This window comes from Granulosicoccus sp. 3-233, from assembly GCF_052681095.1.
Map to the genome: position 1 here is coordinate 55915 of NZ_JBQYLE010000004.1, position 57671 is coordinate 113585.

Annotated in this window: 38 protein-coding genes (1 of these 38 running past the window's edge); 12 read left to right on the plus strand and 26 right to left on the minus strand. The window is 57.4% G+C overall.

Going from position 1 to position 57671, the window contains the following annotated elements; genetic code table 11:
* Nucleotides 1-170 precede the first annotated feature (170 nt).
* Nucleotides 171-557 (plus strand): YybH family protein, encoded by a 387-nt coding sequence (locus ACUNV4_RS12220; protein ID WP_430878835.1) that lies wholly within the window; start codon nucleotides 171-173, stop codon nucleotides 555-557.
* 127 nt (nucleotides 558-684) lie between these two features.
* Here ACUNV4_RS12220 and ACUNV4_RS12225 read toward each other — a convergent pair whose 3' ends face one another.
* Complete coding sequence (locus ACUNV4_RS12225) at nucleotides 685-996, minus strand: cupin domain-containing protein (protein ID WP_430878836.1); 312 nt, start codon at nucleotides 994-996, stop codon at nucleotides 685-687.
* 221 nt (nucleotides 997-1217) lie between these two features.
* On the opposite strand from ACUNV4_RS12225, the gene ACUNV4_RS12230 reads away from it, so the two are divergent.
* The gene (locus tag ACUNV4_RS12230; RefSeq protein ID WP_430878837.1) at nucleotides 1218-1418 is read left to right on the plus strand and encodes a hypothetical protein; all 201 of its coding nucleotides are present in this window, start codon (nucleotides 1218-1220) and stop codon (nucleotides 1416-1418) included.
* A gap of 305 nt (nucleotides 1419-1723) precedes the next feature.
* Here ACUNV4_RS12230 and ACUNV4_RS12235 read toward each other — a convergent pair whose 3' ends face one another.
* Nucleotides 1724-2128: a YbaN family protein gene (locus ACUNV4_RS12235; protein ID WP_430878838.1), complete on the minus strand. Its 405-nt coding sequence runs from the start codon at nucleotides 2126-2128 to the stop codon at nucleotides 1724-1726.
* Between the two features lie 485 nt (nucleotides 2129-2613).
* Here ACUNV4_RS12235 and ACUNV4_RS12240 point away from each other — a divergent pair, with 485 nt between their 5' ends.
* A complete protein-coding gene (locus tag ACUNV4_RS12240; protein ID WP_430878839.1) occupies nucleotides 2614-5430 on the plus strand; it encodes a PAS domain S-box protein in 2817 nt (938 codons plus the stop codon).
* Between the two features lie 66 nt (nucleotides 5431-5496).
* Here the strand turns inward: ACUNV4_RS12240 and ACUNV4_RS12245 are convergent, their stop codons facing one another.
* The 4 genes from ACUNV4_RS12245 to ACUNV4_RS12260 form a co-directional block, all read right to left on the minus strand.
* Entirely contained in the window at nucleotides 5497-7152 is a 1656-nt protein-coding gene (locus tag ACUNV4_RS12245) for a bifunctional diguanylate cyclase/phosphodiesterase (protein ID WP_430878840.1), read from the minus strand.
* A 332-nt stretch (nucleotides 7153-7484) separates the two neighbouring features.
* Nucleotides 7485-8513 (minus strand): metallophosphoesterase, encoded by a 1029-nt coding sequence (locus ACUNV4_RS12250; RefSeq protein WP_430878841.1) that lies wholly within the window; start codon nucleotides 8511-8513, stop codon nucleotides 7485-7487.
* Between the two features lie 103 nt (nucleotides 8514-8616).
* A complete protein-coding gene (locus ACUNV4_RS12255) occupies nucleotides 8617-11286 on the minus strand; it encodes a PAS domain S-box protein (RefSeq protein ID WP_430878842.1) in 2670 nt (889 codons plus the stop codon).
* Between the two features lie 143 nt (nucleotides 11287-11429).
* A complete protein-coding gene (locus ACUNV4_RS12260) occupies nucleotides 11430-14102 on the minus strand; it encodes a PAS domain S-box protein (RefSeq protein ID WP_430878843.1) in 2673 nt (890 codons plus the stop codon).
* A 425-nt stretch (nucleotides 14103-14527) separates the two neighbouring features.
* On the opposite strand from ACUNV4_RS12260, the gene ACUNV4_RS12265 reads away from it, so the two are divergent.
* Nucleotides 14528-15763, plus strand: a complete 1236-nt coding sequence (locus ACUNV4_RS12265) for a dipeptidase (RefSeq protein WP_430878844.1) — start codon at nucleotides 14528-14530, stop codon at nucleotides 15761-15763.
* Between the two features lie 88 nt (nucleotides 15764-15851).
* Here the strand turns inward: ACUNV4_RS12265 and ACUNV4_RS12270 are convergent, their stop codons facing one another.
* Entirely contained in the window at nucleotides 15852-18260 is a 2409-nt protein-coding gene (locus ACUNV4_RS12270) for a caspase family protein (protein ID WP_430878845.1), read from the minus strand.
* Nucleotides 18261-18450: 190 nt separating this feature from the next.
* Between ACUNV4_RS12270 and ACUNV4_RS12275 the strand changes: the two genes are divergently transcribed.
* Both ACUNV4_RS12275 and ACUNV4_RS12280 read left to right on the plus strand, forming a co-directional pair.
* Nucleotides 18451-21105 carry an autotransporter outer membrane beta-barrel domain-containing protein gene (locus ACUNV4_RS12275; RefSeq protein WP_430878846.1) on the plus strand — a complete coding sequence of 885 codons (2655 nt, stop codon included), beginning with the start codon at nucleotides 18451-18453 and terminating at the stop codon, nucleotides 21103-21105.
* Between the two features lie 40 nt (nucleotides 21106-21145).
* Complete coding sequence (locus ACUNV4_RS12280) at nucleotides 21146-21814, plus strand: hypothetical protein (RefSeq protein ID WP_430878847.1); 669 nt, start codon at nucleotides 21146-21148, stop codon at nucleotides 21812-21814.
* A gap of 66 nt (nucleotides 21815-21880) precedes the next feature.
* Here the strand turns inward: ACUNV4_RS12280 and ACUNV4_RS12285 are convergent, their stop codons facing one another.
* The 3 genes from ACUNV4_RS12285 to ACUNV4_RS12295 form a co-directional block, all read right to left on the minus strand.
* Nucleotides 21881-23041, minus strand: coding sequence for a hypothetical protein (locus ACUNV4_RS12285; RefSeq protein ID WP_430878848.1), 1161 nt, complete (start codon nucleotides 23039-23041; stop codon nucleotides 21881-21883).
* Nucleotides 23042-23360: 319 nt separating this feature from the next.
* Entirely contained in the window at nucleotides 23361-25403 is a 2043-nt protein-coding gene (locus ACUNV4_RS12290) for a hypothetical protein (RefSeq protein ID WP_430878849.1), read from the minus strand.
* Between the two features lie 17 nt (nucleotides 25404-25420).
* On the minus strand, nucleotides 25421-28321 hold the full coding sequence (locus tag ACUNV4_RS12295; protein WP_430878850.1) for a caspase family protein: 2901 nt from the start codon (nucleotides 28319-28321) through the stop codon (nucleotides 25421-25423).
* A gap of 489 nt (nucleotides 28322-28810) precedes the next feature.
* On the opposite strand from ACUNV4_RS12295, the gene ACUNV4_RS12300 reads away from it, so the two are divergent.
* Nucleotides 28811-29650, plus strand: coding sequence for an oxidoreductase (locus ACUNV4_RS12300; protein ID WP_430878851.1), 840 nt, complete (start codon nucleotides 28811-28813; stop codon nucleotides 29648-29650).
* Nucleotides 29651-29687: 37 nt separating this feature from the next.
* Here the strand turns inward: ACUNV4_RS12300 and ACUNV4_RS12305 are convergent, their stop codons facing one another.
* The 6 genes from ACUNV4_RS12305 to ACUNV4_RS12330 are packed head-to-tail and all read right to left on the minus strand — an operon-like array spanning nucleotide 29688 to nucleotide 39231.
* Nucleotides 29688-31502 carry a GMC family oxidoreductase gene (locus tag ACUNV4_RS12305; RefSeq protein ID WP_430878852.1) on the minus strand — a complete coding sequence of 605 codons (1815 nt, stop codon included), beginning with the start codon at nucleotides 31500-31502 and terminating at the stop codon, nucleotides 29688-29690.
* Nucleotides 31503-31514: 12 nt separating this feature from the next.
* On the minus strand, nucleotides 31515-34334 hold the full coding sequence (locus ACUNV4_RS12310) for a c-type cytochrome (RefSeq protein WP_430878853.1): 2820 nt from the start codon (nucleotides 34332-34334) through the stop codon (nucleotides 31515-31517).
* A 10-nt stretch (nucleotides 34335-34344) separates the two neighbouring features.
* Nucleotides 34345-35820, minus strand: coding sequence for a c-type cytochrome (locus tag ACUNV4_RS12315; RefSeq protein ID WP_430878854.1), 1476 nt, complete (start codon nucleotides 35818-35820; stop codon nucleotides 34345-34347).
* Complete coding sequence (locus ACUNV4_RS12320) at nucleotides 35817-36251, minus strand: hypothetical protein (RefSeq protein ID WP_430878855.1); 435 nt, start codon at nucleotides 36249-36251, stop codon at nucleotides 35817-35819. The genes ACUNV4_RS12315 and ACUNV4_RS12320 overlap by 4 nt, the downstream gene beginning before the upstream one ends.
* Entirely contained in the window at nucleotides 36251-37774 is a 1524-nt protein-coding gene (locus ACUNV4_RS12325) for a c-type cytochrome (protein WP_430878856.1), read from the minus strand. Before ACUNV4_RS12325 ends, ACUNV4_RS12320 begins: the two co-directional genes overlap by 1 nt.
* 47 nt (nucleotides 37775-37821) lie before the next feature.
* A complete protein-coding gene (locus ACUNV4_RS12330; protein WP_430878857.1) occupies nucleotides 37822-39231 on the minus strand; it encodes an NADH:flavin oxidoreductase in 1410 nt (469 codons plus the stop codon).
* A 434-nt stretch (nucleotides 39232-39665) separates the two neighbouring features.
* Here ACUNV4_RS12330 and ACUNV4_RS12335 point away from each other — a divergent pair, with 434 nt between their 5' ends.
* Entirely contained in the window at nucleotides 39666-42677 is a 3012-nt protein-coding gene (locus ACUNV4_RS12335) for a peroxidase family protein (RefSeq protein ID WP_430878859.1), read from the plus strand.
* On the plus strand, nucleotides 42674-43759 hold the full coding sequence (locus tag ACUNV4_RS12340) for a hypothetical protein (protein WP_430878860.1): 1086 nt from the start codon (nucleotides 42674-42676) through the stop codon (nucleotides 43757-43759). The genes ACUNV4_RS12335 and ACUNV4_RS12340 overlap by 4 nt, the downstream gene beginning before the upstream one ends.
* A 118-nt stretch (nucleotides 43760-43877) precedes the next feature.
* Here ACUNV4_RS12340 and ACUNV4_RS12345 read toward each other — a convergent pair whose 3' ends face one another.
* The 4 genes from ACUNV4_RS12345 to ACUNV4_RS12360 all read right to left on the minus strand — a co-directional run bounded on the left by ACUNV4_RS12345 (nucleotide 43878) and on the right by ACUNV4_RS12360 (nucleotide 46941).
* On the minus strand, nucleotides 43878-45131 hold the full coding sequence (locus ACUNV4_RS12345) for a cation:proton antiporter (protein WP_430878861.1): 1254 nt from the start codon (nucleotides 45129-45131) through the stop codon (nucleotides 43878-43880).
* A 134-nt stretch (nucleotides 45132-45265) separates the two neighbouring features.
* Nucleotides 45266-45739: a VOC family protein gene (locus ACUNV4_RS12350; protein ID WP_430878862.1), complete on the minus strand. Its 474-nt coding sequence runs from the start codon at nucleotides 45737-45739 to the stop codon at nucleotides 45266-45268.
* Between the two features lie 61 nt (nucleotides 45740-45800).
* Nucleotides 45801-46148, minus strand: a complete 348-nt coding sequence (locus ACUNV4_RS12355; protein ID WP_430878863.1) for a DUF1428 domain-containing protein — start codon at nucleotides 46146-46148, stop codon at nucleotides 45801-45803.
* A 190-nt stretch (nucleotides 46149-46338) separates the two neighbouring features.
* Entirely contained in the window at nucleotides 46339-46941 is a 603-nt protein-coding gene (locus ACUNV4_RS12360; protein WP_430878864.1) for a DUF2306 domain-containing protein, read from the minus strand.
* A 103-nt stretch (nucleotides 46942-47044) separates the two neighbouring features.
* On the opposite strand from ACUNV4_RS12360, the gene ACUNV4_RS12365 reads away from it, so the two are divergent.
* The gene (locus ACUNV4_RS12365; protein ID WP_430878865.1) at nucleotides 47045-47668 is read left to right on the plus strand and encodes a TetR/AcrR family transcriptional regulator; all 624 of its coding nucleotides are present in this window, start codon (nucleotides 47045-47047) and stop codon (nucleotides 47666-47668) included.
* Between the two features lie 76 nt (nucleotides 47669-47744).
* On the opposite strand, the gene ACUNV4_RS12370 is transcribed toward ACUNV4_RS12365, so the two are convergent.
* A complete protein-coding gene (locus ACUNV4_RS12370) occupies nucleotides 47745-48197 on the minus strand; it encodes a GNAT family N-acetyltransferase (protein WP_430878866.1) in 453 nt (150 codons plus the stop codon).
* Nucleotides 48198-48511: 314 nt separating this feature from the next.
* Here ACUNV4_RS12370 and ACUNV4_RS12375 point away from each other — a divergent pair, with 314 nt between their 5' ends.
* A complete protein-coding gene (locus ACUNV4_RS12375; protein ID WP_430878867.1) occupies nucleotides 48512-49051 on the plus strand; it encodes a PRC-barrel domain-containing protein in 540 nt (179 codons plus the stop codon).
* A gap of 162 nt (nucleotides 49052-49213) precedes the next feature.
* Here the strand turns inward: ACUNV4_RS12375 and ACUNV4_RS12380 are convergent, their stop codons facing one another.
* From ACUNV4_RS12380 to ACUNV4_RS12400, 5 genes are all read right to left on the minus strand, one after another.
* Entirely contained in the window at nucleotides 49214-52000 is a 2787-nt protein-coding gene (locus tag ACUNV4_RS12380; RefSeq protein WP_430878868.1) for a thrombospondin type 3 repeat-containing protein, read from the minus strand.
* 252 nt (nucleotides 52001-52252) lie between these two features.
* Entirely contained in the window at nucleotides 52253-53272 is a 1020-nt protein-coding gene (locus ACUNV4_RS12385; RefSeq protein ID WP_430878869.1) for an ABC transporter permease, read from the minus strand.
* Nucleotides 53269-54270: an ABC transporter permease gene (locus ACUNV4_RS12390; RefSeq protein ID WP_430878870.1), complete on the minus strand. Its 1002-nt coding sequence runs from the start codon at nucleotides 54268-54270 to the stop codon at nucleotides 53269-53271. The genes ACUNV4_RS12385 and ACUNV4_RS12390 overlap by 4 nt, the downstream gene beginning before the upstream one ends.
* On the minus strand, nucleotides 54267-55808 hold the full coding sequence (locus tag ACUNV4_RS12395) for a sugar ABC transporter ATP-binding protein (RefSeq protein WP_430878871.1): 1542 nt from the start codon (nucleotides 55806-55808) through the stop codon (nucleotides 54267-54269). The genes ACUNV4_RS12390 and ACUNV4_RS12395 overlap by 4 nt, the downstream gene beginning before the upstream one ends.
* Before the next feature lie 5 nt (nucleotides 55809-55813).
* The gene (locus ACUNV4_RS12400) at nucleotides 55814-56797 is read right to left on the minus strand and encodes an ABC transporter substrate-binding protein (protein WP_430878872.1); all 984 of its coding nucleotides are present in this window, start codon (nucleotides 56795-56797) and stop codon (nucleotides 55814-55816) included.
* Between the two features lie 255 nt (nucleotides 56798-57052).
* Between ACUNV4_RS12400 and ACUNV4_RS12405 the strand changes: the two genes are divergently transcribed.
* Nucleotides 57053-57671, plus strand: the 5' end (the start) of a protein-coding gene (locus ACUNV4_RS12405) for a GMC family oxidoreductase (RefSeq protein ID WP_430878873.1). The gene runs 1001 nt beyond the window's last position; 619 of the gene's 1620 nt are visible here — the first part of the coding sequence; its start codon is at nucleotides 57053-57055; the stop codon falls past the right edge of the window.

Below are 57671 nucleotides of genomic sequence, written 5' to 3' on the forward strand. Positions count from 1 at the left end.
GTTCCGAGCCGTTCGAGCCGTTCGAGCCGTTCGAGCCGTTCGAGCCGTTCGAGCCGTTCGAGCCGTTCGAGCCGTTCGAGCCGTTCGAGCCAATACGTGACCAACACGAGTATTACAACTCATGCACGGCTCGCCCACACAATTTCTTGCGAACTTCAGGACATTCATTCATGACCACCCATATAGCCCATCAGCCTCGTGACATCGCCCATTGTGTCAGCGCCTACCTGCAAGCCGGAGATATCGACGGCATCACGTCGATGTTCCACCCGGATTGTCAGATATTCTTTCCTCCGGATCAGCCACCAAGTATTGGAATAGCCGGAGCGCGCGCCGCGTTCGAAGGCTTCCTGGATCTGCGCCCGGAGATCAGGAGTGAGGTTTTCAGTGAAGTCATCATCGGTGATATTGCCCTGCTTCGTGCCAACTGGAGCGTAGTGGCCCCCGATGGCAGCATCCTGGCGGAGGGACAATCGACAGAGGTGGCCAAGAGGCTGGACAACGGCGGCTGGGGCTATCTGATCGACTGCCCCTATGGTCCACCGAATCTGGGTTGAGCTCACCTCGCCCTTGTCGACGAAAGCAAGCCGCTGGTTCCACCTTTGCAGTTAATGACGGATTGCTGAAACATCTCATGACCGGAGCAGCGAACGCCTCCCCCTGGAACCGCGAAGCAGATTCCGCTCACTCCGCCTTGGCAATATCGCACACCAACGCTCTAGCCGGCGCATCGCTGCGATTGTAGACCCAGTGCACGGTATCTTCATTTTCAGGAAAGGTGCCGTAGCCTTGAGACGTGAAGGTTCTCTCACCGGCAGGCTGACCCTCGATCCATTCTCCCTGCACGACTGTCACGATACCTGGTCGATCCTTGTGGCTGTGCTCGGCAATCTGTCCATTGGGCGCGATTTCCACAGAACGCATGCGCATCGTATAACCAGCGAGCCCGATGGTCGCCTGCAATGTGGAGGGCGACAGTTCGGCCAAAAGCTCCACGGACAAACCCCTGTGCTCCGTGGGGCCGCTCGGTGCAGCCTGAACCCTCGGAGTCAACACTGCTCCTGATCCACCTTGAAACCATGGACGGCTGGACCGAGTGGTATCAGAGTGCCGGTGCTGAACCACCGGTGTTTCCTCGTGGTCCGACCTTCCCACACTGCTAACTTGCAATCACTGCTGCTGAACAGGGTGTAGAGGTAGCGCTTTCCATCGATGCCATGGCCCGGAGTTCACTGCAGGACCGGCGACTTGTCAGATTGTTCGATACTGCCATACAGATGCCGTATTCCATCTACTCGGTCGCTTACCCGGAGACGCGTCGGCAGGATCCGATGATTCACCGATTTTCACGCTGGATTCACCAGGAGTCTGCGCAGCAGGGAGTCTCTCCGGAAACTCCTGCATCGACGCAGCTTTGAATGGCATGAAGCTATCTCCAATTCATTCGCTCACCCTGCATGGATCGGCTTTCTTTGAAATCAAGCCGGATCAGCCCGCTGTTTCGATCCGATTGGCAGTTGCCTACTCGTCTCCATCTGTTTCAGACTTGCATTTCATGACAAGACTCATTGCCGCTCGGGCACTCTGTCTCTGATGGGATCACCCCGTTCCAGTGCCCTCACTTCATGCCATCCATGGATCACTCTTGACAATGTACCGCCTGAATGGCGGACTTGCTTGTCAGCACAGCAAGAACGCATTCGAGCAAGTCTCCCGATCCGGCTCAGTACTCCGGGTGCCGACATAGCCAGACACCGACCATCAGCATCAGGGCAGGCACCATGAACTTGACCCAAAGCGCTGCCGAACTCAGCAGGATGATCAGGGCACTCACTGACATCATGCCCACGGCAAATACCTTGGCTCGACGTGGCACTGCTCGGCGATCCCGCCAACGCTGAATGGCCGGACCATGGCGAGGATGCGTCAACAGCCATTGTTCCAGTCGAGGCCAGCCCTTGCCCCCCGCCCAGGCAGCGGCAATCAGAAACGGTACGGTAGGCAATACGGGCAACGGGATACCCGCAATGCCCAGGGCAAGACACGTCAATGCCAATGCTCTCCAGAGAATGATCTTCAGGGAAAACTCCACTCGATGAACTCCGGAGAAGACAGGATGACTGATCAAGGCCATTGGCCAGCAGCAACATGAGCCCTTTGCAGAGCGCCTGCCGCCAGCACGGTCCACTGACGCTGGATATGCTAGTCCTGTCCACCCCTTCTCACAAGCAGGCACGCATTGCGCCATACCCGCTGCATTCGCAGATCATTGTCCCCGAGAGCTCCCCACAATGCCATGGCCACTGTCGATACGGTACTATAACGCCGGAATTTCATTGACTTGTCAGACCGAAGCGTTGACCGATGACCGATAGGCCGATAGCGGGACTAGGCACCGGTTCCTGATCGGCACACCATCCGATAGATGCAGGCAAAAAGCCCTCCGCATGCCTTGATCAGCATGGACAGACCACCACCGGGTTCGTTAAACTGCACGACAGGATCGCAGCCGACGAGCCAGGGCATAGCGATGCACCACAGATTCAACGGTTGGTAAAGTTGATATGGAACCGTAAGAAAAAGACCATCCCTACTGATGGCAGTCGGGGTCCCATGAATAAAGCACCACGCCCGCAAAACGAATCTGAAAGGGTTGCCGCACTCGAGCGCTATGGCATTCTGGATACACCCTCCGATGCGGTACTCGACAGTCTTGTACAGGCCACCGCAAACCTTTGCGAAGCACCCATCGCACTGATCGCTCTGATCGACGCAGAACGGTTCTGGGTCAAGTCCTGTGTCGGCATGCAGTTACCAACCTTGCCGCGAGACCATACATTATGCAATCAGGCCATCCTGCAGCCCCATGAAATTCTGGAGGTGGAAGATGCGCGCCTCAATGAACAGTTCAAAGACAGCGTGCTTGTCACCAGCTCCCTGGGTCTTCGCTTCTACGCTGGCTGCCCATTGGTGACACCCGACGGTCATGCTGTGGGCACCTTGTGTGTCGTTGACACGAATCCACGGCGACTCACGGAGCAGCAGAGAGATGGCCTGCACCAGCTGGCCAGAACCGTTGTTTTACTATTCGATGACCGCCTGACATCCAGGGTCAACGCGATCGACAGCATCATAGAACAAGCGACTCTGGACGGCGTGATGATCACCAATGCCACGCTGCCGCATAATCCCATCACCTACGTCAATCGGGCATTCGAATTGATCACGGGATACTCCAAGGAAGAGGTGCTGGGCAAGAGTCCCAGGTTTCTGCAAGGCCCGGACACCGATCCTGCTACCACCGCCACGATGGCCGCCGCCATTGCGCAGCGAGAATCCTGCAAGATCACCCTGAAGAACTATCGCAAGGATGGCTCTGAATTCTGGAACGACCTGACGATATCACCGGTCACGGATACAACCGGTAATATCGGCAACCTGGTGGGCGTCATGCGCAACGTCTCGGATCGATTCCTGGCGGAAGACCGTTCCATCCGCCTGTCCAGAACAAGGCAGGAACGTGAACAGGCGCGAGCCAGCCGGAATCGACTGGCACAGATTGTCGAGGATTCCTCCAACGAGATCTACGTCTGTGATGCAGTCAGCTTCCAGATCCTGAATGCCAATCGCGCCGCACGCAATAATCTGGGATACACCATCGAAGAATCCCAGCAGCTATTCCCCTGGGACTTTGTCGAAGGAATGACCCCGGAGAGCGTTCTGGATCTTGTCGAGTCACTGATATCCGGTGAGGTCGAATACCATGCATTCGAGAGCGTCCACAGACGAAAGGACGGCAGCACCTATCCGGCTTCCGTCCATCTGCAATTCATGGCAACTCAGAACCCTCCGGTTTTCACGGCCATCATTCAGGATATCAGTGAGCGGCATCGGCAGGAAGAAAGTGTACGACTACGCGAACGAGCCATCGAAGCGGTGGATGTCGGCGTCACCATCATTGACGCAACCCGGGAAGACAACCCACTGGTCTATGTCAATCAGACCCTGTGCAAGATGACGGGCTACACAGCCGACGAACTGCTTGGCAAGGGTGCAGGCATTCTGCAGAGAGACAATTACCAGCAATTGCAGCATCTGCAGATCAAGGCTGCCCAGGAAAAAGGCGAATCGGTACAGGTGCTGTTCAAGAGCACCCGCAAGGATGGCTCGGAGTTCATGAACGACCTGTCTCTTTCCCCGGTCTTCAGCACGGACGGACAATTGACTCACTATATCGGCATCAACCGCGATGTGACCTTGAAGCTCGAAACGGAAGAGTGGTCGCAGCGCTCACGAAAGATCGAAGCCGTCGGCCAGCTGGCAGGAGGCATTGCGCACGACTTCAACAATCTTCTCAGTGTCATCGCCGGGAACATCGAATTCCTGAGCATGGGAATCACGGACGAACGTCATCGCGACTATCTTTCCAGGGCAGAGAGTGCCGCACAGATGGGCGCTCGGCTGACTCGCAGACTATTGAGCTTCGCCCGGCAGGGCCAATTGGAGCCCACAGTGCTCAATGCCAACGAGCATGTTCTGGGGGCCATAGAACTGCTTCGTTCGACCATCGGAGAAGACATCTCCCTGACAGCCAATCTGTCCGACGACCTGTGGAGCATTCTTGCAGACGCCAGCGAGATCGAGAACACCGTGGTGAATCTGGTCATCAATGCCCGCGATGCCATGCCGCAGGGCGGGAGCATCACCATTGAAACCAGGAACCTGAGAATCACCGAAGCAGGTCATGACGAGGCGGTCGGCGTGCCGCCGGGGGACTACATACGATTGTCAGTGTCGGATACCGGCAGCGGTATGGATGATGCGGTGAAAGCTCGGGTCTTCGAGCCATTCTTCACCACCAAGGATGCCAACTCGGGCCTGGGACTGGCATCCATCCATGGCTTCGCACAACAGTCTGGAGGAGATGTGCATGTTCATTCCGACCTGGATCATGGTTCGGTCATCCACGTCTATCTGCCCAGCTATAGCGATATGATTGCCAGCGCCGGTGAGGAAAAAGCCCCCCCTGCCGAACATCAGAGCAGCGTTATCAGTCGCATACTGGTCGTTGAAGACAACGAAATGGTGCGAGACCTCACCGTCAAGCGATTGCACGTGCTGGGCTATGACACCGAACAGGCAGATGATGGACCCACAGCCATCAGGATACTCGAGTCCGACCCGGCCTTCGATCTGATCCTCACCGATATCGTGATGGGAGGCGGCATGTCAGGTGTGGATGTAGCGCGATGGGCTCAAGCCCATCTGCCTCAATGCGCGATTCTGCTGACATCCGGATACAATGAACAGACCGCTGAAGCCAGAGATGTCGACATGGACTTGCTTCGAGTACTGCAGAAGCCCTACTCGATGACCGAGTTGCAGCAGAGGGTCAATGAAGCTCTTGCCAGAGTACCCAGCGATGCCTGAGCATCTCTCGAGGATCGCCTGTTGACAGCCTCAACGAGTCTTTGCCCTCACCGGGTTTCATGATGGTCAGCACAGCGCATGAGCCTGAGCTTTGCTCGGACTGGACAAGCCTGACAGCACCTCATGCAAGGGCTGCGGGGTGCCCGATACCGGACCTGCGAAACGCCTGACACCCTTGCTGGTCAACAGCTCGGCTTCTTCCTGTGTATCCACACAGGAGGACACCAGCGAGGCACCCGCAGATTTCGTGATGGCCAACAATGCGTCCAGAGTTGCATTATCTGACGATCCGGGACGCAGCTTCTTCATCAGCTCACGCCCGAGATGCACTTCTGCATACGGAACATGTCGCAGTGGTGCCATCACTTCCAGGTTGTCTGCGCGAATCTCGAAGCCCAGACGAAAGTCACTGGCAGTGAGGCGCTGATGTACCTCCTTCAATACCGGCGAATCGTAAACGGTTTCCACACCATGGAGTATGAAGGTGATGTGGCGAATGGGGACTCGTGACAGGGCATTGCTGCGCAGCAGCTCATCCACCAGAGTCGGCACGATGACAAAGGCACGCGCGGGCACAGGCAATACGAAATGGATGCGCCCCACTTCCGCCGGACTCAGACGTGATGCTGCGCTCAGCGCCATCGCCATGACCCATCTGGCGAAATCGGCACCGCCATCGTTCTTGGCGATCGCATCTCCGATCAGTTCACGCATCAGGATGCCCGGCGTGAGTGCGTCTCCCACGGTCTTTGGTTCCATACTGACCCAATGACGGACATCGTGGCGTCGACGTGCGCCATGCACCCGACGACGGTCGTCGGAATGATCACAGACAAGATTGGTCATCAGCCGTGCACTGGCTTCCTGTTTCCGTCCGTCTTCCGGCTCATGGCTGCGTTTTCCGCGAAAAGCCACACTGATATCGGCGTTGATTCGCCGGAACGTGGTCTCCTGACCCGGTTCGGCAGACAGGTCTGCAGCATAGATGGCTCCTCGCCCGGATTCCTTCGCTGCGTACAGAGCTTCATCGGAAGCAGCAAGCAATGTCGCGGCATCCAGTCCCGGCTGATTGATATTGACCAGACCGATACTCGCTCCGACGCTGAGTCGTTCACTTTCCCAGGTCAGGCGATATTTCATGACAAAGCTCAAGACATCCAGGGCACTCTTCTCGGCCTTGTTGCTGGATATGCCCGGCAGCAGTATGGCGAACTCGTCACCACCCAGACGCGCAACCAGATCATCACGGCGTACCAGTCGTTTGAAACCCTGGGTGATTTCGCGCAACAATGCATCCCCGGCCGCATGACCGTACAGATCATTGATCGGCTTGAACCGGTCCAGATCGATCATCAACAAGGTATGCGAGGGTGTACCGTCTTCCAGAAGCTGGCTCAATCGGTTCTCGAACTGCCGCCGGTTGGCTGCGCCGGTCAGCGCATCGTGAAGCGCAGCATGGTTGTCCACACCACGAGCGGTTTCCAGTTCCTGCAGGCGCGACGTCAACCTGAACAACCTGATACCGAGAACGATGACTATCAGTATCGAACCATAGGACGCGAGCGCCTGAGCATGATCGAAGGACGGTAGCCAGCTGAGGCCCGCTGTGCCGGTCAGATGTGGCCAGGACGCCAACGTCAGCAACGCAAGCATCAAGGCACAGGGAAAGAAGATGGGGTACTCCGCCGAGTGGCTAAGCTTCTGAGCTGACAAATCCTTCATACGTCCTGGGCTTATCGCGGGAAAATCCTCGTTAAGACAGATAGCGACCACGCCACTTCCGAAATGCATGAGCACGACAACTGATTGCGTGAATTCGCGCAAATATCGGCAAATATATCTACATTGTCATTCATGCTGCCGAACAGCGTCGCTGGCACCGCTGATGGATTCCATTATCGCCGAGCACGAACCTTGCCACTGCCCTGTCCTCCTGCGAACGTCGCCGTCGAGATCGAGCACCGTCAGAACCGTGTCAACTGGAGCGCGCCACAACCATGATCAAGTGCAATACCACGGGTACAACACAACACACCTGCCAGGACCCGTAGCCGTCAGGACACCTGTGGTCTCAGTTCGATGACCGTCATCTCGCAGCGGGTGCCGAAGCGCAGGATAGGCCCCCAGGTACCGGTTCCCTGCGAAACGAACAGATGGCTGAGCGCCTTGCGAAAATGCCCTGCCACATGCGCATACCGAATACGCACCAGCCAACCGAAAGGCCAGATCTGCCCCTTGTGTGTATGACCGGACAACATCAGGTCTATACCGTGCTGAATGGCCGCCGACCAGAGGTCCGGTTGATGGTAGAGCAGTATCCTGAACGCAGTATCGGTTGACTCAGACGAGCCGCAGAGCGCATTCAACGCCTCCTGTGCCTGCTGAACATGTTGCCTGTCCTCCACGCCCAGAATGTGAATGTCATCGACAACGGCGACGGTATCGCTCAGTACGGTGACACCATGACCGGCAATGATATCCAGCGCCTTGGAATAATCGACATAACGCTCGTGATTGCCACTGCAGTAGAAGACCGGGAAATCCAGCCCGGCCAGTGGCAGAAGCGAGTCGGCTGAGACATTCTCGTCAATCAGATCGCCGGTGATCAGCAGCATGTCCGGCTGCTGTGCACTAACAAGATCAATCACCTTTCGCAGCCAGGCCGCTCGTCTCGATCCGATATGCACGTCGCTGATCTGCACCAGTCGCTGAGGCCTGCGGATCTTGGGGCTGATGATTTCCAGCGGCGTCAGGTGAATGCGATGCGCAGCGTACAGAGCGACAGCAAGAAACATCGCGAACAGACAGACTGCAAGCCAACCTGCCGTCGCGTGATCGATCAGCAGTGACAACAGTGCCCCGCACAGAGCCGCCGAGAAGCCGATTGCGCTGATACCCAGATACTGGAAAATCCACCAGCGAATGCCGGCGCTTGAACTACGGAACACCACGATCAGCAGTACAAGCGGCAAGGGAATGAACATCAGACTGCTCAACCAACCCGCATGGAATGCGGCCCCCTGGAGCAATGCCAGTACCGTTGCCGGTGGGGCAATGAAGACAAGCCACAGTACTGCGACCATGGTGAGAATTCGGAGTAGTGCGTTCACTGATGCTGTCGCGCCCTGAATGGTGGCGCTAAAATATCATGTCTGCGGTGACATTCGGCATCCCCCGAAGGATGGTTCAGACCGAGCAACCAAGGGCATCATGCAGCGCCTTGCGCAGATCATCCAGGCGATACGGTTTTTGCAGTACGTGCAGATCGCCGCCACCAGGCCGGTTCTCACTGTCGGCCGGACCGCTGAACCCGGACGTCATCAATACCCGACACTCGGGTCTGTTGGTCTGCACCCAGTCGGCCACGTCATAACCACTGACGCCACCGGGCATGACTACATCCGACAGGACGATATCCAAGTCATGTCGAGACTGAAGCAACTCGAGTGCCTTGATGCCATCTTCCACCGCCAGCGTTTGAAAGCCCAGGGTCTGCAGCTGTTGAACCGTCAGGTCGCGCACCGTCTCCTTGTCTTCGACGACCAGTATCCTGGAATCCGAAAAGCATCGACAGGTATCCTCGACAACACTGTCCGGCAAACTGGACGGAGAACTCTGCGGTATGTGTCTTGGCAGATAGACGCTGACGCGGGTGCCGCCACCTTCCGTCGACTTCACCTTGACACAACCTCCTGATTGCTTGGCAAAGCCGAATACGGATGCCAGCCCGAGACCACCACCCTCGCCTTCAGGTTTCGTGGTGAAAAACGGCTCGAATATCCGCCCTTGTATTGATTCACTGATGCCCGGACCATTGTCCATGACACAGAGTCGCACGTATTCTCCCGGCTCCAGATCCAGCTGCTCTCGCCCGATCACCTCACCATCGAGCACGACATTGGACGTGAAAATGGTGATGGAGCCACCTTGAGACATCGCATCCCGGGCATTGATCGTCAGATTGATGACAGCAGTCTCTATCTCTCCGGGGTCTGTCAGGGTTTGCCACAGATTGTCTTCCAGCTCCTCTTGCAGAGTTATGGTTTCTCCGATCGTCGGGGCAAGCAGAGCCATGGCATTGTGAACATGGTCGTTGACATTGGTCACAGACGGCACCAGTCGCTGCTGACTGGCAAAGGACAGCAGCCGACGAGTCAAGTGCGCCCCCATGTGCGCTGCGTTTTCGGCCCCCTTGATGCGCGCCATCTGCGCACTGTCCTTGACGCCGGTTCTGAGCAATTCCAGATTACCGACGATCACGCTCAGCAGATTGTTGAAATCATGAGCCAGGCCTCCGGACAGCTGTCCGATGGCCTTTATCTTCTGAGCCTGATGCAGCTTTTCTTCAGCCAGGAGTCGTTGCGTGATATCTCGATGGAGTCCGATGTAATGAGTCATTTCGCCCGCGGCATTCAACACCGGGGATATGGAAACTTCCGTCTTGTAGTTGCTGCCATCCTTTCTTGTCGCATCCAGTATGACATTGACAGGTTTTGCGTTCTCCAGCGCATGCCTGACCGACAGCAGATCGGGCTGGTTCATGGCATTCTTGCGCAGAAAGTCGGTGCTCTGACCCAGCAATTCCTCGGCACTGTAGCCGGACATGTCACACACTGCCTGATTGACGTAGACAATGGTCCGGCCCGGCTTACCGGCATTGGCAATGATGATGCCCTCGCTCACCGCTGCCAGTGCCCGCTCTCGCAACTGCGCGCTTTCTATCTGAGTTTGCAGTTCACTCAGATCCTGTGCAATGGTCACCAGCACCGGAGGCGACTGGTGCTCCATGAGTTGCATGCGCGCCCTGACCGGATAACCGGTTCCATCCTTGCGGGTGTGGCGGCATTCGCAATCGATGTGACTGCTGCTGCCCTGGAGCAGCGGCTGGATCATCTCGAGCATGCTCTGCTTCGTGTGGTGCGTGACAAACTGCCAGGGCATCATGGTGCTCAGTTCGTCGGCCGAGTATCCCAGGTTTTTCTGAGCGGCCCGATTGGTATTGATGATCTCGAGCGTGGACATGTCGCACACGATGACCTCATCAACCATGTCTTCAACCAGGCGGGACAGACGACGGTGCGTATCCTGTATCTCAGCCTGCTCCAGACAGGACAGCGCCAACGAGTCCAGCGTGGCGGCGATCTCTCCCAGTTCATTGCTGGAGGCAAGGTTGGTACGAGCCGTATAATCCCCTGCTGCGATGGCACGTGTCGTTCCAACGAGTTTTCGCAATGGTTTGACCACCACCTGATGCAGCAGGTACCAGAGCAGGCCCGCCACAACCGTCAGTAACAGAGCGACCAGCAAGGCCTGTGACCACAAGGTCACCAGCAATCGCTTGTAGGACTCCTCCAGATCGATGCTGATGGCCACATGACCTGCAACGGGCACCTCGCTCCCTGCCTGCCCGGCAGGCGCGGAAAAGGCGAATACGCCCAGCATCTGCCGTGCTCCGTCCGACTGACTCTGAACCCGGTTGGCAATACCGCCGGATTCTTCGATCAGCACTGCTGCGCGATGGAGTTCGCTGGACTCGAGCCGGCTACCTCGCAACTCGACATCGCTCGAGTACAGTATGGTGTTGGCCTCGTCGACCACGACAACCAGACTGACATCCGGCATATGGCGCATGGATTCCATTTCCGCGTCGAGCAGACCATCCTCTCCCAGGGCCAGCATTCGCTGGGTGATGTCGGTCAGACGAGGCCCCATGTAGGCCAGTCGCTGTTCCGACAACTGTCGAAACTGGGATTTCTGATAACTGTAGGAAATACTCAGATAGAAGCTGAGCAGAATGAAACCAGCTCCCAGAACCAGCAGCGGAATAACCGTATTCAGTGACCACTTGTCTTTCACAATCATCGCTCCCTGAAGCTGGACCACGGCAGTTCGGCAGGCACCATCTGTTCTCCAGAGCAATGGCGTCTCGGGATGTCATGGGGCCAGTATTCCACAACTGTCGGAACAACGGGTTCTCCCGGACCGGCCATCCGACCAGATCACACAGGCTGACAGTCCATGACGTCCTGCAAAGTCTTGCGCAAGTCCTCCATACGATAGGGCTTAGGAAGTACGTGCAGTTCGGTAACAGGCATTTCGTGCTGCTTGTCTGCCGAATCATTGAAACCGGAGGTCAGCAGTATGTGACAGTCCTGGCGGTGTTGGCGCACCCATTGCGCCACGTCGTAGCCGCTGATACCGCCTGGCATGACGACATCGGACAACACCACGTCCACCTCTGCCCCGGATTGGAGCAAACCGATGGCTTCCATTCCGTTTTCTGCCTCCAGAGTTTCGAACCCCAGAGCCTGTAGTTGCTGAACCGTCAATTGACGCACCATTTCCTTGTCTTCCACCACCAGAATCTTCAGACCAGTCAGACAACGCGCCGTCGCCTCGGCAGTCCGGGACAGGGGACGTGAACGACCAGCGCTCGCGACATGCCTGGGCAGATAGACGCTGACGGACGTCCCGACGCCTTCGGTGGATGACACCTTCACACAACCACCGGATTGTCTGGCGAAGCCGTATACCGAGGACAGGCCCAGACCACTGCCCTTGTCCTCCGACTTGGTCGTGAAGAACGGTTCGAACAATCTGTCCTGCGCCCATTCGCTGATGCCCGAGCCGTCATCCATGACACACAACCTGACGTACTGTCCGGTTTTCACGTCCAGCGGTTCAATGGCGTCATCAGCCTCCACGTCGACATTGGCTGTACGTATGATGATGGTGCCACCGTGAGGCATCGCATCGCGCGCATTGATCGTCAGGTTGATGACAGCTGTTTCTATTTCGCCCGGGTCCGTCAGGGTGTCCCACAACTCCGGAGCCAGTTCCTCGTTCAGTGAGATCGTCTCACCAATGGTTGGAGCCAACAGCGCCAGCGCATTGCCGATATGGTCATTCAGGTTCGTCACCACCGGCGCCAGCCGCTGACGGCTGGCAAATGACAGAAGCTTGCGAGTCAGATGAGCTCCCATATGAGCGGCATTCTCTGCGCCCTCTATCCTTGCCAGCCGGGCTTCATCACTGATACCCACCTTGAGCAGTTCCAGATTGCCGACGATCACGCTGAGCAGGTTGTTGAAATCGTGTGCCAGCCCGCCCGATAGATGTCCGATAGCCTTGATCTTCTGAGCCTGATGCAGTTTTTCTTCCGTCTCGAGTCGCTGCGTGACATCGCGATGAATGCCGATATAGTGAGTCAGCTCTCCAGAGGCGTTGAACACCGGTGATATGGATACATCGGCGACATAGGCACTACCATCCTTGCGGGTTGCATCCAGCTGAACCTGAGCGGAGCCGGCTCTCAACAGTGCTTCGTTCAATACGGTCAGACCAGGTTGATCCATGTTGTTTCTGCGAAGAATGTCGATATTGCTGCCCAGCAGTTCCTCCTCGCTGTATCCGGTCAACTCGGTGATTGCAGGATTGGCATAGACAATGAGCCGCTTGTCGATTCCGGCATCGGTAATGATGATACCTTCGCCTACCGCCGCCATGGCGCGCTCACGCAGACGCGCATTCTCCTCCTGCACCCTGAGTTCCGACAGGTCTCGCGAAATCGTGACCAGCACCGGGGGCGACTGATGCGCCATGTATTGTATTCTCGACCTGACTGGATAGAAGGAGCCATCCTTGCGGAAATGCATCGACTCGCAATCCCTGTGCGTCTGCAGGCCTGCAAGCAGAGGTTGGAGTGCTTCGCGAAAGCTCTCTTCCGAATGCCCGACGACAAAATCCCAGGGCCCCAGCCCCAATAGCTCCTCAGCGCTGTAGCCCAGATTGTTCTGGGCGGCCTTGTTGCAGTTGAGGACTTCAAGCGTTTCAGCGTCGTTGACATACACTTCATCAACCATGTCATCCACCAGATGGGACAGGCGCTTGTGCAGCTCCTGCAATTCGATCTGCTCCAGACAGGACACTGCCAGAGAGTCGAGACTGGCGGATATCTCGCCCAGCTCATTAGCTGACACCAGATTGCTGCGCGCGCTGAAATCACCGCCTGCAATGGCTCGGGTCGTCTGCACGATCCTTTGCAGTGGCAGCATCAGCATTCGATGCAGCACGTACCAGAGAAGACCCGCGACCGTTGCCAGCAGCACGGCAGTCACCAGCCCCTGCACCCACAACTCACGGGACAGAAGCAGATAGGAGCCCTCCAGATCGAGGCTGATGGCGACATGAGCAGCTGGCGAGAAATGGCTCGTGGAATCCGAATCGGCCGAAAGCAACGGGAAGATACCGATCAATTGCTGACTATCATCCATCCCGAACACGGATCGATCCGCGGCGGCATCATGCCCGACGGCTATCAGCGTCGCTGCCAACGCCAGGTCTGTAGACTGCAGGGGCAGGCCTTGCAGCCTTGCATCACTGGCATGCAGCACCTTGCCGATGTCATCGACGATGACAACGTGATCGATATCCTGCAGTCTGCGCAAGGACTGCAACTCCATGTCCAGAATGCCGAGTTCATTCAACTGCAACAGTCGCACTGCCATGTCCGCGGCATGAGGGCCGATGGATGCCAGCCGCTGCTCCGCCGATTGCCGATGCTGGCGCTTCTTGTGCTCATGAGAAATGAGCAGGTATACCGCCAGAAGCACCAACCCTGCACCCAGCACCAGAGTCGTTATCACGGTATTCAGTGACTTCTTGCTTCTCACGACCGATTCCCTCGACACGTAATCCGACCTGGACCTCAGGCAGATGCGGGCATCAGAAGATTCCCATACCTCACTCAACTGGCTGAAAAGTCATGATTTTCAGTACCCCACGAGCTGAAACAACAAGCATGACGAGTAGCTTGTCGGCAATGACGGCACGGGGGTCATGCATGATAGTGACAAAGTATAACCAATCCCGCCAATACGCCACGGACCAACAGGTGACACGCGATAGCCGAGGGAAGCCGGATACACTCTCCAGCGCGTGACGACTGCGCAAGGTAGCGAGCTTCGAGTCCCGGTTACGAGATGGAATGCCGTCGTTAGAACCTGACGCCGACCCTGCATGCACAATGACGCATTTGCTTGTACGATGCCTTTGAGGGTTACGGCATTTCGCCGTTCCCCATCACTGGAGACAGGCCATGAAAGTCATCACCCGCCTTCTAGCCACATCGGCTGTCGCCGTGGCCGGCACGGCACTCGCTCAGGTTCCACTCACCGACTCCAGCGTCATGTCGATACACGACGACATTCTGACTCTGGATACGCATATAGACATCGGAGCAGGCTACGGCACACCTGCACTGGACCCTGCGGTTCTGAATCGAGCTCAGGTCAATCTGCCTTCCATGCGCGCGGGAGGACTCGACGCCGGCTTTTTCATTGTCTACACACCACAAGGTGAACTGAACGACGAAGGTCATGCCGCAGCGGTGGAAGCTGCCGAGGAGAAGTATCGCGGCATTCTGCGAATGCTGCGCGCCAACACTGGCACCATCGGTCTTGCAAAGACTTCCGATGAGGTCGAAACCCTGAACGAAAAAGGCATGCTGGCCGCCCTGATCGGTATCGAGAACAGTTCGCCGCTCGGGAATACGCCTGAAGAGGTCAGGCAATCAGTTGCCATGTGGGCCGAGCGCGGCGCTCGCTACGCGTCCATCACACACTTCGGACACAACCAGTTCGGAGGCTCGTCCAACCCGTCATTGCAACGTGGTGATGGTGAGGACCCCGGACTCAGCGAACTCGGACGCGTGCTGATCGAAGCGCTCAACGATCACGGCATCATGGTGGATATCAGCCATGTCGGGCCGACAACAGCGGCCGATGCCATGGCCTTGTCCAGAGCCCCCATCATCGCCTCGCACTCGACCGTATACGCCGTTTACGCCAATGCGCGGGGACTGTCCGATGAACAGCTTGCTGCCATCCGCGACGACGGCGGTGTTGCCCATATCACCGCCTTTCGCTCCTATCTGGCAGCGGTGGACCCCAAGATCTCTGCGGCCATCGATGAACTGCGAGAAGAACTCGGGCTTGTCACTGGCGCTGATCGTCGCGCCGCGTCTCCGGAACAACTGACGCACTACACACGCGAAGTGGCCAGAATCCGCCAGGAGTTCGAAGACGTCACCCTGGAACAGTTCCTCGACCATGTCGATCATGCGGTCGAGGTTGCCGGCATCGATCACGTCGGCCTCTCCGGCGACTTTGACGGTGGCGGCGGCGTCGAGGGTTGGGACGGTGCAGCAGATTCGCCCAACGTCACGGCGGCCCTGTTGCAGCGCGGTTACTCCCGGGATGATCTGGCCAAGATGTGGGGAGGCAATCTGTTGCGTGTGCTGCGTGATGTACAGGCACAAGCAGAGAACTCATGAGCGAGTCCGGCTGACGACCGGCGGCAAGGCGCAGAGGCGGCAGTCAGGCCTCTGCGTCAGCGCTCACCGACGGCCGATCTGCCTTGCTTCATCGTGAAGCCCGACGAACAAACAGGAATTCTCCAGCTTCGTGACCGGCGTGGCGAATGGGTGCATAGCGAACATCGGCCCGCGACAGAATCTGCCTGAAGCGTTTCACTGATGCCTCTCGGATGGCGGCATACAGGCGGCTCACCGGGACGATATCCCCCGATGTATCCAGGGCATCGAGCAAGGCCGTGGTAAACGGTGACTCGCGTACTGCCTCCGTGTCCGTCGACCAGGATAGAGCTATACCGGACGACAACACGCTGCGCACTCTTGCCTGGACCATCTTCCGGTACCACAGGGTCTGTTCCTCATCCCCCTGCTCCTGCAACGGCACCGGCACAGCGGTGGAAGTCAGTGTCTCGGGGGCGCAGGCATCGGCGATCAGCAGGACGTTTCTGGCCGGCAGGGCGTCGATGATGCTGACCAGCGAAGGCAGGGACAACCAGGACTCGTTCCTGACAGGGTCCGCATCGCGCAGCAGCCAGTAGGAAGGCGCATAGGCCGATGCCGGTTTGCAATGCCCGGAATAATACAATACGAAGTTATCCTGTTCATCAAGCCTTGTCTGATACTCGCCCAATCGGGTCAGCAGTTCCGCCTTGCCAGGGTCGATCAACAACCGCGTACTGAACCCGAACTCCCTGGTCAGAAAGTGATCCACTCGCTGCGCATCCGCAGTGGCATGATGCAGAGGTCCGAATTGCTGATAGTCACCGACGCCGACTATCAAAGCGTGATAATCGCCAAAATCGATAGTCCGCGAAGTATCGAGCTGTGATCCAGGTGATCGCTCCTCGACGGTCGTCGAGGTGATGGATGCACTTGCCACAAACGGCTCGCGCAATTGGAACTTGCGTTGAAACTTTTCCTCTGCCGAGTCCTGCGCAACGATATCCAGAAAATCGCTGCCCTGGCGGTCATAGTTGAACACACCGTCACTGTCCCAGGGGTGGGTATTCTGGTTGATCTGCAGCCGCGATAGTGAATGGCTGGGCTGGATCTGACCGATCACCTGCTGATGCGAGGCATCAGGCAAATAGGCAATCAGCGCTCCATTGCGCAATATCTCGGTTCGCAGATTGACCAGCTCGATACGCAGGCCAGCGTAACTGACCTGGCTGACGGCATCGGCCATGGGAATGTCCTCGACCACCGTTGCCGTCAGCAGAGCCTGTCCGGTGATGCTCAGCTTCTGCTCGAGATGCTCGATTTCCTGCTCTCGCCGGGCCAGTTTTCCTTCCAGCTCGGCCAGCTTGCGTGCCGACTCGGCAGCACTGGCACCGAACTGCTGTTGCAGAGCATCCACTTCCTGTTGATGAAGCGCTGTTTGCTGTCGGTATCGCTGCTCCAGGAGTTGCACTTCTGCCTGCTGCGCATCCAGTCCGGCCTGAGCCTCCTCACGCCGTTGTTCCAGTTCCTGCAGCTGTCGAGCAAGATCCTGCTGCTCACGAATACTCTGCGCATCCTGCAAGGCGACGTCTTGCTGACGGCGCTGCAACTGATCGAGTTGTGCCAGAAGTGTCGCCTCACTGTCACGATACTGCGTCATTTGCCCTTGCAGCCTGTTCTCACTGTCTCGCGCCCTTGCCAGCTCTTCCGTGAGCTGTTCCACGCGTATCAGAGCATTCTTCAGAGGACGATCGTCAGTGATTGCCGCCTGACGCTGCCGAGCGAGCACTTTGCGTTGTTCATCAGCAGCCTGTTGCAGCTGGCGCAGACTCTGCTGCGAATGGCGTAATGCAGCTTGCTGCTCCTGATGGCTTTTCTCCATCTCGAGCAAGCGCTGACGCGCCTCATCAAGCTCGGCCTGCGTTCTGTCCAGGGTGGTCTTCTGCGATTTTCGAACAGCGAGATCGGCATGTGTCACGTACTCCAGCGTACCGCCGTCCAGACCTGCGGCTTCACGGTACAACTGCAGCGCCCGACTCACGTCCTTCTCCACACCCAGCCCTGTCTCGTACAGATACCCCAGATTGATGCGCGCCCTGTCGTGCCCCTGAGCGGCGGCCAGACCATACCAACGCGCGGCCTCGGCAAAGTCGGCCTCGACGCCCATGCCCTTTTCGAAGATCTCCCCCACATAGGTCTGCGCCTCGGGGTCATCGTCCTTGGCCGCCTGCAGCCAGACATTCAGGGAGGTACGGAAATCCGCACGGTCGTAGCGCACGAAGTCACCACCGCGTATGGCGCAGGTATTCGCTGTGGTTTTTACCGGGCGGTGAGGTTCCTGGTAGATTCGGCCCTTGCCCAATTGCCTGACACGACCCGGCAACAGACAGTCCACCGGGAGCAGTTCATTGACATCGGCCCCCGGAGGCAGCTCGATCACGGGCGGCGGTGTCGAACCGCAGGCTGACAACAGACACACCAGTACAAGACAGGTGAGTGGCGAAACGTTTCTGGCCATGATCACCGCATCCGCTATTCATGGGTCTGCCAGTATTGGACAAACTCGCCTTTTGTTCAATTGACCGGCCATGGCAATAAGCATAGGGTGGTGTTCTGTCAATGCACCTGAACGGCGTTTCTCCGTATTTCCACAGGGAAATGCATGCCAATCCGGCCAGGTCCATGATGTAGACAGCGAGGGAACTGCCATGCGAATCCCACTCATCGACGAGCCTTGTCATCACACTGGAGCGACACCGAGACCTGTCGGGAAGAATCAGATTCGGGCTCGCTGCGGCAACTTCTTGTCGATCTACCTGCCCCTTCTGTTGACAGTCTGGTGTCTGCCAGCAGCCATTGCGCAGGACGGATCCTCCTTCATCCTTCCCGCGGCACAGACTTTCCAGGTATCGAGTGAATCCCCCGACACCAGCCATTCATTCAGAATCATTGCCATCCAGTCGGACTCGGGAGGCTCGGAGGAACTGCTTTCTCTACATCTTTGCCAGGGTAGTTGTGTGACTTCCGATGGGCAATTGTCATCGGACAGCAATCTCGTGACGTCTTCATCGACGCTGGACACGGACAATGGCTCATGGTCCTTCATCGACACATGCGGTTCCATTGATGAATTCTGCTCGGCGGAAGTCACTTTCACGGCCCTGTCGCCCGGCACGGGCTCCGTGCAACTGGTTGCCGAGTACGAACGAGTCAACTTTACCACCGACAATGCAGAAATCTTCTATACCTCTGCTCTTTTGCAATCCACCACCGAAGAGACCGAGATCGTTCAGACCTTCGACGTCAGCACCGGTGTGTCCAGCAGTGCCGAAGGGTCCCGAGTCCCCATCTCCGTGACTCGCTCTGCCGATCCATGCTGCGAGGGCCTGGACTCTCTGACCCTGTCGCTGAGCATCGGCAGCTCCTCCAGCGCCACCGAGGGGGTGGACTTTGCATTCGTATCCGGCTCGCAACTGAGCTGGGACGTTGGCGAAACCGGGGTCAGGAATGCACTGATCGACATATTCGTCGACGACGAGAATGAAATCGCGGAAACGATTCTGGTCTTGCTCGATACCAGTTCCCTGCCCGCCAATGCCATCGTGCAGAACGGGCAGGTAGCCATCGAGATACTGGCAGATGACGCGCCACAGGAGCTGACATCGGCGGTGCTGGCGGGCGATGAACAGAACCTGGTGCCGGGGGATGAAGGTGATGATCTGGTACTGAGTGTGAGCGAGGGTGCGCTGGGACAACCTGCTGCCGGCGCTCGCGTGGAATGGAGCGTCATTCCGGAAGGCGCGGCCCTGCTCAACCAGACGGTCACGTTTACCGATGAGGACGGCATCAGCAGCAATTTCATCAGCGAGGTACTGGCGCGAGGCTTCATACAGGTATTTGCCACCGCCGACGTCGCCCCGATCATCGCCGCATCTCCTCCCACGGCAGAAAGCGCAATGGCAGCATCGTCGAACAATGCCGACAGGTCATCGACAGCCACGGCGAACAGCAAGATCGACCCACCGGCAGCACCTGATCTTGCCAGCAATGTCGTTCGTTTCATTGTTCGCTCGGGCTTTCTGACAGGCACGGGGCTCACAAAGAACCAATCCAGCACGGGTGGAGCACTGGACAACGCCTGCGCCGAGCTGGATCGCCTGCAGGCTGTGGACGAAGACCTGACGGAAGCCCAGATCGATCTGGATGCAACCTGTGACGATCTGAATGATGAAGTGGGTGAGGCCGGTCTGGCAGGAGCCATCAACCGACTGATGCCGGAAGAGGCCTTTGCCATGGCCGACTCCAGCGTGGAGATGTCCGATATCCAGGTAACCAATGTCTACAACCGGATCAACGCCCTGCGCGGCGGTGCCGGTGGCGGCGTGGATCTGTCCGGCTTCAGCCTGAACTATCAGGATCAGTATATACCCGGCGCTGTATTCAATGCGGTACAGAGAACACTGGCAGCCAGCGACGTCGAGAACAGTCTGCCCGGCGGCACGCCACGGCTTGGCGTATTCGTCAATGGCAGACTGTCGGTTGGCGAGACCGAGAGAACCAATCAACAGAAAGGGGCCGATTTCAGCACACAAGGCATCACCCTGGGAGCTGACTACCGGCTCTCCACACGTCTGGTACTGGGCGGCAGTATCGGTTACGCCTCTTCGCAGACCGACTTCACTTCGGACAGTGACAGCCTGGATGTCGAGGGCATTTTCCTGACCCTGTTCGGCACCTGGTACCATCGCGATCTGGCCTATGTGGACCTTGTACTGCAATCCGGGGACAACAGCTACGACAGCGTCAGACGGATCAACCTGCCAGGCCGACCGACCCTGTTTGCCAATGGCAGCACCGATGCCCGCCTGACCTCACTGACCATCGGGCTTGGCAAACAGTTTCAGCGAGAGCAATGGGAATTCGGTCCCTATCTACGGGCAACGGCCACATCCGCCGATGTGGATGGCTACACGGAAACCACCGCCAGCCAGAGCCGGGGCTTTGGCTCGGTTCTGAGCATCGGCTCGCATTCGATCAAGTCCACCACGGTATCGGCCGGCGTGCAGGTATCGACATCGGTCAGCACGTCCCGCGTGGTACTGGTACCTCAACTGTGGGTAGAGGGCGAGTTCGAGAATGAAAGCGACAAGGACGACATCAGCGCCCGCTTTGTGCACGACCCGACAGGTACTGTCTTCAGTATCGAAGGCAATGAACGAGACGCCTCCTACGTCAACTACGGGCTGGGTACCAGCATATTCTGGCCCGGCTTTCGCAGCCTGTTTGTCTTCTACGAATCCCAGCTGGCGCATGACTACACCACGCAATACTGGTTGAAGTTTGGCGCGCGTTTCAACTTCTGATGCGCTCGACCCACCCCGGCCCCTAGCCTCGAGTCTGCCCATGTCCACTCAGGAAATCGATGACACCGCAGATGCCGACAACCGAGGCGTGCTGCGCCGCGCCCTGGGCAGTGCCTCCTTTGTCGAGAAGGCCGGACTGCTGTTGCTGACCGCCTTGCTGTCCGGTGTGCTGATCCCCCTGTGCTTCATGTATCTGGAGGCTCGTTCTGCAACTCGGGAAAGAATACAGGCGCAACAGGCCAGTGAACGGGCCAGGCAACTGGAAGCCGACCGGGAGCGCGACAAGGCCATACTCGAAGCCCAGTCGGAGATGCTGATGCAGTTCTCCGATGTGCTCATGACCTACGAGACTCTGGCACTGGACGTGTCGTGGTATGGCACCCCCAATATCGACAATGAGCAGATGCTGAACCTTGCCTATCAGCGTTACAGCGAGCAGACACCCGAACTGCTGACCCGTTGGCGACTTCAGGCCAGTCGTGCCTCCATTCTCGTCGACCCCGAAATAGCACAGAAAATGTCGTTGTTTCTGCTGGATGTGATGGCGGAGCAGGATCTCAATCTCAACCGACTCTACAGTCAGGGCGCTGCCCCACCGGACTGGCAACAACAACACGAGATCAGCAATGCCATGTTGCATCGTGCCAACGATCTGTTCAAGGAACTGGCAAAGGATATCGGCATTACTCGGGAGAGCCTGTTGCAATAGCACCGTGCATGATGATTGCCCTACTGGCGAGCTTGCCCGGAAGATTTCGCCCGCTAGACATGTCTGCTACTCCGCTTTTTCTCGGCTGGCACGGGATACATTGAAGGTCCGGACATGAACAGGAGCCTCATTCAGGGCCCGAGGCACGCCTCCACCGCGAGAGCGACTGGACGGCTCTTCCACGCCTGCGCTCACGGTTCTGGCAATACGCCTGGTCAGATCGCGAGTCGCCGTCAGACTGGAGACAGCCTGCGCCCAGAACGGTGCCCCCAGGCCCACGAGCAGACCGCCGACAATCAGCCACAGACTGTTGGCGAATGAGGGAATCGTGATCACCCCGATCAATGGCAGGCTGTAGCGACAGAATCCGCTCACCCGATCGACTGCAGATGCCGAAGAACCCGTTGAGCCTTCGCCTGTCTGCTCGCTGAAACAAACGGCGATCCCTGCCTCGGCATCCGGCCATCCCAGCGGAATTCCCGACGCGGCCAGCTCGCGGGTCGTGACCCGAGTCGCCGCCATCTCCTGCCGCAGCGCATCGAACGCGTCGCTGAGCTGGCTGGTCTGTGCATCCGTCATATTGCCACCCTCAGTGATGCCTTGCAGCTGTTGCTTCAGCTCAGCATATTCGTTCTGCGAGTCTACCGCCTTGTCAGCGACACTCTGGGCGATTGCAGGATTGCTGAAATAGGTGACAGCAATCTCGTAAGGATGCACATAGAACAACCAGACAACGACGAAAGCCACGCCGACCGAGAACACTCTGGCACGCCTGCCGAAATAGGTGCCGACCTCATGCCCGAAAGCCTCGTACTTCTGGGCAATATCCTGTAGAACGTCATCGGTGAAGTGCTCGGCCGCACCGACGATACGACTGTCGGCCAGTTTCTGGGTAAAGACCTCCACGGGAATGTCCGTCATGGACCTTGAATCAACGAGCCAGCCCAGGAGTGTGCCCATACGACCTTGACGTGACGTGTCTGCCGGATAGGCAATGGCCCGATTCTCCATGATGATCTCTGCAAACCTGCCGGGATTCATCGTTTGGGCCTGCCGACTGTCGAGATGGGGTTCGATGGCGCGGGTATACAGGTTCTCCAGCATCAACTGCATGCCCTTGCCCCGCATTCTGAACACCCGATGTATCAGCTCGACGAAGGTCGACACGATGACGGCGAAAATGAGCATTGTCGTAGCGAATGCGATGATTGCGGTAAGCCATTGCATGGCAGTCTCCTGTGGTCCACCACTGAGCGCGACAAGCACCTGGTAGTCATGGGATCTCTTCAATTGCTGATGCCATTATCCCTGCCGCTACCCGTCACCCCAACGCCCCATGGCTATCTTTCGGATAGTCAGCAGTCGGATTGACTCACTCGACATCTCGGTGGAACTGCAAGCACGGACATGCCCCCGCAAGTTCTTGTGATGATTCGAACTCCAGGTTGCGCATCGGCTAGCGCCCGATGATCTCTTCGGCCAGTCCTTTCCAGAGCAAGCGCGTGGAGCACCGTACCAGGTAGCGTGGACGACAGCACCATCGAGATCAGGAACTCGAAGTTCGATCATCAAAGAGGCCATCGAGAAATCTGTCCTCTACCAGGCTCCACCGCAAATCCGCCGACCGGTCTTCCTGGCGAGTCATCTCGATACCGGTTCGATCGTAACGGGCATCCGGCCAGAAATGATGAACTCTCTCCAGAAACTCGTCCGGGAACAGACTGACCATCTCCCTGGACTTTTCCCCCAGATTGTCAGGCATGAAACTGTTGTTTACCAGTTCGAACCAGGTCCGCTGGTAGTAGGCAATGGATGAGTGCTTGAGATAGGATTCCGTTGGAAAATAGAGCTTGAGCCTGGACAGAAAATCGGCAGCTTCACGACACGAATCCGGTACCACGGATCGAATGGACCTGGCGAGTCTCAACGATTCCACCATCGGCATGACCAGATGTATGTGCCTGACATGGCGCAGCTCATCGATCGCTCTGGTCCCGAGTCGCGTCATCCAGGCGACGAAGACCAATGCTCCGGCAAGCTCGAAGGTCAAGTCGATCTTTCCCGAGCCTTTGGCCGGAGCGGGATGCCGACGATCCAATATGTCGTTCAATCTGGCGAACACCAGTTCGAGCGGCCCGTTCGCCTTGGCAACGCACTCGGCATCACGATCCATCTGCGCCCACAGGGGGACGCCTATGGCCCTGACTGCCAACTCGATCAGATCGTCCCTTTCATCGGATGGCTCAGGTATCTGCTTGATGGCTTCCTGCATGCACGCGCCTATGGAAATCGCGAAGGCATTGGCCAGTTCCGCACTCCAGATGAAAGTCAGTGGGTAGATATTGCGGTCTCGCAATCGGCGCTTGAGCGAGGACACACGGTGCATCGCATCCTTGGTACTGCCCGAGTCACCGATGATACGAAGGTAGATATGCTCAGGTGGTTTCTTGCCTACCGATGCAAGCGTGTTGCTGTATCGCCTGTCAAGATAGTTCAAGGTATTCTTCAGACTGGTACGCGAATCCGGATAACTGCCGTTCTGCACGAACTTGCCACGTTCCATGTGCACATAATGCCCCAGTACGGTTTTTCTCGATGGGGCAACTTCCAGTCCATCCTTGCCTTGTGGCGACTCGTCGCCCGAATTTCTTCGTTGCGAGACACTGCCACCGGCCAGATAGCCGAACCGTCTGCCCTGTGAACCGACGGAGTGCTCGAACGACAATGGCGTGGGTACGGCAAGCCGCAGGACCCAGGCATCGATGACATTGTCGGCCCAGTCTTCATAGCGCCATAATGCGATGCCGGGACACGTTCTCGTTTGCCCGTCGAGACTGAAAGGTCCGTACCAGTCAGGCCCCCAGCTATTGAGTACCAGAAAACCGTCCTGGTTATACCCGATGATCACGAACGCATGCGCGCCAGTCTCATCCGCTCGCTTGATGATCCCGCTGCTGACGCTCAGGGGTGGCTTCTGCCACCCGGAATGCAGCATGGCCGAGACAAGGATGGCACCGGACTCGGCCAGTGCCCCGTGATAATCACTCAGGAAATGGCGCAATCGATAGTAGGCACCCAGTGATATCTGTTTTGCACTCTTTGCTCGCTCGACTGTCAGGTAATTCACCCGGTCATTGTCGTCCCAGTCTTTCCTGAGACAGACACCGTTGTGATAGAACCCTTTCAAGGTCGAGCGTATCGAGTATCGATGACTGCCCGACCCGGTACAGCGCGCGCTGATCAATCGCCCCATCTCGAACAGCATGCGAGCACTGACTGGTTGAAACTCCCACGGTTCGGGGTGCACTGATCGAGCCGACGTACCAGCCTGCTGTGACCGGGCAGCTCTGTTCAACAGCATGGTCGCACGCTGGATGTCGATGATCGCCGCCAGCGCGAAGCCAGTGCAATACTCGGTATCGGCCTGGTTCCCGACTGCAATCCGGGGACTATCGGTGTCAAGCAGCAATTGCTCGGGGAACAGCTCTGGTTCCAGCGAAACCAGCGCAGGGCTGTACATCATGTCCCGAATGTCAGTGGTATCCGAGATCAGGTCCTTGTCGATACCCAGCATGGATCGGGTTGTCATTGGCGAGGCAACCGGCGCTAGGGCGGTGCAATGCTGACGCCCGACAGGAATGGCGTGAATTTCATGCGGGTGGGGCATTCAAGACCCGGATGCTGGCGACTGTCACCTTCGAAGTGTTTTTCGACCTCCAGCAGAAAGTCATGATTGCTGATCGGTGTTCTGATTGAACGAATGGCAGCCAGAGCGGCAGTCGTGAACTTGCCGTTGCCTCCATGCTCGTAGGCGTACTCCGCATCCCCCGCCGCTGCAAATTTCACGTGTCTCATCGACTCAATGGATTTGTTGGCGGACTTGACGCCATCCGTATGCATGCGCTCCCGGTGCATGCGCATCATGTCAGCACTCGGAATGACGATTCTCGGTACGGCTCCCGGAGGGTGTGGTGCGCGCGTATTCGATTTCGAATGACAGCAATCCATGAAGACGTGGATGGCCGACCGTCCGCCCTGCAGCAGTTCCCAAAGCTCATCATCGCTCAGGAAGTACTTGTCCCTGCAATCGAAAGGAACCAGAGCTTCATCCATGAAGTCCTCTTCATCCGAATTCAGGTCCTCGAACTGCACACCATGCCCCGCATACTGGATGACGACGATGTCCTCACTTTTTGCGTCGCGGACAAGCTGCCCGATGGCCTGTTTCATACCGGACAGACTCGCATCCTTCTCCAGCAGATACTCGACCTCGAAGTCGTATTCCTCGAGCAGCTCTCCCCAGTTCCTGGCGTCATTGACACAGCCTTTCAATGGCGTGATGTTACCCTGATAGCCATCGATTCCAATGCAGATTGCCTTGCGCTTTCCCATCGGCACCTGGTGTGGCATCGGATTGGGGTCAAGCGGCTTGTGGGTCTCCGGCGCAGCGGCAACGCCATATCCAACTTGGCCGCCTCTGACCAGATTGACCACCTCGTGGTCCAGGCGGTTGTCCAGCTTCCTGAACAGCCGACCGTCACCGCGCGTGGCGGCTGATCTTGAGGGAAACGGCGGGACGCTACTGGCATCAGTGATTCTTCTGAGAGACATGGCTACGGTGCGCATCGTGTCGTAGTCTCGCGCGAAGCCACCATGTGTACGGGCATTGGAACGCAATTGTTCCTCTTCGGCACCAGAGGGCGCAACGATCAATCGGGTATCCACGTTCCTTTCACCGCTCAGGCCCAGTAGTTGTCTCAAGTATTCATCGGCCAGAATGTACTTCTCCATGCCCAGAATCGGGGTTCCCGCATCCTTCTCGAAGCCATTGCTGACCAGATGCAGAAGCGACTTGCCATAGAACGGGACGGTCGGATCGGCAGCCTCTGTTTCACGGTCCAGACACATCAGATTGATTCTGCCGATCCTGCCCTCCGTCAGCGGCTTCTTGATCTTTGACAGGAACAGATCGATAGTACAAGCCGGAGCCATGAAGGTGACATCATCAAACCACAGGGACTTGTCCGACCCTTGCGTGCAGGCATTGACAAAGCAGGAATGAAAAATGGCACCCGCACTGTGACCTACGGCACTGAACAGGATAGGGCCCTCGCTCTGGTCGTCGGGTTTCGGAAAATCAGCTGTCAGCCGCTCCTGCAGGGACATCAGCTTGCCAGCCAGCTGTGCTGCTCCGCCACCCTCTTCGAGACTGGAGGCGCGCTGGGCGGACAGTTTCATGATGGTCCAGAAATCACGTCCGACCGTGTTGACGAATTTCTCCACCGCAGCATCGCGTACTCTTGAAAGCCCGCTTTGCAGATCCTCCACAAAGCCTCTCTCCGCGCCTCCCCTGCCGGCATACTCCTCCAACAGCTGCATCACGGTCTCAAGCACGCCGGTCTCCCAGACAAAGAAGATCGGGTAGACCCCCTGCTGCAGCCACCACTGATGATACTCATAAGCGAAGAGCAGCGAATCCTCTTCGCTGTTGATGCCTCCGTGTGCATAGAGCATCACCCGAGGTACTGTCGACTCGTCACCATCACTGAGCTGTTTGCGAACCCAGGCTTCCAGTGAGTCGATCAGGGCATCCAGATCCTCCGGCAAGGTGATCATCTTGCCATCATCGGACAATTGACCCTGTTCGAGATTGACCACGTAGGGTTTCAACTGCCGGATCATTGCCTGATTCAACGAAGCGCTCTTGCCACCTCTTTCACTACCCGCCCCGATGTCCCGCATCGAGACACCTGTCCCACGACTCATTCTGGCAATATCGTCGATACTCATGTCGGACTCGGGTAGCTCTGCCAGCAACTCGCTATCGCTGAGCGAGCGCGTACGCGTATCCTCGGCAGGATCAAGCAGACTGTGCAGCAACGCCAGGTCAGCGCCAATCGAGCTTGCCCCGCCCGCTTTCCGGCGTTTCGGCGCATCCTTGCCATTGAGCCTCTTGCCCAGTTCCTCTACCCATGCCCTCTTGTCCAGAGCCGTACCCGGGCAGGATTTCGCGCTCATGTCACTATGAAATCGCAAGGACGTGGAGGGTAACAACTCGAACGTCCGCATGACGGCTTCGACGACGTCCAGGGTGGCATTACGCTGTTTGTCCGACAGGACTTCCGCCACTACATCGAATTGTCCGATCATCTCGATCATCAGTGGACCTGATGCATACGATCCGTTGTGACCCCTGGCACTGGCGGGCGGTCGGTCGAAGGGCCTGCCCAGCCAGATCCGCCCAACCGGATCCACGGTGACGTGCTGCGCCATGGCACTCCAGCCCTTGACGGCCGTGTGGTAACGCCACATGCGTCTGCACAGCTCCTGACCGGCAGCCTCGTCACTACCCAGGGAATCTGCCAGACTGTCGAACAAGGCAATGTTCGGCATGTGGGTGTGATGCAGATGCACACTGTCGATTCGACGACTCCCATGCAGGCTGAACCATTCGAACAGTTCGCTCGATGATTCAGCGTGGACCCACTTGAATGTCGGAGTGCTCATGATTCCTCCTTCCTGAAGTGTTCAGCCTGTGACGCGACGTTGCCGCCATCGTCGTTCGCGAGTTGATCAATCCATCGGCGCCAGAATTCCGACGGCTGTCAACCGCGCCCGCATGGCGTCTCGACGGACGGCCATGTCTGTTTTCCTGTCGATTCCTGCTGGGTCTCCCAATGGGAAAAGCCTTCCTGACAAGAACCGATCATACATCTCCTGGTGAAATACCCGAACCATACTTTCGACTACCACAGACCGAACAGTGTGGCCAATTCAGGTCCAGAGTTGTATAAAATCAATAGAGCAGGGAAAGTCAATGATGTCAACGACGGTCGCCAGCAGTCGGAATGTGCATTCTGTTTCGCTGAACTGTCGGCCAGTAGTATCCGGTACCCGGCGGCCACGCTGCGCAGAGGGATTCAATTGGCGCAGGTATTCGGACCAGGCAATAGTTGACCTGTCAACGTCGACAATGGTGATCAGAGGATGAGCCACATGAGCATGTCACACACTACCCGGAAAACCGCACTCGTCACTGGCGCCTCTTCCGGCATGGGCAAGGTCATCGCACAGCAATTGCTCGACGATGGCTTGTCAGTCGTTGTCGCTGCACGTCGAACTGAAAGAATGCAGGATCTGGTGACTTCAGGTGCTGTTGCTGTCGAACTGGATGTATCGAATGAGGAGAGTCTGATCGCCGCGGTTGACTACATCGAGAAGACGCTTGGCAATGTGGACACATTGGTCAACAATGCCGGATTCGGTCTCTATGGCGCCGTGGAAGACATACCGCTTGACGAGGCACGCTACCAGTTCGAGGTCAATCTGTTCGGTCTGGCACGACTGACTCAGTTGCTGCTGCCCGCCATGCGCGAACAGCGCTCTGGCAGGATTGTCAACATATCCTCCATGGGTGGCAGGATGTACACGCCATTGGGCGCCTGGTATCACGCTTCGAAGCACGCGCTGGAAGGGTTCTCCGATTGCCTGAGATTGGAACTGGCCCCCTTTGGCATCGACGTGATCATCGTTGAACCAGGCATCATCCAGACCGCCTTTGGTGATGTGGTCAGCGGCCCGATGGAAAGATTCTCCGGTAGCGGTGCCTACTCAACGATGGCAGCCCGTGTTGCCGAGGGTACAGCCAAGGCTTACGGGAAACGTGGTGGTGCATCATCTCCACAGCTGATCGCCAACGTTGTCTCCAAGGCAGTCACGGCCCGCAGACCACGGACGCGATACGTTGCGGGAAAATATGCCAGCCTGATGATATTCATCAGAAAATGGTTCGGAGATCGGATTTTCGACAGAATCGTGCTGAGCATGGTCAAGTGATACTGGCGCCAGGCTTGCAGCGCAGATCTGAAATCATTCAATCCCGGGGGCTTGCATGCGCCAGATCTTCCAGAATCGAATCGGCAGCCTTTTCCGCAATCATGTAGACCGCACTGACCAGAAAATAGCCGGGTATTCTGGAGAAAATGGACGCGTCCACGATACGCAGCCCGTTTATCCCATGCACCTTGAATCGACTATCGACAACGCCACCTTGCGTCAGTGCTTGCATGGCACAGGTACCGCAAGCGTGATGCCCCCACACATTGTTCTCCACGAATGAGGCAAGGCCTTCTTCGGTGGACACCGTCCGCCCCGGACAGACTTCCCTGAATATGCGCGTCGGCATGCAGTCCGCCACCTTGCGTACGAATCGTATTCCCTTGACGACCGCATCGAGGTCATCTTCCCAGCCATCATCTCCCTCACGAAAATACCGAAACCGGATATCCAGAGGAGCGCCCGGATCAGGCGAGCGCAAGCGGACAGTCCCTGCCTTGTTACGCGTATAGGCTTTCAGAATGGTCCAGGACAGAAAGTTCTTCTCATGAATTCGCCTGGAATAGCCTTGGTAATAGCCCTGAAAATCCACCAGTGTGGAAAAACAGAACAGATCCGGCACCAGCAACTCAGGCCTGGACTTGAGCATGACGGCGAAGATCACGCCGTTACTCTTGTATGGACCGAGACGCCAGTGTTTCCACTTCTTGTAAGCGCGATCCGAGGTCGTGTATTCGACGCCTCGCAACGCTTTCCACGGTTCGGACATCTCGTTGCAGACACTGATTTCATACCTGTCCTGGAGGTTTTCGCCGACTCCGGGAAGGTCCAGCAGCGGCTCGATGCCTACCGCCTTCAGATGATGTTCGGGACCGATGCCAGAGACCATCAACAGCTGTGGCGTGCGAAACGCACCCGCACACAACACGATTTCGGTCGCCTGAGCGCGCTGGATCCTGCCTGACCTTTCGTAAATGACTGCCCGGGCTCGTCCGTCGACTATTTCGACCTTGCTCACTGTTGCACCCGTTTCCAGCGTGATATCGGTGGTGTGATCACCCATGGCGTCGAGCAGTCGTTCGCGCGCGCCCGTGCGCCTGTGCCTGTGCGTGGACATCGGAGTCAGGCGCACACCGGAGGCATTGGCATTCCAGTGACGCCGCTGGTTGGGATCCAGAGCCGTGGTTTCGAAATCCAGACCCTCACCCTGATAGCTGTCGGATGCGCCACCAATCGATTTGAGGATGTCGCGACGCAACAATCGATCTCGAATGACCTGCAAGGGCATGGCATACTCGGTTTGCAGCCAGCCCGACCAGCCATGGCCGGTCGGGTTCCAGCCGGTCAGTTTCGCCAACCATCGCCACAGAAAGAATCGGTATCGACAGCGTTCGATTCGTTCCCAGTATTTCTGCATGGCGGACGCAGACCAGGAGTCATCGCCCGTGGTTTGCGCGATATGATTCCAGTCCATGTCATTGGGTTTGATGAGCACCATTGCATGATGCGCCGAACAACCTCCAAGGCCCTTGGCTCGCGGATACAGTACGCCGTCCCTCTGCGGATCGTATTTCCAGTCTCTGCCTTGTTGCTCGGTGTCACAGTAGTGTTTCACCCACTCATCATCACGAAAATCGGCATTTTCGGACATGAAGGCATTGAAGGCGGGAACCTGGTATTCGTCTGCCAGAGGTCGATCACTGCTCGCAGAGTCGGCCTTGGGATCCATTGGGTCTTGCCCGGCCTCCAGAACCAGAACACGCCTGCCCCCTTCGCCCAGCCGCGCAGCAAGCACCCCACCAGCGGCTCCTGCCCCTACAACGATGACATCATAGTGATCTGACATTGTCATGTCGCTGTCTGCCTAGAAATGCTTGAGGTATGAGATCAGAGCCTCCTTGTCGGCATCGCTCAGCCTGGACCCGAATTCGTGCCCCTTGTTGACGACATAGTCCGGGCACTTTGACAAACCGACCAGTGTGTCCACCGTCCGGTGCTTCTTCAGTACCTCACTGGCATGCTGCTGTATGGCAGGGTCAGCCAGTTGTTCCACGGAACAGGTGCCACCCAGGTCCCGGAATGTCCCGAGCAAGGCAGGAGCAGCCTTGGCGATCTTCCAGGCATGGGCCAGTAACGAGGTGTCCGAGTCGTTGTCGGGCAACAGCTCGGTGTTGAGCAACGCATTGATGGGGAAGTCTGCCGGGAATGGTCCGATCTCCACGGCACCTCCCGGCTTGACGGCCCAGGGGGCAATTCTGCTGAGCACGCCGGAGAATCGCTGGACGATCTCGGGAGAGAAACCTTCGGGAATGATCAGACAGGACGGCGCGGATGTTCGATACAGATAACCCGGGACCTCGGATACCGTGTGCTCATCCTTCCTGCGCGCCTCTGGTGACAGCATCAGACGCATGCTTTTCTCGAAATTGGCTACCCGATTCTCGACGCAGGGCATATAGGGATTATCCGCATCAATGGACGGGCAGGATGATGTCCGGGTTCCATGACCGTAGTCCCCAACGGAAGCCGGCAAGCCTGCCGTGCTGCCATCGACGCTGGAGGGCTCTGCCGCCGCGGTCTCGGGCACGTCGTCGACAGCCTCATAATATGTCGATGGGTAATGATGTTTCTCCATGCCAACGGCATTGTTCAACAGGTAAGGTGCAGAGGTCCACAGACTGACCAGTGACGCAGGACGCAAGTATCCGCGACCATTGCCAGCGGCCTGAAAACTGGACGGCGCACCCGACACCGGATGTTCGACGGTCACGGGCCCTGCCGGTGGCAAAGTCTTGTAGCTATCCGAAGTGAAGTTGTCCCAGATGTCACCCCGCAAACCGTTGGATGCAATGGGACTGCAGGCGTTGACACCCAGGACATCCATGGGCACCCGACGTTCATTCGACAGATAGTTCCCGTCCAGAAAATCATCCGCCTTGACCAGTTCGCTCATCTGCGATCGGAAACTGTCGGATTGTGTCCAGGCCCAGTATCGATCCCAGCATTCGCGATAGCGCGCACCACTTCCACCCCCTTCACAGAAATCCATGTCAACGCCAAAGGCAGGTTCTGGCGTGGGTTGCCTGGCTGTGCTCGTATGACAGGCAGCGCAGTTTTCGGCGAAGAGCTCTTTGCCGCGATCCACGGTTGCATCGGTCTGCGCCAGCAGGCGCGCACCACCGGGGGCATCAGCGAGCTTGTCGGCTCGTCCTGTCACCAGAAAGTAGATGGCCGTGTCGGGCGACTGGTCCTCCGTTGCTCGCCAGTAGCTGGAACTCTTCTTCGCATCGGCAATCCTGATGGGAGAGATCTTCTGACCGCCCAGGAAGGGGCGAAAGTGCAGCAGCCATTCTTCGCTGAATGTGCCGATATTCAGGTAGACGCGGTTGAGTGCTCCCAGTGTTCCAACACTGTCAGCACCATCCTTCAACACGCGCATGGACGCGACATCGCCTGTCACCGGATCGTAAAGCGAAGACAAGGCCTCTGTCTGTGGGTAATCCTGAAACTGAACATTGTCCATCTCACCGTCCTTCACTTGCTCCTTGCCGGTTCCCATGGCTTGCAGCAAGCGCGCTCGGGTCTCGTACACCGCATTCATCGAGCGCGGATTGTTCATGTAGTCGGTTGACACCAACGACGTATCCAGCGTTCCCATCGGGTTGGAGTGAAACAGCTGATACAAGAAGTTGCGTTCGTTCTTCGCCGGCGTCGTGGCATCCGGTCGCGGTTCGGTATCCCAGAAGAATATGCGGTCTACCCAGTAGTATTGCGCTCCGGGGTTGGACGTCATGTTTGCAAAGTCCGGCTCTTCCACATCCTTCGGCGGTTTGATCGGGTTCGGTCCGACATGACAGAATCCGCACGACATGCCAACACGATACGGGCGAACCAGATCGGCATCATTGTAGTAGGACTCATCTTCGTAGAAGCGCACCGGATCCCACCTGGCCTGAGCGGCCTCGTCGAAGTCCGGGTTCGTGAACAGGCGCAGCCCCATGATCCCCGTTGACTCTCCATAATAGGAGCCGACAGGCACGTTCTTGCCACGCGCTCCGATTTCGACACCCGGGTAGCTCTCAGGGTCGGCAAAGGGGTCGGGGTCGCAGTCTGCCGAACGGGTATCGAGCCACAGACCGAACCGTTCAGGATCAGCTTCCGTTGCCTGCTCATGACAGGGCTCGTTGATCAGTCCCAACCAGCGAAACCGGTTGAAGCGTCCATAGGCCTGACTCGGGTGGCTTGACATCAATTTCAGGAGATCGAACGCACCAAGGGTATTGGCAGCTGCCCAGTTCCAGAAACGATCATTACCGCCAGTCCAGACGAGCCACATGTTCTGACCGCGGATGGCCGCAAGCCGCACCTCTTCCGGTTCAAGACCCGTATCGTCCGCAACCTGAAGCACCTCGACGGGATAATCCTCGCCGTCCCCGGGTTTTGCCAACAGCCCCTTGTCGACAGACACGAAATAGTCATCCTGCGCACCGCTCAGGGTCTCGGCAGTTCGCCCTGCCTGCCTGGCTTCATCCTCGACCGCACCGAATTGATCAGACGGTGGCAACACCAGGGCGCGAACGACCAGGACCCCTGCGATTGCCGCGATGACGAACAGAGCTGCAGCAACGATGACCAGTCTCTTGACAATCCGGCCGACTCGCTTTCCCAGGTAAACCGTATCCATAGTGCGCGCCTCACAGTGTTTTCAGGTATGCCAATAGCGCTTCCTTCTGCACTTCATCGAGATCAGTACCCCAGACGTGACCCGTATTGGCATTGCCGATGACGGTCGTGTCGACGCGTATGGTGTAGCGATAGGGGTCAGCTCCCTCTGCGCTGACAAAGCCGCCGTTCTCGGCATCGACCAGATCGGAACCGCGCCAGAACGTGGTGGGCCGCTCCGCTGGCCTGGTCAGCAGGTGACGAAGGTTCGGTACAGATCCGTTATGCAAGTAGGGTCCGCGCAACCAGAGTCCCTTCAGATCAACAGCCAGATAGCCGTCGGTTTTCTGAAAATACTGTAGTCCCCAGTCATGGTCATCTTCGTAATCGGAGTAGCGTTCCTTCGCCTCTCTGGTCCACATGTCCAGTCGGTGACGATCGGTTCCGAGTTCGGCGATCGGAATCGGCATCCGGTATCGCTCGCCCTTGACGTCATGGCAGCTGGCACAGTCCTGTTCGTATATCCGCGCACCTTGCGCCACAGCCTCGGCATCCACGTAGAACTTGCTGGACGGATCCAGACGTGAGGAAAACGGTGAGTCAGGCGGCTGCACCAGATTCACGAAATCTTCGATGGCCGCCAGATTCCTCGCTACCACGGGATAGGATCGGTACGTCAAGCCATCGCCGATGGCACCGGACATCACGGTCTCGTGAACATCCGTTGAAAGCCCATCCCAGTGCACGGCAAAGCGTCGCTGCTCGGTGGCCGCAGCCGATTGCAGGTCCCACAGCGGCATGATGTCGGAATTGCCGATGGTTCCATCATCCGACATTTTCAGGTTGGCGAATTTGACCGGATTGAACGGATCGATTCGACCGGGTCCCCAATCAGGGCGGTTGTCAGTCCATTTGAACTGCGCGGCCTGCTTCTTCAAGGCGGCGCGGGTGCCCGGTATCAACACGAAACGATAGAGCAGCCGTTCCCACAGCGGCATGTCATAGCGTGCCTTTATCGCCTCCATGATCAGTGAGGACTTGAATCGCTCATCCTGACCCGCTGCCACGAGAAAACGCAAGAAGCCCTGTACATTGACTCTTGTACCGGGACCCGCATTGACGATGGTTTCCGGATCCTCCAGGTCGAGACGATAGGTTCCCTGATGACAGAAAGCACAATTGGGGGCAACGCGCGGAATCACACCCACTGTGCGTTGAGAAAATCCGACGGGTAGCTGGGCACCGGGCTCCCAGGCGACACCAATGGCAGAAAAGCCCCGCTGATTTCCGGGAAGAAGATCTGGAACGACTGCAGGGAGCACTCGCCAGATCCAGTACGGCAATCCCTGTGCAGCCTCATTCCCGATGGAGCCATGATTGAAGGTCCAGGCCGGGTCATTGGACCGTTCCTGCGGCACATCTCGCAGCAGAACAAGCCAGGCACCAAGCAGCAGAACGATGGCCGAAATGAAGACGATCAGAAAGATGCGTGCCTTGCGTGCGCTCATGAGTCTGCCTGCCCGTTCATGATCTTCTGCTCCAGCGATGCGATCCTGATCAGGCAGAGCAACGCCAGTATGGCGATCGTGCCATCGATCAGGGTTGCAACCAGAAAGCCGGCGGGAGCCCCCTTTATCACCACCGCTCCCAGAAAGAAGAACGTACCGAAAGTGCGAGATGGAATGATCTGAAACCACGCCAATATGCGATAGCGATCGATGTCATAGACCATCGGGGTATAGAAAACAGACAGAATGATCAGCAATCCACCGGCAAACCGCGTCATGACGAGAGAGTCGGTCGGTGGAATATGAAGCACCGCCAACACGAAGTCTGGCCATATCAGCAGAGGAAGAGCAACGCTGACATTCAGAATGATGCCGATAATGGTGACCAGAGAATGATTGGCCTTCCACCGGCTCAGGTGAGTTGAGTGCATCACAAGGTTTTCATGTACTCCACGATGGCGTCCTTGTCAGGACCGGACAGCTCTGTGCCGTACTTCGCACCTTCGTGACCCGAGTTGCCGTTGCCCGGCACGGCGGTGTTGTAGGCAAACGTGCCGCCCGCGCCGGCATCACTGCGGTAGCCGACCTTCTTCAGATCCAGAATACGGCTACCCCGATACCATTCAGTCGGCCGCTCTGCAGAGGCATTCAACAGATCACGCAATGTCGGTACCGAACCGTTGTGCAGATAGGGCGATCGCGCCCAGATACCATCCAGTGGATGATTGGCATAGCCCGAGGTTTTCCTGAAATGGCTGAACTGCCAGGGATAGCCCGCATACAAGGTATTCTGCGCAGCGGCGAAGTCCTGGTCGTAGCTCTCCCAGCGACCACGATCTGTACCGATATCGGCCAGGTCGACGACCTGCCCAAGCTCGGGGTAAGCGGCTTGAGAGTATTCATAGCTCGACCCTTCGTCCAGGGACTTGTAGCCGTGACACGAAGAGCAATATTGCTTGTAGAGAGGCGCACCACGGGCGGCGATCTCCAGATCCACTTCACCCGGAAATACCGGTGCCTGCAACGTGTCAACCCAGGCACGCACCCGTGCCAGTGACTCCAGGTCCACTGACACGGGAGATACGCCAGCGCCGAGGGCGGCGCTCAGATTGCGTTCCGATACGGATTGGTTGTTGCCATCCCAGTGCAGATTCATCCCGCTGCGAGGCCTTTGCATCCAGATGGACGGGTAGTCCGAGGAACCGTTGAGCGCAACATCCGGGATGGCGTGGGGCCCCATGTCGAAATTGAACTGCAATACCTTGTAGGTATTGAACGTATCGACGCGTCCCGGACCATAGGGTTCCTGCCGTCGGACGAACTGCAGTTCATCCGACAATGCCATCAAACCCGCCTTGACTCGGGGGTGAACCACGTGACGGTAGAACGGTCGTTCAATGAAATTCAGGTGACCGGGCACTTCATCTGTATTGACAGCTGCAATGACCGCATCGGCGGTGAATCCGGGGTCCGTGCCGACATCGGCGAAGAAGATGATGAGGTCGTGGAGTTTCAGATCGTTGGATGCGCCACCCGGAACGAAGTGCACCTGGTCTGATTCGGGCAAGCGGTAGGTGCCGACATGACACACAGCGCAGTTGAACCAGGCCCGTTCGACACCGGTCACCACTCGACGAGAGAAGCCGATCGGCAACGACTGTCCGGCTTCGGTGTTCATCCCGAACGCGGCATACCCTGCATTACCGAGGCGATCCCGGTAGATATGGGGAATTGCATTCAGGACTACTACAGGCAAACCCGTTGCGGGCTCTGAACCGATGGAGCCGTATTTGAAATGTTCTACCGGATCGTCATAGGCGATGACGTAGGTCGACTTGAAGATGAAATAATAGACAAGCACGGCCACGATCAGCAACTTGACGACAAGCCACCAGAAACGTCGTCGCCGTATATAGGCCTCTATTGGCGTGAGTTTGTTGTAGTCGACTGACATTCAAGCTCTCCGAAGATCCCTGTGCTGAGTCCGAGATCCGTTGGTTGTCAAACGAACGTTGGTGGCGTATAGACAGACATCACTTCCTTGATCATCTCGTCGTATTTCTCCTCGAAGGTATCGCCGTCGTAGCGACTCAGCTCATAGCACCCCAGGGGGTTCTCCAGATCGTTGACCAGGCACTTGTTGCAGTAGGTGCACTCCTTGCGTCTGGCAGGACCATTCGATTTCTTCAGGATTTCCGGCAGATTGTTGTTGGCAATCAGTGGTCTTCCTATCGACACCGCATCGGCCCGCCCCTCTCGAATGGCGCTGGCGATACGGTCGCCGTGCTGCCAGCCACCGGTCACCATGACCTTGACCGTCGGGTCGATGGTTTGAACGAACTTGCGAATGGCGGCGGAGTAATCTTCATTGATTCCCTCGATCTTTCTGCCACGACGCCATATCCAGTAACGACGAAACAGGAACGCGCCGATTCGGTTGGAAAATATCCGGTAGTTCATCCCCGCTCGCACACCCTGGCTGATCATCCCGTCATACCAGCGTGTCAGTTCACGCATCGGCAGATCCCCCGGTGGATTCATGGGATGCGGGAATGTCGAGCCCGCCGAGATGTGAAAGGCATCGACGCCCTTGCCATCGTCCATCAACAGGCCCACGATCTTCAGCGTCTCATCGAGGGTGTTGCCGGGCTTCTGCCAGGGGTATAGCCAGCTATTGTGATCTTCGGCATTGATCTTCATCTGCAGGTGAAAATCCGTGCCGACCTGCCGGCGTATCTCTCTGATGATTTCCAGAACGAACCTGCTGCGGTTCTCCCAGTTGCCACCGTACTCGTCCTCGCGGTCATTGATGCCGGAGCTCAGAAACTGCGTGATCAGATATCCGTTCGCACCGTGCAATTCAACGCCGTCGAGTCCGGCTTCACGAGCCCGTCTTGCTCCCTGACCAAAGGCTTCGACAATTTCCCTGATCTCGGACTTGTCAGCCGCGTGGCAGAGAATGCCGTGAAAGTAGTCCTTCTTGTCCGTCGAGCTTGCCACGGTACGGTAAACGTTTTCCACCCCGCCCAGATCCTGTTGACGGCCCGAATGACTCAACTGCATGAAAAACCGACAATCATGCTCATGAACATTCCTGCCGACATGTCGCCAGAAGGGAATCTTGTCATCATCATCGATCATCGCGTAGCGAGTGAGAATACGACCTGAATTCATCACCGGCGTATAGGACGATATGATGCCTCCAGCGCCCCCCTTTGCAAACTTGTTCTCCCAGTTCACCCGGGCGTTTCCACCCTGACCGTTGTAGTCATCGAACATGCCGGAAAGGTTGGATCGGAATATTCTGTTCTTGGCCTCGACGTGACGAAACCGAATGGGATCATGGATGATCGCAGCGTTATCCTCTACGGAATAACTCTGATCGGGCGACAAGGTTGCGACTGTTTCCATGAGAAAAACTCTCCTATCGACAATCCATCAACGTGATCAACGGCCCTGAGCGGTCTCAGGTGAATCGGGATATCGATGACATCCCGATACCCATTGCGGGGCAGGAACAAGTACAGGACCAGATTACAACGACTTTCAGTAATTGACGACAAGACATAAGTCGTGTTCTTATTTTGACGCTCTTTCCACAGGCCCGACCATTGGTTCAACCTGAATGGAAAACCGATAATACAACTCGCAATAATTCCGCATTGCAATATTCATCTGTCGAAAACAGCATTGGCAACGGCGGCTGAATCATGAGGACAGGATTCGAACGAGACAAGACTTAAGCACAGGCATTCCCCCGTTGAGCTTTCATCGACGATACGTCAACCTGAACGCCGTGAACGTCATCGTGCAGATGAAAACCCGACATCAGAGGGATACGCATCATGCCCAGTCAATCTTCATTGACCCGCGCAGCAAACCCGTCACCTTCAGCAGCTAGCGTCATCACACGCTGTATCAGTCGTGCTGCCTGCGGCAGGTTGAGCATTTTCACTCTGCTTGGCTTGCTGAGCTGCACAACGCTGTATACCCCGGAGACCTCGGCACAGAGCCTGGTGAAAGCCTGCGCGTCCAGTGCCAAACGAGGCATCCTGAAGGTACCGGATGATCGTTCCGAACGATTTCTGGGAAAGGTACAGACCGACACGGCTCTGTGTCGCGGCGGTGAAAACGCCACCCGATGGCAAGATACGCCCTGGGTGGATTGGCCGAACTATTTCGCTGCCGGTGACAGTCGTTCACTGTCCGACAGTGACAAGAAGGCCAGAACCCGAATCGGAGAGCACCTCTATCCCAATGGTCGCGGTGTGGATGGTGCCCTGATCGATCTGGAGTACCAGCGCATCGAACTGATCAAGTTCAATCTTTTCGACCAGACGACCTATCAGGAATACATCACCGGGCGCGACGGGACCGATGGCCGGGTGCTCAAGCAGTGGGACGCCATGCGATTACCCCCCACCCACGAGCATTTCAGCGACGTCGGTGGCGAGTCGAAGCAACTTTGTCAGGGAAAACTGCTGCAATACCGAACATTGAGCGGTATCTGCAATGACGCTATCAACCCATTGATGGGCTCTGCCGGCACCCCGTTTGCTCGCAATGCCCAGTTCGAGGCAACCTTCCCGGACTTGCAGTTGAATGAACTCAACCGTAACCGACATGCCGGCCGTATCGATCTGCTGACCCCGGACCCACAATTGATCAGTCGACAACTCTTCACCCGTGAGCAGCGTGCGGACAATGGCTGCAACTCGGGTATGGGCTCCGGCGATCCAGCCGATCTGTCGGTTGACTGCGATTACCTGAAAGCGCCGTTCTTCAATGTGCTGGCAGCCTTCTGGATCCAGTTCATGACGCACGACTGGTTCTCGCATACCGTCGAGGGTCACAATGAAAGGGCTCTGGAACCGGTGGGTTGCAAGACGCCGGAGGCAGAAGCACTCGGGTGTCGACCCGGTGATCGCAGAGAGCCGTCCCTGTACGCCGAAACCGAACCTGCACCGGAATTCGAACACGCAGGCAAGGTCTGGCAAAGCCGCGCACCACGCACCACCCTGAATCAGGTGACCGCCTGGTGGGATGCCTCTCAGCTCTATGGACACGATGCACTATCCGCCTCGCGGGTCCTTCGCGACCCACAAGACCCTGCACGCTTGCAACTGATCGATGACTATCTGCCATTGCTACGCGAATGCCCGCCCGACGATCTCGATTGCGGTACCCGGCCTCATTGGCGCGGTCAGGAATCCACCGGGTTTCCCGACAACTGGAACATCGGCCTCAGCTTCTATCACAATGTGTTTGCGCGCGAACACAATGCATTCGTCGATCATGTGCGTCAGTTGCAGCAATCAGTTCCCGAGGCCGACTCCGGGTTGCGTCACCCTGATCAGCCCGATGCACGTATCTCCTGGCAACAAGTGGATGATGAGCGGCTCTTCCAACTGGCAAGGCTGGTTGTCTCGGCCGGTATTGCCAAGATTCACACGATAGAGTGGACCACACAGCTGCTCTACGATGAACCATTGCATGCCGCCATGAACTCCAACTGGTTCGGCCTGTTCAATCAGAACGAGGACCGCGTTTCCAAGACGCTGCGGCGAATCGTCAATCGAGACGAGAATTTCCTCAGTCGCTCGGCTGGTAACCTTTCCAGGACCTTGGGTCAATCCGGCAAGGCCGCGGCCAGCAACTCACTCTACTCTGTGTTCGCCTCGGGTGCCGGCATCTTCGGTCTCGGCAACAGCCGTCCGGATGGCATGCTGTGGTGGAAGCATGATGACTGGGATATCAGCCGAATCGAGGATGTCAACGGAGGTATCAATCACTTCGGATCCCCGTTCAATTTTCCCGAGGAATTCACCTCGGTCTATCGTCTTCACGCTCTGGTACCGGATCTCATCGAGCTGCGCTCACCGGAAGAACCCGATGTCATCACGCAGCGCTTCCCCATTCTGAATACGGTGCGCGCCGGTGCCACCGAGCACATGCATGATCAGGGCATCGACAGCTGGGCATTGAGTATGGGGCGACAGCGACTGGGGCTGTTGCACCTGCGCAACCTGCCGCAGTTCCTGCAGAATCTGCCAATGCCGCATGTCGGCTCGACAACCGGCAAGCTGGATATCCCGGCGCTGGACATCATTCGTGATCGGGAGCGCGGAATACCACGATTCAACGAATTCCGCCGACAGATCGGTCTGAAGACGCTGACCGGTTTCGACGATTTCGTCGATCAACGCCTGCCTGCAGACAGTCCCTGGCGTGCTCATCAGGAAGAGACTGTCAGACGTTTGCGTGAGATCTACGGAACCCATGTCTGCGATGCCGCAAAGACCATCTCGGTGGTGCAACGCAACGCACAGGGCGAGTTCATCAATGACTGCCTTGGTCATCCCGATGGCAGCGTCGTGGACAATATCGAGGACGTCGACAATATCGTCGGCTGGCTGGCCGAATACACGCGACCACATGGCTTTGCCATCTCCGAGACACAATTTCACGTCTTCATCATCAACGCGTCACGCCGACTGTTCAGTGATCGTTTCTTTACCTCCAGCTTCCGACCGGAGTTCTACAGCCATGCCGGCTACGACTGGGTGCAGAACAACGGCCCACTGCAAGGATGCCCTTTTCCGCTGACACGCGACAGCGATGGACGTCAGCGTTGCCTGGAACCGGTCAAGGTCAATGGGCATGTGCAAGAGGTCTCCCCCATGAAACGCGTCCTGCTGCGTACCGTACCGCAGTTGCGCGAGGAGCTGCTGCCGGTACGCAATGTCTTCGACCCCTGGGCTCGGGATCGCGGCGACTATTACTCACTGGCCTGGAAACCTCGCCTGGGTGCCGAAGCGGATCCTGCCTTTCACACCAGCGAAGGAGAGCTGCCATGATAGCCATGCGCCGAAGCCGGAAGGGAATCATCCCGCAGCTGTCGATCTGCCTGTTGCTCGGCGCCTGCAGTACTGTCGAGGTGCAGGAGGAGAACACCGACAAACTGGTCGCCGAGATGTCTCAACGGGTGGTGGCCACCACCGAAGCCGAGCGACGCGATGGCGTGTTGTCCCGCTACAACCAGCCCAAGACAGTTGCCTGTCTGAGTGGCAATTTCCGGGTCGCTGCAGACGTTCCCGAGCCACTTCAGCACGGCCTCTTCGCTTCCGTCGCGGAATATCCCGTCGTGGCTCGATTCGCCAATGCCAGCCAGTGGGATGATTCGAAGAAGGATATCCGCGGCGTGTCACTGCGGGTATCGCAGGTACCTGGCGCCACCCTCTGGGGAGAGGCCGGCATGCAGGATTTTCTGTTCAACAGCTATCCGGCACTCTTCGTTGCCACACCAGAGGAATTCCTCGCCTTCATGCGTGCGCGACAGGAAGGTGATCGATGGAGCATGTTGAAGTTCTTTCTCAGTCCCCGAGATCCTCATGTAAAATCTTTGTTCACCGTTATCAAGGCGCGAAAACGGCACGACAGCCCGCTTGACATACGTTACTGGAGTACAGTGCCATCGGCGCTGGATGAGCGTATCGGAGCGGACGGGCAATTGCCGCCGGACGTGCAAGCGGTGAAATACTCGCTGACTCCCTGCTCTGACTACCAGACCGACAAGACCATCGACCCTGGAGAAAATCAGCTACGCGCAGCACTGGATGCCCATCTGCAGCAGGCACCGGCCTGTCTGGCCTTTGGCGTACAACGGCAGGTTGATCCGCAGCGCATGCCGATCGAGGACGCCTCGGTGATCTGGGACGAGGACGATTCACCGTTCGTGACGGTGGCAACCTTGCACTTCGATCAACAGGAGTTCGCGTCGCAGGAGTCGCTGGCGCAGTGCGAGCAGCGGCAGTTCAATCCCTGGCAATCGCTGCCCGCACATGCGCCGCTGGGACGCATGAATGCTGTTCGCAAGAAGGTATATGCAACGGGTGCCTATCACCGGGAAATGCGAGGAGATTCGTCCAAGGCGCCATGAAAGGCAGACCAGCAGCAGCGTTGCACTCACCCTGCTCTCGTTGATACTGACTGCGGCCCATGATACCGCCAGTGCAGGGGGATGAGTCACCGATATCACTGTCATTGGGTATTCTGGCTCATTTCAGAGACTCGTCTGATAGTCTGTCCATGGCCCACCCGACCGTGAATCCGTGGATTATCGTTGACAGCAGGATGACCAGAGCCACCAGCGACCAGAGCTGAGCCTCATTGACGAACTCCATGTGGTGTCCTGCATAGCACAGATAGTAGATCGAGCCGATGCCACGAACACCGTACAGAGATACAACAGCCCTGTCACGATGAGCCAGCCCACTACCCAGCAGACCTAGCCAACCGGATATCGGGCGTATCACGAGCAGCAGTATCAGAGCCATGAAAACATGGGGCCATTCCAGTTCGATGAACAGCATCGGCATTACTGCGCCCAGTGCAACCAGCAGAATCGCCGACAAGGCATGCTCAAGGGATTCGGAAAAGTCATGCAGACTGCGATGGAAACGATGGTCTGCCTCGATGCGACGCAAGGTCAGCCCCATGACAGCGACGGCAATGAAACCATACCCTTCCATCAGTTCGGTAGAGCCGTAACAGAGCAACACCCCAGCCAGCGCGATAACGCCTGACCCTGTCTCTGCCAGAGTCGATCCCCGGGGTACCACGAAAAGCACATGCCCCAGAGCTCGTGCACCAGCCCAGCCCATGAACGCTCCCACCAGAATGCGATACAGGACATCACGCAACAACCACTCCATTCCCCAGTCACCGACGTTTATGCCCTGAGATGCGATGACTAGTCCGAGATACACAAATGGAAATGCAAGCCCGTCATTCAGAGCCGCCTCTGTCGTCAGGGTAAAGCGTACTGGATGCTCTGCCCCTTCATGTGGGGGTCCCACCTGAACATCGGCTGCCAGAACCGGATCCGTGGGGGCCAGTACTGCCCCGAGCAGAATCGCCCCTGCCAGTGTCAGACCAGCCAGATGCAGGCCCGACAACGCAACCGCCAGAATGCTCAACGGCATGGCGATACCCAGCATGCGCAGTGCAGGCATCCAGCGTTTCCATGGGCGCAATGAATCGATTCGCAATCCCGTACCGAACAGGGCAATGATGATGGCCATTTCGCTGACCAGTTCCCAGGGCAGGGGTGTTTGTCTTGGGTCAGGCACACTCGGCAAGGCTGGAATCAGCAGGGCGGCAGCCGCTCCGAGCAGGATCATCAGCGGCGCGGCCGCGGGTTCTCGTCTGGAGACTACGCGCGGCAGCCAGCGCGAGAGAATCACGATGATTCCGACTGTTGTCAGAGCCACATGGTAGGAACTGAAGGAGAAGAACGATTCCAGCGGCACGCAAGAATTACCTCATCGACGAATCAGCAGTCAACTATAACCTCCTCAGGGAATGACCATCCCCGATCGTCATTCCTGCCCACTGCCTGTAGAGCTATCGCGTGCAGCGACACTCCCCGTTCGACACGACAGTCTTATCCCGCAGCCGCCTGCTCCAATGCGGCGACATCGAGCTTTATCATGCTCACCATGGCTTCCATCACCCGTCTGGCCTTTTCCCGATCGGGGTCTGCCAACAACGCGGGCAGCAGTCGCGGCACCACCTGCCAGCACAGACCGTAACGATCCTTGAGCCAGCCGCATTGTATGGCTTCACCACCGTCGATCAGACTGTCCCAGTAGTGATCTACTTCCGCCTGATCGGCGCAGTCGACCGACAGGGAAATCGCCTCAGTGAATGGATGTCCCGGCCCGCCATTCATTGCCTGAAAGCCGCGGCCCGACAGCGTGAACGAAACGACAATGACATCCCCCACGCTGCCTCCGGGGTAGTCAATGGTCGAGCGCGTCACTTCATCGATACGGCTGTCAGGAAAGAGGCCGGTGTAGAAATCCGCTGCTGCTTCGGCCTGACCATCGAACCAGAGAAAGGTCGTTATCCTGTCCATCATCATCTCCACTGAACACTGAAACTTGAGCTGCTGATCGCTGCAAAATCGCGGGCAAGAGTCATTCGTCCACCAGCGTCTGGAAGCCACCGTAGATCATTCGCTTGCCGTCGAAGGGCATCGTCATGTTCTTCATGCGAGGGTCTTCCATCATCTTCTTCCAGGCCTCGTCACGAGCCTCCTTCGATGACCATTCGATCCATGAAAAAACGACAACTTCACCCTCCTCGGCCAGTACAGCCTTGCGAAGGTCCGTGACCTCACCATCAGGCACATCGTCTCCCCAGTTCTCCACCTGCCGAATGGCACCATATTCCTTGAACAGTGCTACCGCCTCCTTGCAATGATCGATATAGGCCTGCTTGTTGTCTGCAGGAACCGAAGCAATGAATCCATCGATATAGTTCATGGTCTATCTCCTGTTGAAGTGAAAACGCTCAGTCGGTGACGGCTATCCCATCTCCGGATTCAAGAATGACAGATTCTCACTGTCATCACGAACCTGTTTGACAGTCGAACGAGCGACGTCGGTTTCGACCAGACACACCGTTGTATTTCTTGCAGAGTGGAAAGGTCAGGCAAACAGCCGGCCCTGCGTCTCAGCTCGTTGGCAGAGCGGTACGCTTCAGCATCAGCTCGGCAAACAGCAGGTTGGGCACCCAGCAAGCCCAGGCAACAACGGGGTAGGCAATCTCGAATGGTATGCCCGCTACCAGCTGCAGTGGTAGCCAGATTCGCAATGTCACGCCTGCAAAGCTCAGAGCGGCCGATCGCATCATCCAGTCGCGATGCCGGTTGAACTGTCTGGCTCGCGCGCACATGACCCCCTTCGCTGTCGTCCACAGCCATAACAGGGACAGCAGCACGAATCCCGCCCTTGCGGCCGGGCCGCCTTCCGCATCCAGACCGATGAACAAGCCACTGAGCCCTGCAAACAGAACCATCAGGGCATAGGCACGGCCCGTCCAGCGATGGATGCCGGGCATTTTCAGGCGAATTCCACGCGAAAACTGCAGAGGCGCAAGCAGCAGCGCAGCTGGCCCGGCCAACACGTGAATGAGAAACAGCGAGGGGTTCAACACTATCTGATGCGGCAGGCCGGCGAAGGCGGCATCCATTCCAATCAGCAGAAACCGCCATGACACCAGCGCCACCAACAGTGAGCTTGCCGCATACAGACAATAGCGAGTCGTGATCCACATACCCTGGTGCCTCCCGGTCTCAATGAACTTGACAGTGTCAAACTGGCGATCAGATTGAACGCTTTACTTGACACTGTCAAGTCAATCCTCGAACATCGACCGGATGGGAACAACGACCAAACGAACAGCTCAACGAAAACCTCACCATCACGGTGACTTGCGTGAAGCGCTCATTCAGGCGGGAATCGAGTTGCTGGCAGAGCACGGGGCTGCCGGTTTGACGCTGAGACGTTGCGCCGCTCGCGCCGGGGTGTCCCACGCAGCACCGGCACATCATTTCGACGGACTGGAAGGGTTGCTGACGACCATCGCGGCTCGTGGTTTCAGCCTGTTTACCGAACTGATGATTAAGGAGCGTCAGAACTCAGGCGGCGGTCCACGCAAGCGCTTGCTGGCAATCTGTCGAGGCTACCTGGCCTTTGCCGAGAACAATCGATCACTGTACAACCTGATGTTTTCCTCCGAACGCCTGAGTTACTGCGATAGCGAACTGGAGGCAGCCTCCGCAGCAGCCTATCAGGTGCTTGCCGACGGCTGCGCCCCATTCAAACACGGCCCCGGCGGAGCAGCCGGCACCGAGATCATGATCTGGTCACTGCTGCATGGCTTCGCCGGTCTGTCGCAAAAGGCTCGTCAGTCCGACGATCAACACCCCATGGCTGATATCCGTCTGGAAGACATCATTCCGCAGCTAGAGCTGTCTGCCACCCGGGGTCAACCTCGATGAGACACGAATTCACGACAAGGAATCGCCATCGGCCGAGCGGCGCTCCGCTCGCGCTTTACCGGCGTCTACAGACGCATCAGCAACCCGTCTCGTCATCCATTGCCCCATCCCAATCATAGACAACCACGGTTTCCGTCAATCGCGCATCCAGCTTGCTGTAGAGCGCTCGAGCAGCGAGATTGTCGGTTTCCGTTGCCAACCAGATACCTTGGCAACCTGAGTCACGGGCTTCCTGCATCAGCATCTGCACAAGCCTTGCCCCGATGCCACGGCCTCGCATTGCATCGATCACCCCCACTTCATTGATGAAGAAGGCGGGTTGCTTGTCCGGGTGCAACAGCACGGTGCCCGAGGCCATGCCAACGACCTCCTCTCCCAAGGTAGCGAAAACCATTCGGTGTCCGCAATCGGCAACGAAGGCTGCCAGTTGCTGTCTGTCAACCGGGTTGTCGAACACTGCCGCCCCTTTCAGCAGCGAGGCATTGCCCGGCTGAAGGTGATGGAAGCTCAAGGTGCAGTCAGTAGTCATGTCAACCTCCCGACGCCATTGCTGACTCTCGTCAGTGATCTTGGCAAGCAACGCTACCAGACGCAATAATCCTGACGGCTCGATGCCACGCCTCTTGCCCCTGGTTCAGTCGATCCACCGTGCCCGCTACTCATACCACTGTGCAGAAATTACAGGCGGACCATGATTGCAGTAATGCAAGGTGTTCCGCATATTTTTCAATCGGATTCCACGCCCGACTTCCATGGATAGAGTAGACCCACGGATTGCGTGAACCACGCAGTTCACCTGTGACATTGAGTTGTCATAACAACTGGAAAAAAGGAGTGAAGAACATGATTCGCATACTTGCCCCCACACTGATCGCTCTCTCAGTCAGCACGGCATCCTGGGCCCAACAGGCCGCGGACGCGCCAGAGCCCACCTTGGGTGAAATGACGACTGACAGCGCAGAGAATGTTGTCGAAGAGACAGAAGCGGCAGCCGACAATCTGGCTCAGGATGTAGACTCCATGGATACGCAGGTGCCCGCTGACCGTACCATGCTTCGTCGGCCTGCCAACGTCGACAGAGCAGGTTATATGGTGGCAGAACCTGAAGAGCTGACCGCTGAGGCCTTGACCGGAGTTCGCGTCTATTCGTCCACGGATGAAGAGGATATCGGCGAGGTCGATGAGCTGCTGCTGAGTGAAGACGGTACCACCGTCGAGCGAGTGGTAGTCGATGTCGGTGGATTCCTCGGCATGGGCGAACACGAAGTGGCCGTAACCATGGAAGAGCTGCATATCATGCGTTCGGACGATGGCATGGATTTCCGCGTCTACATGGATGCGACCCAGGAAGAACTGGAAGCCCAGCCAGAATATGACGGGTAGTGAATCGCTGATCTGTCAGCAACAGGTAGAGCCTGGCTGACAGGCTTCGGACGAGACTTGGTGCCCGCAAAAGAGCGGGCACCTGTCCAAGAACACGGTGGCTGTCGCAGGACATGACAGCCACCATGGTTACCATGCCTACCGATGTAGTTGCAGCATGGATCAGGACGCCGCGTCGGCCCAGCGCCACGCATATCCATAGTCGATCGTGGCGTCTCGCAAACGATCACGACTCCTGTCACGATCCCCAAGTCTCAACGCGATATTGGCCCTTGCGATGCGCCATCGAGAACCGTTGGCAGCTGTAGCTTCGGCTATCCTGTTCGTGGCCAGTGACCGCATACCATCCAGAATGGCGCTGCTCACCACGTCCAGCTCGGCTCTGAGCCCCGCATCGACATGACGTGAATCGGCAACCCGCTCGATTTCATTGACAGCCAGACTGGCATAGGTAAATACACGAGCCCCGTACCGGCTTGAGAGCTCGTTTTCCGATGTCCAGTAGCGGCTGTTCAACGCCCAATCCAGCCGCCGGGAAGCACCGGACAGAATTCGCTGAACCTGACCACTGGTGGTCGCCAGGATGCTCGCCAGATCGGACGCAGCCTGTGTCACATCGCTGTTGATTCCGACACTGGCACTGTCGTCGGTATCGTCGCAGACATCTCCCAGTCCATCGTCATCCGCATCAGACTGATCGGCATTCGCGGTAGTCGGACAGTTGTCCAGACTGTCGCGTATGCCATCGCCGTCCTGATCCAGGAACGTACGGTCCGGATCCAGTGGATAGGCATCATCAACATCCAGGGTTCCGTCGTTATCATCATCAGTGTCGCAGGCATTGCCCAACTCATCGTCATCCGAATTGATCTGATCGGCATTGGTCACTGACGGGCAATTGTCCTCATCATCGCTGATACCATCGCCATCCTGGTCCAGAGTCGAGCGGTCCGGATCCAGCGGAAAGGCATCGTCGACATCCGGGATACCGTCATTGTCATCATCGCTGTCGCAGGCGTCGCCCAGTTCATCGTCGTCCGAATTGATCTGATCGGCATTGACCACTGAGAGGCAGTTGTCGTCACTGTCACGTATGCCGTCTTCGTCCTCGTCGGCAATCTGGCGGGCAGGATCCAGTGGATAATCATCGTCGACATCAGGTGTGCCGTCATCGTCGTCATCCGAATCGCAGACATTGCCATCGCCGTCACTGTCGGTATCGGTCAGATCGGTACTGTTGACTGTCGGGCAGTTATCGAAAGCATCTCCGATACCATCACCATCGGCATCTTCTCCGTCCGGCGTGTTGTCACAGACATCGCCGAAACCATCATCGTCGGTATCCTGCTGATTCTCGTTGGCAATATCGGGACAGTTGTCAGCCGTTTCTGTATCGGCATCGAATTGCGGAATGCCATCGCCATCGCGGTCTGCATCACAGACATCGCCGATGCCATCCTGATCGGCATCGTTCTGATCGGCGTTCATGATGGCTGGGCAGTTATCGCCCGCCTGCCCATCCATGCCCTCATCCGGAATACCATCGCCATCGCTGTCGATCACCGGAATATCGTTCAATGTCAGTTCGTAGGCACCGATATCGCAGGTATTACCGGCATTATCGTCAAGACGCGAGGCTTGCCTCTGGTCGACCCCCGGGCAACGATCGGCGGTACTCGCATCGATGGCCGGGCTGTTGAGCGTCAATGCCAGCGTCTGTGTCTGTCCGCCATTACTGGCCAGCTGTGCTTCGACAACGCTGTAGATGTCATCGACGATCGTGAATACCCCGAGACTGCTGTTGCAGGAGGCATCGTCGGAAATCGAGGACGTTACCGGCGCTATACTTACTGCGTTGTTGATGACCGCACAGTTGTCGGTGGTGCCATCCGACCCCTTGTTGTCGCCGACGATGGAGCTGATGAACTCCAGCCCATTGAAGAAATTCGCCTGAGACAGTATTCCGCCACCACCGGAGCCACTGGTAGCCGTATTGTTGACAATCGTGCTGAATTCGATGGTGAACTTGACGATCGAGTTGCCAGATTCAGGCCGCTGTGAATAGATCGCGCCACCACCACTGGCGCTGTTACCCACCATGGTCGAGTTTGTTACTGACAGCCGCCTGGATCGTGACCAGATTCCTCCTCCCAGATTGCTTGCCGAATTGCCGGTGAACAGACTTCGATTGACGCCAACGTCATCCGTATTGAAAACGTCATCATAGAATGCGCCGCCGGCATTGGCTCTGTTGCGATCGAACAATGAGCCTGTGATGTACCCCCGAGCATTGGTATACACCGCGCCACCACGACCGGCGGTACCGGGAAATGCGGAAACAGCGGAATTTCCGATGAATTCCGAGTTCCAGATATTCATGTAGGACGTGGCTCTTACTGCGCCACCGGAACCGTTACCAGCGACCTCATTGTTCTGCAGGCTGGAATACCGGATATTGATCTGCCAGTCGGCCTCTATCGCGCCACCACCACTGTCATTGGAAGAAACATTACCTGCGTTGAAGCGACCATTGCGCATCACCAGATTTTCAAAGTGGACAGAGCTTTCGGTAATGGACGGTGCCACACCGGGCGGTGCATTGACCTTGACCAGTCTGAAGTCCGGAGTGCCTGGCGCCGTACTGCGCTCTATGGTGCCATTCTGTATCCAGGTATGATTGGTATTGTCATCGTCGGTCTCCGGTTCTCCCTGAACGACAAGACCACTCTGGGTACCGGGCTGAGGCGCTGTCAGAGTGAAGACCTTGCCCTGAAGGTCGATGTAATCCGTTTCACCATTGTTGGCCGATGCGTCCAGGGCAGCCTGCAAGGCGGCCACATCTCCTTCCGGGATATAGAAGGTCTCTGCGTGCAGGGAGTGACTGTAAACGAGCGCCACTGCGCCAGTTGCAAGCAGCCGGAAGACGGCGCCTATGCGAGGGTCAGACATGCAATATTCCATTGATAGCGTGAGTGCCGCCGCAGAATAGCAATATCTTCCCCTCAGTGTTACTTCATCGGCTTGTGTTTGCGGGGCAAAGACAAAAGTTCACATCTGCTTTCGTTCATTATGAGATGCCAATCACATAAATGACAAAAAGGCGGTGTTCGGTCAGCTCATCGTCGACCCTTGAACATCAGCCCCGGCAGGTTCCGGAAAAACCAGCGCTGTCACCGGTACCGACTCGCAGAAGAGCTGACCCTACTCCGCCTTTTCCAACTGCATGCCGGTTACCGTACGTCGCTTCGCCACACGCATCTGCAACAGGATGACCAGAAACAGAAAGGCGCCGCGGATCACCTGTTGCCAGTAGGCGCTGAGTGAAATGGTGCCGCGTCCATTCTCGAAATTCAGGATATTGAAAACCAGACCCAGCAGCAGCGCACCGATCACGGTTGCAGTAATGGAACCCAGGCCGCCGGTCAGCAGAGTGCCACCCACCACCACCGAGGCTATTGCAGACAACTCCCAGCCTACCCCTTCCAGTGGCTGTCCGGCACCGAATCCGGAGGCCAGGAAAACACCGGCGAGCCCGGCACAAGCCCCACTGAACAGATAGGCAAAGGCCTTGGCGCGTCCCACTTCCAGGCCCATCAGGGACGAGGCTTCCTCGCCCCCGCCGACGGCCAGCAAGGTACGGCCGAGAGAGCTGCGCTCCAGCACCACCCAGGCAAACACTGCCACGAGCAGCACGATGAGTATGCTCCACGGCACCACATCGAATGCCTTCTCCATACCCAGTCTGGTGAAATTGCTACTCCAGTCCACCGCAATGGTCTCGGCACCACTGAGCACCAGAGAGCCGCCCTTGGCAGCCAGCAAGGTGGCCAGAGTGGCAATGAAGGGAGGCACTCTGAGTGCCAGAATGATGAAGGCATTCAGTGCCCCGAACCCCAGTCCGGCGAGAATTCCGCCAGGCAAGGCGACCTGCAGACCATAGGGACTGAGATAGGCGGCGCAAACGGAGCTGAACGCGGCTACCGATCCCACCGAGAGATCAATGCCACCGGTAATGATGACCAGGCACATGCCGATGGAAATCAGGATGAACATGGCGTTGTAATTGAGAAAGGAGGCAATGTTGTAGGCACCGCCGAAATTCTCGTAACGCATCAACCCGAACACGATCAGACAGATCAGTGCCAGGAACACACCGACGGTCTGTCCACTGCCTCGCAGCAGCGGTCGCAGGTCGAACAGATTGTCTGTTGCCGAGTTCATTCGCGTCGTCCCTGTTGCAGTGCAACGGCTGCGACGATGATGCCAGCCTTGGCAATCAGAGCCACTTCATCCTCGATACCATTGGCCAGCAAGGTGTACTTCACCAGTTGAATGATGACCGCCCCCAGCAGCGCACCGAATACCGGCGCTCGCCCACCCTGCAACAAGGCGCCACCTACGACCGCTGCGGCGATGGCGTCAAGCTCCATCAGATTGCCATTGCGCGCGGCATCGGATGCCGAGTTGATCGCGACCACCACCAGCCCGGCAATGCCGGACAGAAAGGCACAGATGATATAGACGCTGATCTTCACTCGTCTTACCGGCACACCGGACAATTCGGCTGCGCGCTCGTTGCCACCCACGGCCAGCAGGTGCCGCCCGTGCAGAGTGCGGGTCACCAGCCAGAACGCAATACCGGCTATCACGACCGCCAGCCATCCCTGAAACGGCAGACCGAGCACACGGCCGGTACCCAGGTAGCTGAAGGCCGGATTGCTGAAGGTCTGCAGATTGCCATTGGTCAGCACTTGGGCAATGCCCCGCCCAGAGATAAACAGGATCAGGGTGGCGATGATGGGCTGTACGCGCAATACGCTGATCATGATGCCGTTGAACAGGCCACAGGCCATGGCGACCAGCAGTGGCAATGCAATGGCGAGCATCAGTCCGATGACCGGATTGGCCAGACCGAAGGCAGAACCGAAGATCAGTGGCGCCATTGCTCCGGCAAGCGCCATGACAGCACCGACCGACAGATCGATTCCTCCGGTCGCTATGACCAGGGTCATGCCTACCGCCACGATGGCAATGGTCGCCACCTGACTGATATTGACGAACAGTGTCTGCCATTGCAGAAAGTTCGGTGTGATCAGGACATTGACCAGCAGCAGTACAGCCAGCGCCACCAGAGTGCCATAGCGCCCCAGCAGGCTTCGCCAGGAAACACCGCTTGTCGTACTCCCGGATACCCCCGGATTTGCAACACTTGTGTTCATGTGACTCCCTGCTGTACGTCCTGATCCGGGGCTCGGGCAATGGCACTGATCAGCCCTTCCTCGGTGATTCCCGGATTACTCATGCGACTGACCGATACCCCATCCTGCATCACCACGATATGATCCGCCCCCTCGACCAGCTCCTCGAACTCCGACGAGATCAACAACACCCCCACACCGGCTTCCACATGCTGGCGGATGATTGCCTGTATCTCGAACTTCGCACCGACGTCCACGCCGCGAGTCGGTTCATCCAGAATCAGCAACTTCGGATGGATGGCCAGCCACCGTGCCAGCAGCACTTTCTGCTGGTTGCCGCCGGACAACTCGCGAATCGGTTGATCCATGTCATTCAGCTTGATACCCAGTGACTGGATGAAGCCTTCAACCAGCTCGCGCTCCCGGGCACGATCGATACGGCCATGACGGGTCAGCGCCGGCAACAGTGCCAGCGTCAGATTCTCGCGGACCGACATGTCGGGGATGATGCCCTCGGCCTTGCGATCCTCTGTCAGAAAGCCGATGCCACTGTTGATTGCCGCAGACGGCGTCGACGGGGGTGCGCTGTTGCCGGCAAATTCCAGGGTGCCCGCCGTCAGACTGTCCGCACCGAAGATCGCACGAGCTGCCTCGGTTCGACCGGAACCCAGCAAGCCTCCCAGTCCGACGATTTCGCCCGAACGCACCGACAAGTCCAGTGAACGCAGACGACGATTCGTGGCCACGCCCCGGGCATCGAACACCAGCTCACCCGCTGTATTCGTGCCGCCACCCAGCTCGGTCATGCCCGCGGCCTGAATGTCGCTGACCTCGCGCCCCAGCATCTCGGCAATCAGCGAGGTCTTGTCGGTATCGGCAATGGGATGATCTGCAATGGTGGCACCATCACGCATGATGGTCACACGGTCGCAGATGGTGAACAGCTCATCCAGAAAGTGCGATACATACAGTACCGATGTACCCGCCTCGCGCAAGCGTTTCACCACGGAAAACAGCACGGCCACTTCTCGCTCATCCAGCGAGGACGTCGGTTCATCCATGATGACCAGTTGTGCCTCCAGCGATACGGCGCGAGCAATGGCCACCAGTTGCTGAATGGCCGTGGAGTATTCCCCCAGCGGCGCATGCACATCCACGTCGATTCCGAAATCGGTGAGTATCCGCCGCGTTCTCTCGTGCGCGCGCCGCCAGTCGATGAGCCCCAGACGCGTACGTGGTTCATAACCCAGAACGACATTCTCGGTCACGCTTCGCAGTGGTACCAGCGTCAGTTCCTGATAGATCGTTGAAATACCCGCCGCCTGGGCCTCGCGTGGGGAGGCCACCTGCAGCGGCTTGTCGGCAAAGCTCACTTCACCGGCGTCACGCATGTACACACCGGTGAGTATCTTGATCAGGGTGGATTTGCCCGCCCCGTTCTGACCAATCAGGCCGTGAACTTCTCCCGGCCCGACAGTGAGCGATGCACCGTCCAGTGCCACCGCCCCGGCGAATGACTTGGCGATGCCCCGCATCGCCAGCAGAGGTGCATCACTCACGACGATCAGTAGGCTTCGTCGATGTGATCGGCAGCGTTTTCTGCCGTGAAGATGCGATCCTGAACCTGAACCCAGGGCTCGATTTCCTCACCGGCGATATAGCGTTCCATGACATCACAGGCCACAGGGCCGAAGAACGGGGAAGACTCGACAGTTACGCCCATCTTGCCGTCGATGATGGCCTGCAAGGCATCCCGTGTACCGTCAATGGATACAACCAGCACATCCTCTCCGGGCTTGCGTCCGGCCAGCGTCAGCGCCTGAATGGCACCGATGGCCATTTCATCGTTGTGTGCATACACGATGTTCACATCCGGATGCGCCTGCAGCAGCGTCTCCATCACCTGTCGCCCGAGATCTCGCGCAAAGTCACCGGACTGGGATGCCACGATGGTCATGTTGTCGTGTTGAGCCATCACATCGTCAAAGCCCTTGCGCCGATCATTGGCCGGTGACGAACCCGTCGTGCCTTCCAGTTCGACGATCACGCCCTGCTCGCCCTTGAAATTCTCCAGCGTCCACTCGGCCACTCGTCGCCCCTGATCGATGAAGTCGGAGCCGAGAAAGGCGACATAGTCACGACCCGCCTGGGCGACTGCCGGATCGACTGAACGATCCACCAGGAATGTGGGAATGCCGGCAGCCTTGGCTTTCATGACCGCGGGAATCAGCGGCTTCTCTTCACGCGGAGGCAGGAAGAGTACATCGATACCCTGGGCAATCATGGAGTCCACATCCGCTACCTGCTTGGCAGCAGAACCAGCGGCATCGGTGGAAATCAGATCCCAGTTGCAGCTCTCGGCCGTATCCACGAAGGATTGGGTTTCGGCGATACGCCAGGGGTTGTTGCTCTCCATCTGGGAGAAACCCACCTTGTAGCGATCCTTCTTCTCGAGTTTGGGCAGATCCTGCGCGTGAGCGGTACCGGCGACCACTGCCAGCGCGAGACTGACGGCAGTGACTACCTGGGTGAGTCCATTGTTTTTCATGTGTTGCCTCTTCATTTCCGTGGGATTGGTGGAACCGCGGAAGGATCTGCGCCCGTCTCGCGACTTCATTGATGGTTCGAGATCACACCGCTCCAGCGACGAGCAATACCGACAATCTCGCCCGGCCTGGCAAAACGCCTTGCTCGTTTGGTATGACCATAGTTAGAATGCTAGTCTCATTGGACCGAATGTGTCAACACCCGGAAAAAATCCTTTTTCCTTCCTGTCGACACATCCCACCGAGGAGAGTCGTTCATGAGCGAGACAGTCGATCACATCGTCATCGGAGGAGGCTCCTCCGGCTGCGTGGCTGCCGCCGGACTGGTCAGGTCCGGTGCCCGGGTTCTGGTGCTCGAGGCCGGCCATTCGAACCGTCATCCCTTGCTGGACATGCCCCCGGGCATATTCAAGATGATCAACGGTTCGCGCTTCATGCGCTATCACCACACGGAGCCGCAGGCGCATCTGGACGGACGCGTGCACGATATCCCGCAGGGCAATGTGCTTGGCGGCGGCTCGTCGGTCAACGCACAGGTCTACATGCGCGGCCGCCCCTCGGACTACGACGAATGGGAAGAAATACTGCGCGGCAACAACGACACCGTCGGCTGGGGCTGGAAGGATGTGCTTCCGCATTTTCGGGGCATGGAGGGCAATGAACGGCTGCTTGACGAACGTCATGGCAGCGATGGGCCACTGCTGGTATCCGACCCCGGACACATCAATGAAGTATCTCGCTGGTTCGTACAGGCCGTGCAGTCCATGGGTGAGCCGTTCAACAGCGATTTCAACGGTGCATCGCAACGCGGCGTCGGCTTCTATCAGTTCATGAACCGGGCCGGTCGTCGCTGCTCGGCGGCCTACTCCCATCTGT

Bases quoted from the DNA above. Each gene is read 5' to 3' on its own strand.
- ACUNV4_RS12220 (WP_430878835.1), top strand. From the start codon at position 171: ATGACCACCCATATAGCCCATCAGCCTCGTGACATCGCCCATTGTGTC.
- ACUNV4_RS12230 (WP_430878837.1), top strand. From the start codon at position 1,218: ATGGCCCGGAGTTCACTGCAGGACCGGCGACTTGTCAGATTGTTCGAT.
- ACUNV4_RS12240 (WP_430878839.1), top strand. From the start codon at position 2,614: ATGAATAAAGCACCACGCCCGCAAAACGAATCTGAAAGGGTTGCCGCA.
- ACUNV4_RS12245 (WP_430878840.1), bottom strand. From the start codon at position 7,152: ATGAAGGATTTGTCAGCTCAGAAGCTTAGCCACTCGGCGGAGTACCCC.
- ACUNV4_RS12250 (WP_430878841.1), bottom strand. From the start codon at position 8,513: ATGGTCGCAGTACTGTGGCTTGTCTTCATTGCCCCACCGGCAACGGTA.
- ACUNV4_RS12265 (WP_430878844.1), top strand. From the start codon at position 14,528: ATGAAAGTCATCACCCGCCTTCTAGCCACATCGGCTGTCGCCGTGGCC.
- ACUNV4_RS12270 (WP_430878845.1), bottom strand. From the start codon at position 18,260: ATGGCCAGAAACGTTTCGCCACTCACCTGTCTTGTACTGGTGTGTCTG.
- ACUNV4_RS12275 (WP_430878846.1), top strand. From the start codon at position 18,451: ATGCGAATCCCACTCATCGACGAGCCTTGTCATCACACTGGAGCGACA.
- ACUNV4_RS12280 (WP_430878847.1), top strand. From the start codon at position 21,146: ATGTCCACTCAGGAAATCGATGACACCGCAGATGCCGACAACCGAGGC.
- ACUNV4_RS12285 (WP_430878848.1), bottom strand. From the start codon at position 23,041: ATGCAATGGCTTACCGCAATCATCGCATTCGCTACGACAATGCTCATT.
- ACUNV4_RS12290 (WP_430878849.1), bottom strand. From the start codon at position 25,403: ATGACAACCCGATCCATGCTGGGTATCGACAAGGACCTGATCTCGGAT.
- ACUNV4_RS12295 (WP_430878850.1), bottom strand. From the start codon at position 28,321: ATGAGCACTCCGACATTCAAGTGGGTCCACGCTGAATCATCGAGCGAA.
- ACUNV4_RS12300 (WP_430878851.1), top strand. From the start codon at position 28,811: ATGAGCATGTCACACACTACCCGGAAAACCGCACTCGTCACTGGCGCC.
- ACUNV4_RS12305 (WP_430878852.1), bottom strand. From the start codon at position 31,502: ATGACAATGTCAGATCACTATGATGTCATCGTTGTAGGGGCAGGAGCC.
- ACUNV4_RS12310 (WP_430878853.1), bottom strand. From the start codon at position 34,334: ATGGATACGGTTTACCTGGGAAAGCGAGTCGGCCGGATTGTCAAGAGA.
- ACUNV4_RS12315 (WP_430878854.1), bottom strand. From the start codon at position 35,820: ATGAGCGCACGCAAGGCACGCATCTTTCTGATCGTCTTCATTTCGGCC.
- ACUNV4_RS12320 (WP_430878855.1), bottom strand. From the start codon at position 36,251: ATGCACTCAACTCACCTGAGCCGGTGGAAGGCCAATCATTCTCTGGTC.
- ACUNV4_RS12325 (WP_430878856.1), bottom strand. From the start codon at position 37,774: ATGTCAGTCGACTACAACAAACTCACGCCAATAGAGGCCTATATACGG.
- ACUNV4_RS12330 (WP_430878857.1), bottom strand. From the start codon at position 39,231: ATGGAAACAGTCGCAACCTTGTCGCCCGATCAGAGTTATTCCGTAGAG.
- ACUNV4_RS12335 (WP_430878859.1), top strand. From the start codon at position 39,666: ATGCCCAGTCAATCTTCATTGACCCGCGCAGCAAACCCGTCACCTTCA.
- ACUNV4_RS12340 (WP_430878860.1), top strand. From the start codon at position 42,674: ATGATAGCCATGCGCCGAAGCCGGAAGGGAATCATCCCGCAGCTGTCG.
- ACUNV4_RS12350 (WP_430878862.1), bottom strand. From the start codon at position 45,739: ATGGACAGGATAACGACCTTTCTCTGGTTCGATGGTCAGGCCGAAGCA.
- ACUNV4_RS12355 (WP_430878863.1), bottom strand. From the start codon at position 46,148: ATGAACTATATCGATGGATTCATTGCTTCGGTTCCTGCAGACAACAAG.
- ACUNV4_RS12360 (WP_430878864.1), bottom strand. From the start codon at position 46,941: ATGTGGATCACGACTCGCTATTGTCTGTATGCGGCAAGCTCACTGTTG.
- ACUNV4_RS12365 (WP_430878865.1), top strand. From the start codon at position 47,045: ATGGGAACAACGACCAAACGAACAGCTCAACGAAAACCTCACCATCAC.
- ACUNV4_RS12370 (WP_430878866.1), bottom strand. From the start codon at position 48,197: ATGACTACTGACTGCACCTTGAGCTTCCATCACCTTCAGCCGGGCAAT.
- ACUNV4_RS12375 (WP_430878867.1), top strand. From the start codon at position 48,512: ATGATTCGCATACTTGCCCCCACACTGATCGCTCTCTCAGTCAGCACG.
- ACUNV4_RS12380 (WP_430878868.1), bottom strand. From the start codon at position 52,000: ATGTCTGACCCTCGCATAGGCGCCGTCTTCCGGCTGCTTGCAACTGGC.
- ACUNV4_RS12385 (WP_430878869.1), bottom strand. From the start codon at position 53,272: ATGAACTCGGCAACAGACAATCTGTTCGACCTGCGACCGCTGCTGCGA.
- ACUNV4_RS12390 (WP_430878870.1), bottom strand. From the start codon at position 54,270: ATGAACACAAGTGTTGCAAATCCGGGGGTATCCGGGAGTACGACAAGC.
- ACUNV4_RS12400 (WP_430878872.1), bottom strand. From the start codon at position 56,797: ATGAAAAACAATGGACTCACCCAGGTAGTCACTGCCGTCAGTCTCGCG.